54 protein-coding genes and 1 pseudogene (1 of these 55 cut by a window edge) are annotated in these 56,844 nt (G+C 60.8%); 41 read left to right on the top strand and 14 right to left on the bottom strand.

Annotated elements, in window-relative coordinates; translation table 11 throughout:
- Positions 1–133: the 3' end of an NGG1p interacting factor NIF3 gene (locus tag QWI20_RS04890; RefSeq protein WP_369304452.1), read on the top strand. It extends 179 nt beyond the left edge of the window; 133 of the gene's 312 nt are visible here — the last part of the coding sequence; its start codon lies beyond the left edge, outside the window; the stop codon is at positions 131–133.
- A 54-nt stretch (positions 134–187) separates the two neighbouring features.
- On the opposite strand, the gene QWI20_RS04885 is transcribed toward QWI20_RS04890, so the two are convergent.
- Positions 188–751, bottom strand: a complete 564-nt coding sequence (locus QWI20_RS04885) for a murein L,D-transpeptidase family protein (protein WP_192170762.1) — start codon at positions 749–751, stop codon at positions 188–190.
- A 50-nt stretch (positions 752–801) separates the two neighbouring features.
- Positions 802–1,353 carry an NUDIX hydrolase gene (locus QWI20_RS04880; protein ID WP_369304451.1) on the bottom strand — a complete coding sequence of 184 codons (552 nt, stop codon included), beginning with the start codon at positions 1,351–1,353 and terminating at the stop codon, positions 802–804.
- Between the two features lie 153 nt (positions 1,354–1,506).
- On the opposite strand from QWI20_RS04880, the gene QWI20_RS04875 reads away from it, so the two are divergent.
- The 4 genes from QWI20_RS04875 to purT all read left to right on the top strand — a co-directional run bounded on the left by QWI20_RS04875 (position 1,507) and on the right by purT (position 4,236).
- Entirely contained in the window at positions 1,507–2,118 is a 612-nt protein-coding gene (locus tag QWI20_RS04875) for a CoA pyrophosphatase (RefSeq protein ID WP_369304450.1), read from the top strand.
- A 61-nt stretch (positions 2,119–2,179) separates the two neighbouring features.
- Complete coding sequence (locus tag QWI20_RS04870) at positions 2,180–2,704, top strand: gamma carbonic anhydrase family protein (protein WP_369304449.1); 525 nt, start codon at positions 2,180–2,182, stop codon at positions 2,702–2,704.
- Positions 2,704–2,937 carry a DUF1289 domain-containing protein gene (locus tag QWI20_RS04865; RefSeq protein WP_369304447.1) on the top strand — a complete coding sequence of 78 codons (234 nt, stop codon included), beginning with the start codon at positions 2,704–2,706 and terminating at the stop codon, positions 2,935–2,937. The genes QWI20_RS04870 and QWI20_RS04865 overlap by 1 nt, the downstream gene beginning before the upstream one ends.
- Positions 2,938–3,054: 117 nt before the next feature.
- On the top strand, positions 3,055–4,236 hold the full coding sequence (gene purT, locus QWI20_RS04860; protein ID WP_369304446.1) for a formate-dependent phosphoribosylglycinamide formyltransferase: 1,182 nt from the start codon (positions 3,055–3,057) through the stop codon (positions 4,234–4,236).
- A gap of 86 nt (positions 4,237–4,322) precedes the next feature.
- Here the strand turns inward: purT and QWI20_RS04855 are convergent, their stop codons facing one another.
- The 3 genes from QWI20_RS04855 to QWI20_RS04845 form a co-directional block, all read right to left on the bottom strand.
- Complete coding sequence (locus tag QWI20_RS04855; protein WP_369304445.1) at positions 4,323–5,645, bottom strand: MFS transporter; 1,323 nt, start codon at positions 5,643–5,645, stop codon at positions 4,323–4,325.
- Positions 5,646–5,948: 303 nt separating this feature from the next.
- Positions 5,949–7,187 (bottom strand): transporter associated domain-containing protein, encoded by a 1,239-nt coding sequence (locus tag QWI20_RS04850; RefSeq protein WP_369304443.1) that lies wholly within the window; start codon positions 7,185–7,187, stop codon positions 5,949–5,951.
- A gap of 12 nt (positions 7,188–7,199) precedes the next feature.
- Complete coding sequence (locus tag QWI20_RS04845; RefSeq protein WP_192170768.1) at positions 7,200–8,012, bottom strand: inner membrane protein YpjD; 813 nt, start codon at positions 8,010–8,012, stop codon at positions 7,200–7,202.
- 291 nt (positions 8,013–8,303) lie between these two features.
- Here QWI20_RS04845 and ffh point away from each other — a divergent pair, with 291 nt between their 5' ends.
- From ffh to QWI20_RS04780, 13 genes and pseudogenes are all read left to right on the top strand, one after another.
- Positions 8,304–9,680, top strand: a complete 1,377-nt coding sequence (ffh, locus tag QWI20_RS04840; RefSeq protein WP_369304441.1) for a signal recognition particle protein — start codon at positions 8,304–8,306, stop codon at positions 9,678–9,680.
- 246 nt (positions 9,681–9,926) lie between these two features.
- Entirely contained in the window at positions 9,927–10,178 is a 252-nt protein-coding gene (gene rpsP / locus QWI20_RS04835) for a 30S ribosomal protein S16 (RefSeq protein ID WP_037012442.1), read from the top strand.
- A gap of 5 nt (positions 10,179–10,183) precedes the next feature.
- Complete coding sequence (gene rimM / locus QWI20_RS04830) at positions 10,184–10,720, top strand: ribosome maturation factor RimM (RefSeq protein WP_369304440.1); 537 nt, start codon at positions 10,184–10,186, stop codon at positions 10,718–10,720.
- 3 nt (positions 10,721–10,723) lie between these two features.
- A complete protein-coding gene (gene trmD, locus QWI20_RS04825; protein ID WP_369304439.1) occupies positions 10,724–11,476 on the top strand; it encodes a tRNA (guanosine(37)-N1)-methyltransferase TrmD in 753 nt (250 codons plus the stop codon).
- Between the two features lie 43 nt (positions 11,477–11,519).
- Positions 11,520–11,870, top strand: coding sequence for a 50S ribosomal protein L19 (rplS, locus tag QWI20_RS04820; protein ID WP_037012438.1), 351 nt, complete (start codon positions 11,520–11,522; stop codon positions 11,868–11,870).
- A 128-nt stretch (positions 11,871–11,998) separates the two neighbouring features.
- Positions 11,999–12,895 carry a site-specific tyrosine recombinase XerD gene (xerD, locus tag QWI20_RS04815; protein WP_369304438.1) on the top strand — a complete coding sequence of 299 codons (897 nt, stop codon included), beginning with the start codon at positions 11,999–12,001 and terminating at the stop codon, positions 12,893–12,895.
- A gap of 152 nt (positions 12,896–13,047) precedes the next feature.
- Positions 13,048–13,854, top strand: a complete 807-nt coding sequence (locus QWI20_RS04810; protein ID WP_369304437.1) for a hypothetical protein — start codon at positions 13,048–13,050, stop codon at positions 13,852–13,854.
- 679 nt (positions 13,855–14,533) lie between these two features.
- On the top strand, positions 14,534–14,938 hold the full coding sequence (locus QWI20_RS04805) for a hypothetical protein (RefSeq protein WP_369304436.1): 405 nt from the start codon (positions 14,534–14,536) through the stop codon (positions 14,936–14,938).
- Positions 14,939–15,204: 266 nt separating this feature from the next.
- Positions 15,205–15,945 carry a bifunctional protein-disulfide isomerase/oxidoreductase DsbC gene (dsbC, locus tag QWI20_RS04800; RefSeq protein ID WP_192170775.1) on the top strand — a complete coding sequence of 247 codons (741 nt, stop codon included), beginning with the start codon at positions 15,205–15,207 and terminating at the stop codon, positions 15,943–15,945.
- 132 nt (positions 15,946–16,077) lie between these two features.
- On the top strand, positions 16,078–17,382 hold the full coding sequence (locus tag QWI20_RS04795; RefSeq protein ID WP_108120894.1) for a homoserine dehydrogenase: 1,305 nt from the start codon (positions 16,078–16,080) through the stop codon (positions 17,380–17,382).
- A 150-nt stretch (positions 17,383–17,532) separates the two neighbouring features.
- Positions 17,533–18,942, top strand: coding sequence for a threonine synthase (gene thrC, locus QWI20_RS04790; RefSeq protein ID WP_369304434.1), 1,410 nt, complete (start codon positions 17,533–17,535; stop codon positions 18,940–18,942).
- Between the two features lie 176 nt (positions 18,943–19,118).
- Positions 19,119–21,191: pseudogene (locus tag QWI20_RS04785) on the top strand (transporter substrate-binding domain-containing protein); the annotation flags it as partial.
- A gap of 213 nt (positions 21,192–21,404) precedes the next feature.
- A complete protein-coding gene (locus QWI20_RS04780; protein WP_369304432.1) occupies positions 21,405–21,701 on the top strand; it encodes a DUF3509 domain-containing protein in 297 nt (98 codons plus the stop codon).
- Positions 21,702–21,895: 194 nt separating this feature from the next.
- Here the strand turns inward: QWI20_RS04780 and QWI20_RS04775 are convergent, their stop codons facing one another.
- Complete coding sequence (locus tag QWI20_RS04775; RefSeq protein ID WP_369304430.1) at positions 21,896–22,792, bottom strand: TIGR02285 family protein; 897 nt, start codon at positions 22,790–22,792, stop codon at positions 21,896–21,898.
- Between the two features lie 199 nt (positions 22,793–22,991).
- Between QWI20_RS04775 and QWI20_RS04770 the strand changes: the two genes are divergently transcribed.
- The 3 genes from QWI20_RS04770 (at position 22,992) to QWI20_RS04760 (ending at position 26,600) form a co-directional block, all read left to right on the top strand.
- Positions 22,992–23,534 carry a YaeQ family protein gene (locus QWI20_RS04770; RefSeq protein WP_192170779.1) on the top strand — a complete coding sequence of 181 codons (543 nt, stop codon included), beginning with the start codon at positions 22,992–22,994 and terminating at the stop codon, positions 23,532–23,534.
- A gap of 90 nt (positions 23,535–23,624) precedes the next feature.
- Positions 23,625–25,334 (top strand): single-stranded-DNA-specific exonuclease RecJ, encoded by a 1,710-nt coding sequence (gene recJ, locus QWI20_RS04765; RefSeq protein WP_369304428.1) that lies wholly within the window; start codon positions 23,625–23,627, stop codon positions 25,332–25,334.
- A 159-nt stretch (positions 25,335–25,493) separates the two neighbouring features.
- Positions 25,494–26,600, top strand: a complete 1,107-nt coding sequence (locus tag QWI20_RS04760) for an NADH:flavin oxidoreductase/NADH oxidase (RefSeq protein WP_369304427.1) — start codon at positions 25,494–25,496, stop codon at positions 26,598–26,600.
- A gap of 262 nt (positions 26,601–26,862) precedes the next feature.
- Here the strand turns inward: QWI20_RS04760 and QWI20_RS04755 are convergent, their stop codons facing one another.
- The 4 genes from QWI20_RS04755 to ydcS are packed head-to-tail and all read right to left on the bottom strand — an operon-like array spanning position 26,863 to position 30,830.
- Positions 26,863–27,672, bottom strand: a complete 810-nt coding sequence (locus tag QWI20_RS04755; protein ID WP_369304426.1) for an ABC transporter permease — start codon at positions 27,670–27,672, stop codon at positions 26,863–26,865.
- On the bottom strand, positions 27,662–28,582 hold the full coding sequence (locus tag QWI20_RS04750; protein ID WP_369304595.1) for an ABC transporter permease: 921 nt from the start codon (positions 28,580–28,582) through the stop codon (positions 27,662–27,664). The genes QWI20_RS04755 and QWI20_RS04750 overlap by 11 nt, the downstream gene beginning before the upstream one ends.
- A gap of 31 nt (positions 28,583–28,613) precedes the next feature.
- Complete coding sequence (locus QWI20_RS04745) at positions 28,614–29,675, bottom strand: ABC transporter ATP-binding protein (protein WP_369304425.1); 1,062 nt, start codon at positions 29,673–29,675, stop codon at positions 28,614–28,616.
- A 3-nt stretch (positions 29,676–29,678) separates the two neighbouring features.
- Positions 29,679–30,830: a putative ABC transporter substrate-binding protein YdcS gene (ydcS, locus tag QWI20_RS04740; protein WP_369304424.1), complete on the bottom strand. Its 1,152-nt coding sequence runs from the start codon at positions 30,828–30,830 to the stop codon at positions 29,679–29,681.
- Between the two features lie 256 nt (positions 30,831–31,086).
- Here ydcS and QWI20_RS04735 point away from each other — a divergent pair, with 256 nt between their 5' ends.
- The 14 genes from QWI20_RS04735 to QWI20_RS04670 all read left to right on the top strand — a co-directional run bounded on the left by QWI20_RS04735 (position 31,087) and on the right by QWI20_RS04670 (position 47,440).
- Positions 31,087–31,845, top strand: a complete 759-nt coding sequence (locus QWI20_RS04735) for a tellurite resistance TerB family protein (RefSeq protein WP_369304422.1) — start codon at positions 31,087–31,089, stop codon at positions 31,843–31,845.
- A 345-nt stretch (positions 31,846–32,190) separates the two neighbouring features.
- Positions 32,191–33,813, top strand: a complete 1,623-nt coding sequence (locus tag QWI20_RS04730; protein ID WP_369304420.1) for a methyl-accepting chemotaxis protein — start codon at positions 32,191–32,193, stop codon at positions 33,811–33,813.
- Positions 33,814–33,822: 9 nt separating this feature from the next.
- Entirely contained in the window at positions 33,823–34,359 is a 537-nt protein-coding gene (locus QWI20_RS04725; RefSeq protein WP_369304419.1) for a chemotaxis protein CheW, read from the top strand.
- Complete coding sequence (locus QWI20_RS04720; RefSeq protein WP_369304418.1) at positions 34,356–35,690, top strand: CheR family methyltransferase; 1,335 nt, start codon at positions 34,356–34,358, stop codon at positions 35,688–35,690. Before QWI20_RS04725 ends, QWI20_RS04720 begins: the two co-directional genes overlap by 4 nt.
- Positions 35,687–36,370, top strand: coding sequence for a chemotaxis protein CheW (locus QWI20_RS04715; RefSeq protein ID WP_369304416.1), 684 nt, complete (start codon positions 35,687–35,689; stop codon positions 36,368–36,370). Before QWI20_RS04720 ends, QWI20_RS04715 begins: the two co-directional genes overlap by 4 nt.
- Entirely contained in the window at positions 36,367–38,703 is a 2,337-nt protein-coding gene (locus tag QWI20_RS04710) for a hybrid sensor histidine kinase/response regulator (protein WP_369304414.1), read from the top strand. Before QWI20_RS04715 ends, QWI20_RS04710 begins: the two co-directional genes overlap by 4 nt.
- Positions 38,700–39,710, top strand: coding sequence for a chemotaxis response regulator protein-glutamate methylesterase (locus QWI20_RS04705; RefSeq protein WP_192170792.1), 1,011 nt, complete (start codon positions 38,700–38,702; stop codon positions 39,708–39,710). Before QWI20_RS04710 ends, QWI20_RS04705 begins: the two co-directional genes overlap by 4 nt.
- Before the next feature lie 45 nt (positions 39,711–39,755).
- Positions 39,756–40,760: a diguanylate cyclase gene (locus tag QWI20_RS04700; RefSeq protein ID WP_369304413.1), complete on the top strand. Its 1,005-nt coding sequence runs from the start codon at positions 39,756–39,758 to the stop codon at positions 40,758–40,760.
- 159 nt (positions 40,761–40,919) lie between these two features.
- Positions 40,920–42,015 (top strand): peptide chain release factor 2 gene (gene prfB, locus QWI20_RS04695; RefSeq protein WP_108120905.1). Its coding sequence is split into 2 segments (ribosomal slippage): positions 40,920–40,991 and positions 40,993–42,015, totalling 1,095 coding nucleotides; the frame shifts between segments, so codons are not numbered across the junction.
- A gap of 114 nt (positions 42,016–42,129) precedes the next feature.
- On the top strand, positions 42,130–43,632 hold the full coding sequence (lysS, locus tag QWI20_RS04690; RefSeq protein WP_369304412.1) for a lysine--tRNA ligase: 1,503 nt from the start codon (positions 42,130–42,132) through the stop codon (positions 43,630–43,632).
- A gap of 211 nt (positions 43,633–43,843) precedes the next feature.
- On the top strand, positions 43,844–44,575 hold the full coding sequence (locus tag QWI20_RS04685; RefSeq protein ID WP_133772657.1) for a TetR/AcrR family transcriptional regulator: 732 nt from the start codon (positions 43,844–43,846) through the stop codon (positions 44,573–44,575).
- An 18-nt stretch (positions 44,576–44,593) separates the two neighbouring features.
- Positions 44,594–45,151: a hypothetical protein gene (locus tag QWI20_RS04680; protein WP_369304411.1), complete on the top strand. Its 558-nt coding sequence runs from the start codon at positions 44,594–44,596 to the stop codon at positions 45,149–45,151.
- A 27-nt stretch (positions 45,152–45,178) separates the two neighbouring features.
- Positions 45,179–46,456 carry a flavohemoglobin expression-modulating QEGLA motif protein gene (locus QWI20_RS04675; RefSeq protein WP_074892251.1) on the top strand — a complete coding sequence of 426 codons (1,278 nt, stop codon included), beginning with the start codon at positions 45,179–45,181 and terminating at the stop codon, positions 46,454–46,456.
- A gap of 75 nt (positions 46,457–46,531) precedes the next feature.
- Positions 46,532–47,440 (top strand): alpha/beta hydrolase, encoded by a 909-nt coding sequence (locus tag QWI20_RS04670; RefSeq protein WP_369304410.1) that lies wholly within the window; start codon positions 46,532–46,534, stop codon positions 47,438–47,440.
- Positions 47,441–47,555: 115 nt separating this feature from the next.
- On the opposite strand, the gene QWI20_RS04665 is transcribed toward QWI20_RS04670, so the two are convergent.
- From QWI20_RS04665 to QWI20_RS04655, 3 genes are all read right to left on the bottom strand, one after another.
- Positions 47,556–48,338: an OmpA family protein gene (locus tag QWI20_RS04665; protein WP_369304409.1), complete on the bottom strand. Its 783-nt coding sequence runs from the start codon at positions 48,336–48,338 to the stop codon at positions 47,556–47,558.
- Positions 48,339–48,386: 48 nt separating this feature from the next.
- Positions 48,387–48,812, bottom strand: a complete 426-nt coding sequence (locus QWI20_RS04660; RefSeq protein WP_074893253.1) for a DUF4398 domain-containing protein — start codon at positions 48,810–48,812, stop codon at positions 48,387–48,389.
- A 285-nt stretch (positions 48,813–49,097) separates the two neighbouring features.
- A complete protein-coding gene (locus QWI20_RS04655; RefSeq protein WP_192170799.1) occupies positions 49,098–49,433 on the bottom strand; it encodes a pilin assembly protein in 336 nt (111 codons plus the stop codon).
- A 243-nt stretch (positions 49,434–49,676) separates the two neighbouring features.
- Here QWI20_RS04655 and ppc point away from each other — a divergent pair, with 243 nt between their 5' ends.
- The 6 genes from ppc (at position 49,677) to QWI20_RS04625 (ending at position 56,135) form a co-directional block, all read left to right on the top strand.
- The gene (gene ppc, locus QWI20_RS04650) at positions 49,677–52,313 is read left to right on the top strand and encodes a phosphoenolpyruvate carboxylase (RefSeq protein WP_369304408.1); all 2,637 of its coding nucleotides are present in this window, start codon (positions 49,677–49,679) and stop codon (positions 52,311–52,313) included.
- 283 nt (positions 52,314–52,596) lie between these two features.
- Positions 52,597–53,244: an adenylate kinase gene (adk, locus tag QWI20_RS04645; protein ID WP_369304407.1), complete on the top strand. Its 648-nt coding sequence runs from the start codon at positions 52,597–52,599 to the stop codon at positions 53,242–53,244.
- 90 nt (positions 53,245–53,334) lie between these two features.
- Positions 53,335–54,009: a tRNA (adenosine(37)-N6)-threonylcarbamoyltransferase complex dimerization subunit type 1 TsaB gene (tsaB, locus tag QWI20_RS04640; protein ID WP_369304406.1), complete on the top strand. Its 675-nt coding sequence runs from the start codon at positions 53,335–53,337 to the stop codon at positions 54,007–54,009.
- A 218-nt stretch (positions 54,010–54,227) separates the two neighbouring features.
- Positions 54,228–54,518 carry a hypothetical protein gene (locus QWI20_RS04635; RefSeq protein ID WP_369304593.1) on the top strand — a complete coding sequence of 97 codons (291 nt, stop codon included), beginning with the start codon at positions 54,228–54,230 and terminating at the stop codon, positions 54,516–54,518.
- Positions 54,515–55,387 carry a DUF72 domain-containing protein gene (locus QWI20_RS04630; RefSeq protein ID WP_369304405.1) on the top strand — a complete coding sequence of 291 codons (873 nt, stop codon included), beginning with the start codon at positions 54,515–54,517 and terminating at the stop codon, positions 55,385–55,387. The genes QWI20_RS04635 and QWI20_RS04630 overlap by 4 nt, the downstream gene beginning before the upstream one ends.
- Positions 55,388–55,436: 49 nt before the next feature.
- Positions 55,437–56,135: an extensin family protein gene (locus QWI20_RS04625; RefSeq protein ID WP_369304404.1), complete on the top strand. Its 699-nt coding sequence runs from the start codon at positions 55,437–55,439 to the stop codon at positions 56,133–56,135.
- Positions 56,136–56,159: 24 nt separating this feature from the next.
- On the opposite strand, the gene QWI20_RS04620 is transcribed toward QWI20_RS04625, so the two are convergent.
- A complete protein-coding gene (locus tag QWI20_RS04620) occupies positions 56,160–56,789 on the bottom strand; it encodes an energy transducer TonB (RefSeq protein WP_369304403.1) in 630 nt (209 codons plus the stop codon).
- Between the last annotated feature and the right edge of the window lie 55 nt (positions 56,790–56,844).

Genomic DNA, 56,844 nt, shown 5'->3' with positions numbered 1-56,844 from the left:
CGAGCAGGTTCAGGAATGGAAGGTCGAGCTTGTCGTGTCAGACGAGCTGATCAGGCAGGCGGTTGCTGCGTTAAAGGCCAGTCATCCCTACGAAGTACCGGCTTATGACGTGTGGAAGCTGGAAGATATCTAGCTTCCCCGCAGCCTTGCTTGAGATCGAGGCGTTCTGCATTCCCTTCGAAGAATCTTACGGCCGAATCTCGATCATCGTGCCGTCTTTCACCAGATCCCACACCTCACGAATATCGCTGTTGCGCATGGCGATGCAGCCGTTCGTCCAGTCCAGCGTGTGGAAATACCACTCCGGGTAATCGTCGTTGATCGGCGTGCCGTGGATCATGATCATGCTGCCGGGCTTCACGCCTTCGCGTCGGGCGCGTGCGGCATCGGAGATGTTGGGGTAGGAAATGTGCATCGACAGGTTGTAGGCGTCGCTGGTCTTGCGCCAGTCGAGCCAGTAGAAACCTTCCGGTGTGCGCTGGTCTCCCTCTTGCAGTTTCGGTCCGATGGGCGCCTTGCCCAGTGAGATTCGATAGGTCTTCAGCGCCTCGCCACGGCTGATCAGCTGCAACTGATGTGCAGATTTGAGCACCAGCACCTTATCGATGGTCCGGTCCGCGATGTTCTGGGTGTCGACAACCTTACCGCCGACGAACTTCTGTTCGCTGCCTTTGGGCACAATGGTCTGGGTGAACGCAGCCTGGGACATCGGCACAACCGACAGGCATAAAACGGCAAGCAACCAACGCATGAAAAGGATATCCCTGAAGCCTGCGCGGCCATCGCGCGCCGTCGTCTTGATCAAGTGGTTTTGAGAGGAGGTGTAACGGACAGGCAATCGGTGCGCACCTGAAAATCTTGATGCCGCCGGTCGCGGAAAAAGCATTCTAGGGTACGTCTGACGGTCTGGAAAGCCAGCTCCGACCACGGGATGTCGGCTTCGTCGAACAACTTCACTTCCAGGCTTTCGATGCCGGCCGCGAACTCCGGTTTGACCAGGTTCGAGCGATAGAAGATGTGCACCTGATTGATGTGCGGTACATCGATCATTGAATACAGCTGCAGGTCCGCGACCTCCGCGCAGGCTTCCTCCAGCGTCTCGCGGCGGGCGGCCTGCTCGACACTTTCGCCGTTTTCCATGAACCCGGCGGGTAACGTCCAGTAACCCAGTCGTGGCTCGATGGCGCGACGGCACAGCAACACTTTCTCGCCCCACACCGGCACGACGCCGGCCACGATGTTGGGGTTCTGGTAGTGAATGGTGTCGCAATGTTCACACACGTAACGCGGGCGGCTGTCGCCCTCGGGGATACGCTGGATGACCTGTTCGCCGCAGTTGCTGCAGAATTTCATGATCGAATCGGGTTCCTGTTGGCAGCGGCTATCTTGAGCTGTAGCGCGGGTGGACGGCAAGAGGCGTCTTGCGCGGGCGGGTTGTCCTACAAGACTTGGGCGCATCGTCGCTTTGGTGCATGATGCCGGGCAGGCAACCGATCGAGAATTCCCATGCTGGATGAGCTACTTCACCGTATGAGCAGCCACACGCCGGTGATGCTGGAAACGGACGCGCGCTTCCCCGAGGCCGCCGTGCTTCTCCCCATCACCCGCAACGCAGAGCCCGAACTGGTACTGACCCTGCGCGCCAGCGGCCTGTCGACCCACGGCGGCGAAGTGGCCTTCCCAGGCGGACGGCGTGACCCGGAGGATCCGGACCTGATCTTCACGGCGCTGCGCGAAGCACAGGAGGAGATCGGTTTGCCACCGGGTCTGGTGGAAGTGATCGGCCCGCTGAGTCCGTTGATCTCCAAGCACGGCATCAAAGTGACGCCCTACATCGGCATTATTCCCGACTTTGTTGAATACACCCCCAATGATGGCGAGATCGCGGCGGTCTTCAGCGTGCCGCTGGATTTCTTCCGCCAGGATGCGCGCGAACACACCCACCGCATCGACTATCAAGGGCGCAGCTGGTACGTGCCGAGTTACCGCTTCGGCGAGTACAAGATCTGGGGTCTGACCGCGATCATGATCGTCGAGCTGATGAACTTGTTGTTCGACAGCGGCATCGACCTCAACGAACCGCCCAAACGATCAATCATCCACACGCTGAAATCCTGAGCCGCGGCCGCGCCGAGCCATGAGAACCGAGCCATGAGAACCGAGCCATGAGGAGCAGGCCATGAAATACCGCCTGGGCGATGCCCGCGTCGACGCGCACGCCAGCAGCTGGATCGCGCCGACAGCCACTGTCATCGGCAATGTGCGCTTGCAGGCCAACGCCAGCGTCTGGTTTGGCGCCGTGCTGCGCGGCGACAACGAGCTGATCGACATCGGTGAGAACAGTAACGTGCAGGACGGCACGGTCATGCACACGGACATGGGTTCGCCTTTGACCATCGGCCGCAACGTGACCATCGGCCACAACGCGATGCTTCACGGCTGCAGCGTCGGCGACAGCACGCTCATCGGCATCAATTCGGTCATCCTCAACGGCGCGAAGATCGGCAAACACTGCATCATCGGCGCGAATTCACTGATCGGCGAAGGCAAAGTCATTCCTGACGGTTCGCTGGTCATGGGTTCGCCCGGTAAAGTCGTCCGCGAGCTGACTGACGCACAGAAGCAGATGCTCGACGCCAGCGCCGCCCACTACGTCCACAACGCCCAGCGCTACGCGCGTGACCTGACCCCACAGGAAGATTGATGTCCAGCGCCGACGCTCCACTCCACGAAAAGCCGGTCCGCTCGCCCTGTGTGAGCATTTGCGCTCTGGACGACGCCGACATCTGCACGGGTTGCCAGCGCACCGTGGCCGAGATCACCGGCTGGAGCCGAATGGACAACCAGGCGCGCCGTGCCGTGTTGGTCGCCTGCGATGAGAGGGCGAGGGCGAGCGGGATGATGTTTCAGGTGAGTGGCAACAGCCCTCGACGTTGAATCAACCCTGCGCCGCTGCATCCCATTCCCCGGCCTTCATGGTAAATTGCGCGCCTTTCTACCTGCGGTTGCTTGCACACGGCGAGCAACCCTCGACCTGCTCCACGAGGACCTGAGATGACTCAAATCGGAACTCCACTGTCGCCGACCGCGACCCGCGTTTTGCTCTGCGGTTGCGGCGAGCTTGGCAAGGAAGTAGTGATCGAGCTTCAACGCCTGGGCGTTGAAGTGATCGCCGTCGACCGTTACGCCAACGCTCCGGCGATGCAGGTCGCGCACCGCAGCCACGTGATCAATATGCTCGACGGCGCCGCCTTGCGTGCGGTCATCGAGTCCGAGAAGCCCCATTACATCGTCCCGGAAATCGAAGCCATCGCCACCGCGACTTTGGTGGAGCTGGAATCCGAAGGCTTCACCGTCATTCCAACGGCCCGCGCTGCGCAGCTGACCATGAACCGCGAAGGCATTCGTCGTCTGGCCGCTGAAGAGCTGGACCTGCCGACCTCGCCGTATCACTTTGCCGACACCTTCGAAGACTACAAAAAAGCCGTCGAAGACCTGGGTTTCCCGTGCGTGGTCAAGCCGGTGATGAGCTCGTCGGGCAAAGGCCAGAGCCTGCTGAAAACCGACGCGGACATCCAGAAGGCCTGGGACTACGCGCAAGAAGGCGGTCGTGCCGGCAAAGGCCGGGTGATCATCGAAGGTTTCATTGACTTCGAATACGAAATCACTCTCCTGACCGTGCGTCACGTCGGCGGCACAACCTTCTGTGCACCGGTCGGGCATCGTCAGGAGAAAGGCGACTATCAGGAATCGTGGCAGCCCCAGGCCATGAGCCCGGTGGCACTGGCCGAGTCCGAGCGTGTTGCCAAGGCGGTGACTGAGGCGCTGGGCGGCCGTGGTCTGTTTGGTGTCGAGTTGTTCATCAAGGGTGATCAGGTCTGGTTCAGCGAAGTCTCGCCGCGCCCCCACGACACCGGGCTGGTCACGCTGATTTCCCAGGACCTGTCCCAGTTCGCGCTGCACGCCCGGGCCATTCTCGGTCTGCCGATCCCGCTGATTCGTCAGTTCGGCCCATCGGCGTCGGCAGTAATTCTGGTGGAAGGTCAATCGACCCAGACGGCGTTCGCCAACCTGGAACAAGCCCTGAGCGAACCGGACACCGCGCTGCGCCTGTTCGGCAAGCCCGAGGTCAATGGTCAGCGCCGCATGGGCGTGGCTCTGGCCCGTGACGAGTCGATCGAAGCGGCCCGTCGCAAGGCCACTCGCGCTTCGATGGCGGTGAAGGTCCAGTTGTAAGCTTTACGCTGAATACAAAACGGCGCCCTCAGGGGCGCCGTTTTTGTTTGGCTGTTGCGTCGCTAAAAAAATGAGATCCGGTGTGATCAGGCAATCGTATCCAGGTCCGCGTGCCGGGTTTCTTTCAGGCACAGCACAGCGATCACGCTGATCAGTGCCGCCGCCGAGACATACCCACCGACCCAGCTCAAGCCGCCCATCTCCACCAGCTTCTGTGCAAAGAACGGCGCGACCGAGGCACCGACAATGCCGCCGATGTTGTAGGCCGCCGACGCGCCGGTATAACGCACCCGCGTAGGAAACAGCTCCGGCAACATCGCGCCCATCGGCGCGAACGTAACGCCCATCAGAAACAGCTCGATCGACAGAAACAGCGTCACCGCCCACGTGGTGCCGTGAGTCAGCAAGGGCTCCATCAGAAAGCCTGACAGGATGGCCAGCACGCCGCCGATGATCAGCACCGGCTTGCGACCAAATCGATCACTCGCCAACGCGGAAAGCGGCGTCGCCAGGGCCATGAACAGCACTGCAAAACACAGCATCGCGAGGAACGATTCGCGGCTGTAACCCAGGGTTTTTACGCCATAGCTCAGCGAGAAGACGGTGGAAATGTAGAACAGCGCGTAGCACACCACCATCGACGCTGCGCCCAGCAGCATCGGCTTCCAGTACTGACCGAACAGTTCGGCAATCGGCAATTTCACACGCTGATGGCGGGCGATGGCCTTGGCGAAAACAGGCGTTTCCTCAAGCTTCAAGCGCACATACAGCCCGATGATGACCAGCACGGCGCTGAGCAGAAACGGCACGCGCCAGCCCCAGGAGCGGAATTGCTCGTCGTCCAGCGTCATCGCCAGCGTCAGAAACAGCCCGTTTGCCGCAAGGAAACCGATCGAGGGACCCAGCTGCGGAAACATGCCAAACCACGCACGTTTGCCTTTCGGTGCATTCTCGGTCGCCAACAGCGCCGCGCCGCCCCATTCACCGCCCAGTCCGAGGCCTTGGCCGAAGCGCAGCACGCAGAGCAGAATCGGCGCCCATGACCCGATGGCGTCGTAACCCGGCACCACGCCGATCAGCGTGGTGCAGACGCCCATGAGCAGCAGCGATGCGACCAGTGTCGATTTGCGGCCGACACGATCACCGAAGTGGCCGAACAGCGCCGAGCCCAAGGGACGTGCGAGAAAGGCGATCCCGAACGTCAGAAACGCCGACAGCATCTGTGCGGTGCTTGAGGTTTGCGGGAAGAATACCGGGCCGATCACCAGCGCGGCGGCGGTGGCGTATACGTAGAAATCGTAGAACTCGATCGCGGTGCCGATGAAGCTGGCGGTGGCGACGCGGGCCGCGGAGTTGGCGGGGCGGGTGTCGCTCTCGTCGCGGGTTGGACAGGCAGAAGTGGTGGTCATGCGGATATCCCTGGCAGTCGTATCGCCTGTCAGCGGGAGACGAAAATTCGTGCGCGCGCTGCGGCAATCGTAATTGTTGTTTTGGGTCCAGCGCTGAACAGACTAGCCCGGATGCGGGCAAAGGCGCGTGGCGTGCTCGGGATGGGAGCGAAGGCCAGGGTGTCGCGTGAGCGGTCAGGCTGTGTGACTGGCCGGATCGCGCATTGTGCGGGTAGCACGCGCATCGGCGGGGCTGGGTAAGCGGGTCGATTATAGGAAGGGGACCGGCGCGGAAACAAGTGTTTCAGGGCGCCGCCTGCCTGTTTAGATGACGTCTTTGGTGCGGGTGTTGAGCCACATCAGCACCCGGCTGACACGGTTGTCCTCGGTCTCGAGGATCTCCAGGCGGTAGGGCCCGATCTTCAGGCAGACCGCGCTGTTGGGAATCGTCTCCAGCGCTTCGGTGATCAGCCCGTTGAGGGTTTTGGGGCCATCGGAGGGCAGATGCCAGGCGAGGCTTTTATTCAGGTCGCGAATCGACGCCGCCCCATCAATCATCAGACGCCCGTCAGGCTGCGGCTGAATGTGCGGGTTGTCGAGGGCCTGCTCGCTTTCGAATTCCCCGACGATCTCTTCGAGAATGTCTTCGAGGCTGACGATGCCCAACACCTCGCCGTATTCATCGACGACCACGCCCATGCGCCGCTGCTGCTTATGGAAGTTGAGCAGTTGCATCTGCAGTGGCGTGCTTTCCGGTACAAAGTACGGCTCGTAGCAGGCAGCTTGCAGTGCCTCTTTGGTCAGTTCGTTGCGCGGCAGCAGGTGGCTGATCATCCGCGTATTGAGCACGCCCTCCACTTGATTGATGTCGTTGTGGTAGACCGGCAGACGGGTGTGCCGGGAGATGATCAGCTTGTCGATGATCTCTTCGATGGTGTCGTCGAGGTTGATGCCGTCGACTTCGCTGCGCGGCACCAGGATGTCGTTCACGGTCATGCGGTCCAGCGCGTAGATTCCGGAGATCACGTGGGCGCGGCCATACTGGCTTTCGTTGTCCTGATAGACCGTCGGGTGCGTGTCGTCATCGTCATCGACGCTGTCTGGCCGACGCTTCGACAGAAAAGGGCGCAACAGCGTTTTGGCGATGTTCTTGTAGATCCAGGTCAGCGGCTGCAACAGGCGAACCGGGATGCGCAGCACGTTGTTGCCCAGCAGCAGAATGGATTCGGGACGACGCGCCGCCAGCTTTCGCGGAATGAATTCTGTCACCACCACCAGCACGCTGGCGACGCCCAGCCAGGCAATCAGCGGACCGTGGAAATACCAGTGGCCGATCGCAAGTAACGTGGCGAGGACGGTAATCAGTGCCTTGAGCAGCGTGTTGCCGAGGATGAGGCTGTTCAGGTTGAACGCCAGAACCGGCTTCGGTGGTTCGTTGGAGCGGGGGTTGACCGGCATTGCCCTGAGATTGTGGTGCGCAGCCTCGACCGCACTGAACAGCCCGGACCACAGGGTGAGCAGGGCAAGCAGCGTGAGCATTGTGCCGACCGGCAGATTATCCATGATCAACGCCCGTCAGATGTGCAGGATGTATTCACGAACGAGCTTGCTGCCGAAGTAGGCCAGCATGAGGAGCAGGAACCCGCCCAGGGTCCAGCGGATCGCCTTGTGGCCGCGCCAGCCCAGATGATGGCGTCCCCACAGCAGCACACTGAAGACGATCCACGCCAGGATCGACAGCAGGGTTTTGTGCACCAGATGCTGGGCAAACAGGTTTTCGACGAACAGCCAGCCGGAAATCAGCGACATCGACAGCAGGACCCAGCCGGCCCAGAGGAAGCCGAAGAGCAGACTTTCCATGGTTTGCAGCGGCGGGAAACTTTTGATCAGGCCGAGGGGGTGCTTGTTTTTCAGCTGATGATCCTGCAACAACAGGAGCAGCGACTGGAACACTGCAATGGTAAACATCCCGTAAGCGAGGATCGACAGCAGGATATGGCTGATGATGCCGTGTTCTTCAATGATCGGTTGCAGCGTACCGGAGGGCGCAAACTGCGCCATCAGGGTCGTCAGCAGCCCCAGCGGGAACAGGAGGATCAGCAGGATTTCCACCGGGAGACGAATGCACGCGAGCATGGTCACGATGATCACGGAGACAGCGATCAGGCTGGCGGCACTGAAAAAGTCCAGACCCAGGCCGATAGGGCGCACCAGTTGGCCGAACAGGGCACTGGCCTGGCAGGCAACGGCAAGGGTGCCGATCAGGCACAGCAGCCATTTGTCGGCCTTTTGGCCCTGACGCAGGCGCATACCCTGGTAGACGGTCGCAGCGGCGTAAAAGACGGCGGCGGCGAGGCTGAAGAGCAAACTCGGTGACAAGGGGGACATAGATCCTGTTGGGCGTGCCCGAAAGCGGGTGAGTTTGGCATATAACGCGCATTCCACGAAAGACTACAGAAGCAGACGCCGTGGTGTCCGTGCGCCGGAGTCTTCGCTATAATCCGCGACCTGCTCAAGCCACAGGCTCGCCGATCGCTGTTTCAGCCGCCTTTATAGCGTCGCTATTATCAATAGCCATCCTGTAAAGCGCAGGCGTCGCGATGTCGGCAGCCGACTGAAAAGGCCGCTACGGGCCGGGCCGCATCAATCGGGGTTCAGCACGAACCCAAAGGATCACGCATGTTTGAAAATCTGACAGATCGTCTCTCGCAGACGCTGCGCCAGGTCACTGGCAAGGCCAAGCTGACCGAGGACAACATCAAGGACACACTGCGTGAAGTGCGTATGGCGCTGCTTGAAGCCGACGTCGCCTTGCCGGTTGTCAAAGACTTCGTCAATCGCATCAAGGAACGCGCCGTCGGCACCGAGGTGTCGCGCAGCCTGACGCCGGGCCAGGCGTTCGTGAAGATCGTCCAGGCCGAGCTGGAAGAGATGATGGGGGCGGCCAACGAAGAGCTGACCCTCAACGTCACGCCGCCGGCGGTCATTCTGATGGCCGGTCTGCAAGGTGCGGGCAAGACCACCACTGCCGGCAAGCTCGCCCGATTCCTGAAAGAACGCAAAAAGAAAACCGTGATGCTGGTGTCGGCGGACGTCTATCGTCCGGCCGCGATCAAGCAGCTGGAAACCCTGGCCAATGACATCGGCGTGACGTTCTTCCCGTCCGACATCAGCCAGAAGCCGGTCGACATCGCCGAAGCGGCTATTAAAGAAGCCAAGCTCAAGTTCATCGATGTCGTGATTCTCGACACCGCCGGCCGTCTGCACATCGACGCCGAAATGATGGGCGAGATCCAGGCGCTGCACGCGGCGGTCAGGCCGGCCGAGACGTTGTTCGTCGTCGACGCCATGACCGGCCAGGACGCCGCCAACACCGCCAAGGCGTTTGGTGATGCGCTGCCGCTGACCGGTGTGATTCTGACCAAGGTCGACGGTGACGCCCGTGGCGGTGCTGCGCTGTCGGTGCGCGCCATCACCGGCAAGCCGATCAAGTTCATCGGTATGGGCGAGAAGAGCGAGGCGCTGGAGCCGTTCCACCCGGACCGTATCGCATCGCGCATCCTGGGCATGGGCGACGTGCTCAGTCTGATCGAGCAGGCCGAACAGACTCTCGACAAGGACAAGGCCGACAAACTGGTCAAAAAGCTGAAAAAGGGCAAGGGCTTCGATCTCGAAGACTTCCGCGATCAGTTGCAACAGATGAAGAGCATGGGCGGCCTGGGCGGGCTCATGGACAAACTGCCAAGCATCGGCGGCGTAAATCTGTCGCAGATGGGTAACGCGCAAAGCGCCGCCGAGAAGCAGTTCAAGCAAATGGAAGCCATCATCAATTCGATGACTCCGGCCGAGCGTCGCGACCCTGAGCTGATCAGCGGTTCACGCAAGCGCCGTATCGCCATGGGTTCCGGCACCCAGGTGCAGGACATCGGTCGTCTGATCAAGCAGCACAAACAGATGCAAAAGATGATGAAAAAGTTTTCGACCAAGGGCGGCATGGCCAAAATGATGCGCGGCATGGGCGGAATGTTGCCCGGCGGCGGTATGCCCAAAATGTAAATTGCATCGCGCGGGCGTTATTCCCGCGCGTTCTTCATTGGGGCAACCGTCCCGGTGGCCTGCTCAGGCAGGCACTCACTGCCGTCATCCCTGACGGCTCCATGGCAGATCTAGGTGGCCCGACGGCGTACGCCGGAAAAAGTCATTTGCAAAAATCCGGATATTCCTTAGAATATGCGGCCTTTCGGGCACCCATGCCCGCTGTGCATCTTAGATTTGCAGCACCGACTACAGGAAAATTGTTCAATGCTAACAATCCGTCTTGCCCTTGGCGGCTCTAAAAAGCGCCCGTTCTACCACCTGACTGTCACCGACAGCCGCAACCCACGTGACGGTTCCCACAAGGAACAAATCGGTTTCTTCAACCCGGTTGCCCGTGGTCAGGAAATCCGTCTGTCCGTGAACCAGGAACGTCTGGCCTACTGGCTGAGCGTTGGTGCACAACCTTCTGAGCGTGTTGCTTCGCTGTTGAAGGAATCGGCTAAGGCTGCGGCCTGAGCAATATGAACGCGACGCCAGCTTCCGCCGACGATCTGATCGTCATCGGCAAGATTTACTCGGTACACGGCGTTCGCGGCGAAGTGAAGGTGTATTCCTTTACTGATCCAACCGAAAACCTGTTGCAGTACAAAACCTGGACGCTCAAGCGCGAAGGCAATGTGAAACAGGTCGAGCTGGTCAGTGGACGCGGGAACGACAAGTTCCTGGTCGCCAAGCTCAAGGGTCTTGATGATCGTGAAGAAGCTCGTCTTCTGGCCGGTTATGAGATCTGTGTGCCACGCAACCTGTTCCCTGAATTGACCGACGGCGAGTACTACTGGTACCAGCTTGAAGGTCTGAAGGTCATTGACGGTCTTGGGCAAACGCTCGGGAAGGTCGATCATCTTCTGGAAACCGGCGCCAATGATGTGATGGTGGTCAAACCCTGCGCAGGCAGTCTGGACGATCGCGAACGCCTTTTGCCCTATACAGAGCAATGCGTGTTGGCAGTTGATCTGGTTGCAGGCGAGATGAAGGTGGAATGGGACGCGGATTTCTAAGCAATGGCCAGCCTGCGCATAGAAGTCATCACGCTGTTTCCCGAGATGTTTTCCGCCATCAGCGAATACGGCATTACCAGCCGTGCGGTGAAACAGGCGCTGTTGCAGCTCACCTGTTGGAATCCGCGGGATTACACCACTGATCGACATCACACTGTGGACGATCGCCCGTTTGGCGGTGGCCCTGGCATGGTGATGAAGATCAAGCCCCTCGAAGATGCTCTGGCTGAGGCCAGGCAGGCGGCGGGGGATGCGGCGAAGGTAATTTACCTGTCGCCACAAGGCCGCAAGCTGGATCAGTCTGCGGTACGCGAACTGGCGCAGGAAGAAGCACTTATCCTGATTGCCGGTCGTTATGAAGGCGTCGACGAGCGTTTTATTGAAGCTCATGTCGATGAAGAGTGGTCGATTGGCGACTATGTGTTATCTGGCGGTGAGCTGCCGGCCATGGTCCTGATAGATGCGGTTACGCGACTGCTGCCTGGAGCTTTAGGGCATGTAGATTCCGCGGAGGAAGATTCCTTCACGGATGGTCTGCTGGATTGCCCGCACTACACCCGACCGGAGGTGTATGCGGATCAGCGTGTTCCCGACGTATTGCTTAGTGGCAATCACGCACACATCCGGCGTTGGCGTTTACAGCAGTCCCTTGGGCGGACCTATGAACGACGCGCCGATCTTCTGGAAAGCCGCTCGCTTTCTGGAGAAGAGAAGAAGCTGCTGGCGGAATACCTCCGCGAGCGGGACGATAGTTAACGTATCGATGGTAAATCAGACCGGTTTACCTTAGGAGCACAGCATGACTAACAAAATCATCCTTGCACTCGAAGCAGAGCAGATGACCAAAGAGATCCCTCCCTTTGCCCCGGGCGACACCATTGTCGTTCAGGTGAAAGTGAAGGAAGGCGACCGCGCTCGTCTGCAGGCGTTCGAAGGCGTTGTTATCGCCAAGCGTAACCGTGGTGTGAACAGTGCTTTCACTGTTCGTAAAATCTCCAATGGTGTTGGCGTTGAACGTACTTTCCAGACCTACAGCCCGCAAATCGACAGCATGGCTGTGAAACGTCGCGGCGACGTTCGCAAGGCCAAGCTGTACTACCTGCGCGACCTGTCCGGTAAAGCAGCTCGCATCAAGGAAAAACTGGTTTAATCCCAGTCTTCCCATGCGAATGAAGAAGCAGCCTACGGGCTGCTTTTTTGCGTTCTGGCATTTGGTTTTGTCCCGCCTGTGCGGGTATGAAAAACTGCCCCCGCTTTTCAACAATCAAGTCAGAACCCATGCCCGCTATTGACCACCCCATGATCGACCGCTTTCTCGACGCCCTGTGGCTGGAGAAAGGGCTGTCAGACAACACCCGCGATGCCTATCGCAGCGACCTCGCGCTGTTCAACGGCTGGTTGCAGGAAAGGGGCGTGGACCTGATGAGTGTCAGTCGCGAAGCGATTCTCGACCACCTGGGGTGGCGGGTCGATAACGGCTACAAGCCTCGCTCCACGGCGCGTCTGCTTTCCGGCGTGCGCGGCTTCTATCGTTACTTGCTCAGAGAAAAGCTGATCGCGGTCGACCCGACGCTGCAGGTCGACATGCCGCAGCTGGGTAAGCCACTTCCCAAATCCTTGTCCGAAGCCGACGTCGAAGCGTTACTCGCCGCACCCGACCTGAGCGACGCCATTGGTCAGCGCGACCGGGCCATGCTTGAAGTGCTCTATGCTTGCGGACTGCGGGTGACCGAACTGATCAGCCTGACGCTGGAGCAGGTCAACTTGCGCCAGGGCGTGTTGCGCATCATGGGCAAGGGCAGCAAGGAGCGTCTGGTGCCGATGGGGGAGGAAGCCATCGTCTGGGTCGAACGCTACATGCGCGATGCTCGCCACGAATTGCTCAACGGTCGGCCCAGCGACGTGCTGTTTCCCAGCCAGCGCGGTGAACAGATGACCCGCCAGACCTTCTGGCATCGCATCAAGCACCAGGCCAAAGTCGCCGGCATCGGCAAATCCCTGTCGCCCCACACCCTGCGCCACGCCTTCGCCACCCACCTGCTCAACCACGGCGCCGACCTGCGCGTCGTGCAGATGCTCCTCGGCCACAGTGACCTTTCGACCACGCAGATCTACACCCACGTCGCCCGCGCGCGGTTGCAGGAAATGCATACGAAGCACCATCCGAGGGGATAAGAGTACGTCATGCCTCTTGCCAGGAGTGGGTCAGTTAATAGCGAATGGTTAGAAGGTTGATTTCGAATTGATCTTTACGTGGGAAATAGAGTGGTTCAAAAGCGGCTACAGTTGAACTCAACACTTTAAAATCACATGGAAAGAGAAATAAGATGGCCACTGACGTGATGGGCGGTTCATTTCTGGCAACGCTTGAGTCAGAAGATGGTGTTAAGTTGGGATTCTCCAGGGTTGTGAAACGAGGGGACGGACAATTGAGGGCCGAGCCACAACATTATCTATATGCCAGCACGCTGATGGATAAGTCCCTTGTAGTTGAGTTTCGCTATGTCCGTCCGGAGGTGTATGCATTATCTTGCTGGGGACTCCTTGACTCTGCATCCAGCCTAGGAAACGAGATCCAGGAGACCTTACCCCAAGGAGACGAGATCCTGGAGCCCTTACCGCCAGGAGACGAGAAGAAGCCCTCACGCGAAGAAGAATGGCACCCGGCGCCCGTAGGAGAGGTGCCCTTACCGGCAGGTCTGTCAGATGGCCCACCTTTGGTTGTTCACATCACACCCGGGCCTGTACCAGAGAAATTCGAGGTTTCTATCCCTGAAGCATCACCTGAAGAAGTTGCTGATATGGGCCCCGATTTAGATTCCGGCCCGGAACAGATGAAACCGTGGTTTAAGAAAAGTTCGGAAGCATTGTGGATTGGCGTGGATGCCAACGGCTGTGTTGTGAAGACAAAAAATAAGCAAAATGCTCTTAACGTCCGCATAGAAAATGCGAGCCCAGAGTTCGTGCATCTAGGGTCTTCGACAACTGAACGGTATCTAACAATTACTACACCCGGATACGTGGATGATAAACATTGGTGTGCCCGGGTGAGTGAAGGCGATGGCTCAAAAGCCCGTCTGAAATTGAGAGTGATCGGTGTCTACGCCCCGGACGGTGAGATCCAGTTTACCTAGGGCGGAGATGAGATCGGCGATGGCTTCGAGTGCCACAAATGTCGTTGTGACGCTCTTGCCCCTACAACATGAGCCTTGATAGTCCGCACCCGCGTAGCCCTTGCGCGGTTGCGGGAAATGCACGCCAAGCACCACCCGAGGGGGTAGTGCGTAGGACCTGCTACTCGCCGAGTGGTTATAGCTAACAGTTTGCACAATTACTTCCAACGAGTCTTAGGATTTCCGCTGCATGTACATGGATGCTGCTAAATTAAATATGTGAAGTCATTTTATTCGCCTTTAGGGAGAAAGATCATGCTTGATATAGATTATAGAAAGTCATTTTTAGCCATTGTGAGGCCTGATGGGGTCGATAAATTTTCATTTACGTTCCGTAATGAATTACTTTGTCTGGATCCTTCTTAAAATAAATCGATGGTGCTTGAGTTTATTAATGTGGGTGAGGGGGATTTTTCAGGTGTTAAGCCTTACAAGCTTCGGTTTTGGGGGTATTACGTTGATAAAGAAACGACCGTTACGCCTCCCGCAGAAAGTATCTCGGTCACGTCGCCCTCAGTAGCCGAGCCTGACCCTGAGGATAAGACGTCAAGTAGTAGCCATCTGCTATATACTAACGAAAATGGCGACGATTGGTTTTGGTTCGAAGATCAGAATACTAAAGGTGAGTAGGGAGATTGATATGAGTGGCGATAATGTAAAAACAGATATTCAGACCGCACCGCGATCTCGACTGCAGGAAGATTCTGGTCGGAAATGGTTGAATGTTGGAGTTAATGTCGGGAATATAGTGCAGGCTTCCGATCCAGCCATTTTCTACCTTACGTCTGCTGCTGGGCCTGATAAATCTGTTTCGAGCGGTACCGATGAGAGTGCTGGTTCGTACGTTGGGATGCTTGAGATCTATAAAGATGGTTTTCTCGGAAAAGTTTGTATTGGGGGCACATTTAGTATTAAGGGTAGGGTCTCGGGTACTTACAAATATGTCTCAGCTATGCCTGAACCTAATCCAAGTTTGGGTTTGCATATTCAAGTAATCGCAAGTTACAACGAAGACGGGACGATTAATTTTTTTCATGAATCGTGATGAGTTTGCAAAAAAGGATAGCGGCGGCGACGCTCAGTGCCGTCGCCCCTATCTGTCCCTCCAATCACCGACGCCTTCGGTGCTTCATCACGCAGGCTATCCACCTCATCGTTGAAACGCCCTTTGGTCGTGAAGGCGAGTCGGCCTCGCGAGCCTTATGTGATAGGCTTTGCCGGTTTCGCAGATCAAGGCCCTGAAAACCTCCCGGTGCTTTTCCGCCACCCGTTTTCAGCCCGGCCCGTCTGCTCACCGCTCGAGGAGTTTTCATGCGCGTCACTCGTTTTCTCGGTGCTGCCGTTGTAGCGCTGGCCAGCTCTTTCAGCCTGTTTGCCCACGCCGACGAGGCGTCCGACAAAGCCATTCGCAAGACCCTGGAATCGCTCAATCTGGAGATTCCCGTCGAGAGCATTTCCAGCAGTCCGTTGAACGGCCTCTACGAAGTCAATCTGAAGGGCGGTCGCGTGCTGTATGCCAGCGCCGACGGTCAGTTCGTCATGCAGGGCAACCTGTACCAGATGCAGGCCGGCAAGCCGGTCAACCTGACCGAGAAGGTCGAGCGTCAGGCGATTTCCAAGACCATCAATGGCATTCCTGCCGCTGAAATGGTCGTCTACCCAGCCGTTGGCGAGACCAAATCCCACATCACGGTGTTCACCGACACCACTTGCCCGTACTGCCACAAACTGCACGCCGAAGTGCCGGAGCTGAACAAGCGCGGCATCGAAGTGCGTTATGTGGCGTTCCCGCGTCAGGGTCTGGGCTCGCCGGGTGACGAACAACTTCAGGCCGTCTGGTGCTCCAAAGACCGCCGCGGTGCAATGGACCGCATGGTCGATGGCAAGAATATTCAGGCGCCGAAGTGCGACAACCCGGTCACCAAGCAGTTTGAAATCGGCCAGTCCATCGGCGTGAACGGCACACCGGCCATCGTGTTGGCCGACGGTCAGCTGATTCCGGGCTACCAGCCAGCGCCACAAGTGGCCAAACTCGCACTGAGTGCCAAGTAATTTCGTTTATCGCAGCCTCCTGCGGTAAACATTGAAGCGGCCTGTCCGTAGCGCTTCATCAATAGCGAGCCGTGTTGAACGCGGCTGATTCCACGGCCGGCCTCGCGTCGGCCGTTTTATGGGGAGTTCATAGTGAAACCGGTCAAAGTAGGCATCTGTGGGCTGGGTACTGTCGGTGGCGGTACCTTCAATGTGCTAAAGCGTAACGCCGAGGAAATTGCCCGCCGTGCCGGGCGTGGAATCGAAGTGGCGCAGATTGCCATGCGTACACCAAACCCCAATTGCCAGATTACCGGTACCCCGACCACGACCGACGTGTTCGACGTGGCGAGCAACCCTGAAATCGACATCGTCATCGAGCTGATCGGTGGCTACACCATCGCCCGCGAGCTGGTGCTCAAGGCCATCGAAAACGGCAAGCACGTAGTCACCGCCAACAAGGCGCTGATCGCCGTGCACGGCAACGAGATTTTCGCCAAGGCCCGGGAGAAGGGCGTCATCGTGGCTTTCGAAGCGGCGGTGGCGGGCGGTATCCCGGTGATCAAGGCCATTCGTGAAGGCCTGTCCGCCAACCGCATCAACTGGGTCGCCGGCATCATCAACGGCACCGGCAACTTCATCCTCACCGAGATGCGTGAAAAGGGCCGTACCTTCCCGGACGTCCTCGCTGAAGCGCAAGCGCTGGGCTATGCAGAAGCCGATCCCACCTTCGACGTCGAAGGCATCGACGCGGCGCACAAGCTGACCATTCTGGCGTCCATCGCCTTTGGCATCCCGCTGCAATTCGACAAGGCCTACACCGAAGGCATCACCAAGCTGACCACCGCCGACGTCAATTACGCCGAAGCGCTGGGCTACCGGATCAAGCACCTGGGCGTGGCTCGCAGCACGCCGAGCGGTATCGAGCTGCGCGTTCACCCGACCCTGATCCCGGCGGACCGTCTGATCGCCAACGTCAATGGCGTGATGAACGCCGTGATGGTCAACGGCGACGCCGCCGGCTCGACATTGTTCTACGGCGCAGGTGCCGGCATGGAGCCGACCGCTTCATCCGTCGTGGCGGATCTGGTCGACGTGGTTCGTGCCCTCACCACCGACCCTGAAAACCGCGTTCCGCATCTGGCCTTTCAGCCCGATTCGCTGTCCGCCCACCCGATCCTGCCGATCGACGCGTGCGAAAGCGCGTACTACCTGCGCATCCAGGCCAAGGATCATCCCGGCGTGCTGGCGCAAGTGGCGAGCATCCTGTCCGAGCGCGGCATCAACATCGAATCGATCATGCAGAAAGAAGTCGAAGAACATGACGGCCTGGTGCCGATGATTCTGCTGACCCACCGCGTGGTCGAGAAACGCATGAACGATGCGATCGAAGCGCTGGAAGCGCTGGAAGACGTTGCCGGACCGGTTGTGCGCATCCGCGTCGAGCATCTGAACTGAGACGAGCCGCAAGCGTTAAGCGGCAAGCTGCAAGTAACAGCAAACTTATATCGCGGTGAGCTTCGGCCCCCGGGCTGCAGGTCAAAGACAAACCGTTTTGACTTGCAGCTGGCCTCTTTGAGCTCGCCGCCCAAACCGAAGGTTTGAAAAATGCGCTATATCAGTACCCGCGGCCAGGCACCGGCCCTGAATTTCGAAGACGTGCTGCTGACCGGTCTGGCAAGCGATGGCGGTCTGTATGTGCCGGAGAACCTGCCGCGCTTTACGCAGGAAGAGATTGCGTCCTGGGCCGGCCTGTCATACCACGAGCTGGCTTTTCGCGTGATGCGTCCGTTCGTGACGGGCAGCATCCCCGACGCGGATTTCAAGAAGATTCTCGAAGAAACCTACGGCGTGTTTTCCCACGCTGCGGTTGCGCCGCTGCGTCAGCTGAACGGCAACGAGTGGGTATTGGAGCTGTTTCACGGACCGACCCTGGCGTTCAAGGATTTCGCCCTGCAACTGCTGGGTCGTCTGCTGGACTATGTGCTCGAGAAGCGCGGCGAACGCGTGGTCATCATCGGCGCCACCTCGGGTGACACCGGCTCGGCCGCCATCGAAGGCTGCCGTCGTTGCGATAACGTCGACATCTTCATCCTGCACCCGAACAACCGCGTGTCCGATGTTCAGCGCCGCCAGATGACCACCATCTTCGGCGAGAACATCCATAACATCGCGATCGAAGGCAACTTCGACGACTGCCAGGAAATGGTCAAGAACAGCTTCGCCGACCAGAGCTTCCTCAAGGGCACGCGTCTGGTGGCGGTGAACTCGATCAACTGGGCGCGGATCATGGCCCAGATCGTGTACTACTTCCACGCGGCGCTGCAGTTGGGTGGCCCGGCGCGTTCGGTGGCGTTCTCTGTGCCCACCGGCAACTTCGGCGACATCTTCGCCGGTTACCTCGCTCGCAACATGGGCTTGCCGATCAGCCAGCTGGTGGTTGCCACCAACCGCAACGACATCCTGCACCGCTTCATGAGCGGCAATCAGTACGTCAAGGAAACCCTGCACGCCACGTTGTCGCCGTCGATGGACATCATGGTGTCGTCCAACTTCGAGCGTCTGCTGTTCGACATGCACGGTCGCAACGGCGGCGCAATTGCCGAACTCATGGCCAACTTCAGGCAGGGCGGCGGTTTCAGTGTCGAGGAAGAGCGCTGGACCGAGACCCGCAAGCTGTTTGATTCGCTGGCGGTCAGTGACGAAGACACCTGCAAGACCATCGCTGAAGTGTTCGCCAGCACCGGCGAGCTGCTCGATCCGCACACCGCGATCGGCGTGAAAGCCGCGCGGGACTGCCGCCGCAGCCTGGACACGCCAATGGTGATCCTGGGAACGGCGCATCCGGTCAAGTTCCCGGACGCCGTGCTGAAAGCCGGTGTAGGAAAAGCGCTTGAGCTGCCTGCACATTTGTCTGATTTGTTCGAGCGAGACGAGCGCTGCACTGTTCTGCCAAATGACCTCAAAGCCATGCAGGCCTTTGTCAGCCAGCACGGTAATCGTGGCAAACCTCTCTGACCGTATCGCCGTGTAACAACTAAGGCCCGCCTCGCAGCGGGTCTTGTTTTTTCTGCGTGCCACACTTCCGAAGAATTTTCTTCTTTCGGTATAAGCCCGTGGTTGTTAAACATTTTTACTCAGCGGCATTTAGCAGCCGCATCCTGAATCTCCAACCGGCGCTGTGGGCGTTGCTGATGCTTGTGTGCATCTGCAGTCGTCCAAGTCATGCAGCTGAAAGCCTGCGGTTCAGCCTGAGCGCCCCCCTCGTGACGCAACAGCCGCTTGTCCTTGACGAGGCGGACCGCCAGTGGCTGGACGCACGGAAAGTGCTGAGAGTCGGCATTTCCGTTGCTGATCATGAGCCCATCGACATCACCACCGACCATAACCGCTATCAAGGCATCAGCGCGGATTACCTGAGTCTGATCAGTGCGCAGCTTTCCATGCCCGTACAGATACGCGGGTTCGCAAAGCGCGCGCAGGCGGTCAAGGCATTGCTGGCCGGAGAAATCGACTTGCTGACCAGCGCCAACGGTTTCGAGCGAGAAACGTCCGGACTGGCATTCAGCCGGGACTACATTCCTGACCGAACAGTGGTGTTCGGCAGGGGCAACAACGCTGACCTGCACCCTTCGCTGAGAGGAAAGCGCGTGTTGCTGCTGGACGGTTATGCGGACGAAGCGCAGGTTCAGCGGCTCTACCCGGACAGTGAGATCGTCGTCGCGCCCACGCTGTACAGCGCGATGGAGGCACTGGCGAACGACTCCGCCGACGCCTTCATTGCCAATGAGGTGACGGTGCAGTCTTACAGCCTGCTGCGGCCTTACCTCGGTTTACAGACCAAGTTCGACAGCCTGCTGCCATCCACAGGCTTTTCATTTGCCTTCCGAGAGCAAGACTCGACGCTGCGGACGCTCTTCGACCGAGCGCTGGAAGGCGTGGACGACTCTGTCATCCGTGAAATCCAGGGGCGCTGGACCCTCGGGTTGGGCGCCGATCTTGCCCGACGGCAGGTGAACATCAACGCGGTCGAACGGCGGTGGATTCGCAGACATCCGCAGGTCATCGTCGCGTCCACCCAGCACCCTCCCTACGTCTACAAGGATGCTCAAGGTCGCTGGGTGGGTTTGAACGTGGAGGTACTCGCGCGTATTTCGCGTATGACCGGTCTGCAGTTCGTGTATCAGGAGTCGGCCTCGACCGGAGATCTGCTGGAGACGTTGACGGACGGCAGTGCACACATGAACACCACGCTGGCCGAAAACCCGGAACGCCAAAGGCTGTTGAATTTCACCTACGCATTTGGCGGCAACAACTGGGTCTTTCTCGTGCACGCTGACAGTAACCCGTCCTTCCAGCTGTCGGACATGACCGGCAAGGTGCTGGCGCTTCCCGCACGACACGCGTTGCTCGGGTTCATTCAGCAACGCTATCCGCATATCCAGCTCAAGCTTGTGGCGACGTATGAGGATGCCCGTCGACTGGTGGAGAAGGGCGACGCCGACGCGACCATCCAGAACGAGGCAGGTGCGTGGCTGTATCCATTGGGCAAGCTGAAGGTCGGACGCAGCGTTGAGGGCATGTGGTCGCCGGACAAATTTTCGGTCGTCAGAAGCCATCCCGAATTGCTCGGCATACTCAACAAGGCTCTGGAGGAATTCCCGGTGGCTGAAATGCGTGCGATCCGCCTGAAATGGCTCGGCGCGGCGAATCCTCACCCCTCGGTCTGGAACCGCATTCCCGCCTGGATATACTGGCTCACTGGCGCTTCCTTACTGCTGGGGCTGGTGTCACTGGCCTGGAGCAGCCGCCTGAAATTCCAGATTCACCAGCGGCAGCGCGCCGAAGCGCAACTGGGTGATCAGCTTGCCTTCAAGCGGATACTGCTCGACGGCATCCCCAATCCGATTTACGTGCGTGATCTTCAGGGCCGTCTTGTCGCCTGCAACCGCAGTTATGAGGAAATTTTCGGCATCAGTTACGAGCAATTGCAGGGTCGTCGCCTGATCGATGTTGACCTTATTCCCGGCGACCTCGCCCAGCAAATGCACGCTGACTACATGAACATGCTGGAGACGCGGGAGCGTGTGTTTACCGAGCGGGTACTGCGGCTGGGCGGACGCCAGATCGACGTCTCGGAATGGACGGCCCCCTACCACCGCGCGGACGGTCAGCTGCAGGGCTTGCTCGGCGGATGGATGGACATCAGCGAACGCAAGCGGCTGGAAGGTGAGTTGCACGATGCCCGTCAAGCCGCCGAGCAGGCGGCAGGCCAGTTGAAGGTGCTGCTCGACGACCTGGAGCAGGCGAAGACGTCAGGGGGGTGAATTCTGCCTGTCACATTCGGCAGGCATGCTCCGGAATCAGGCTGCGGCAGGCAGTGCGCATGTGTCAACTCGCCACAGTGCGCAGAACTTTCCACTGCTGCCAATGGTCATTGGTTAGCACCTTTGCATTCAAATTGTTGAGTGGTGATCCGGATGGAAAATATCAGCTTGCTACTGAGCGAAGCGCTGTCCCCTTATCAGGTGAGCATTGGCCCTGCCGGTATTCTGGGCGAGCGTCTGGTGACGCTGAAAAATCCAGCGGGTGCGAGAGTGATCGAGCGTGTTTTTTCTGCGTCGCAACTGGGCGACAAGCGTCAGCTGACTGACGTGGTAGATGGTCTTCACCGTGATTTGATGGTGGCAGAAGGGCGCATCGAGCCTTGTGTCATCGCAGCCATGCGCAACGTGTCCCAGTCCGCTGCTTACGCTGCAGCTCGACCTTTCGTCTGAGCTGCGGGGAACCTTCTCGATTCAGTAGGCTCCTATCAATTATGGCAGGCGCAGGCATTGTGCTCCGATGTTCATGCTGCCTGCCGTACGGGTCCAAGATGGACCACGGTTGACCCCGAGTAGTCTCCCCGCTGCTCGGGGTTTCTTTTGTCTGAAATTCGGCTTTTCGCTCCAGGCCGTGGGTTTATGCCAGGTCAGTTCGCCGGCTCCTCAAAGAATGTCTGGGCATCGCGCAGATACTCCTCCTTTTTGACCATCCACTCCGCGTAAAACCCGATCAGTCGCGTCACTCGCAGCACACGCATTTCCCGGTTGATGATCTCCATTGCCGCGCGTCCCTTCTCGGTCTTCGAACAGGCAATGTGAGCAAACTGGTATTTGGGCACGCCCTTGACCGGGAGAAATTCCAGCGCATCCAGGGTAATGCCTTGTTGCTGAGCGTGAAATCGGGCTTCCGGCCAGTAACTGATAATCGCCTGAAAACGGTCCAGCCGTTCCATTTCCAGCATGCTGCCCACCGCTGTATTGCCATAGTGCAGGATCAGACGTTTGGGGCGAGTGGTCTCGCGCAACACCTTATCGATGACCGGCCCGTAGCTGCGTTCGCCGACGATGCCGACATCAACGCTGTCGCTGGCCAGCAGGGCGGCAAGGTCGAGGCGGCCGTCGGCGTCGATGAAAGGTGCGAGCAGCGCGTGGCGGCTGCGCTCGATCGTCACGCCATTACTGGGCGTGGCATACGAGGGGATGGAAAACAGCATGGTTTTGGCCCGCTCGGGCGTCCACAGCAGGGTCGGGTCGCAGGCGAACACGGCTGGATCATTGAGCATCTGCGTTCCGCGCGCGCGGTTGACGTGCATGATCTGATGATCGTATTCCGGCATCCGGGCCGTCAGCTCGGGCATCAGTTTGTCGATGGCCCCCTGGCCCGCCAGTGGGCCGGAAAATATGGTCAGGGGCGGGAAATCGCGCAGCAGCCAGATCAGCGTTTCACGTGCCGACGCGGTACCGGGCAGGCTAGTGAGCAGCGCAGCGAGCAGCACGGCGCGCATTCGGGAACCGGTGACATGCATGGAAGCGTTGACCCTCATCGACAGCGTCTCGCAGCAAGGAATCGGTGATGTGCCTCATTTATTTAACACATGTCATGGGGGCATGAGTAACGCCTCGCGAACGTTGTGCCCCAGCTCCGATTTGAAGGGCGAGCCGCATCGCTCATCGAGTTCGGTCGTTCAACGGGGCTGCATCGGGTAGACTTGCCGCCTTTCCCGTCTCTCTAGAAGCCCGTTCATGGCCCAGCCGTCCACGACCTACAAGTTCGAACTCAATCTCACCGACCTAGATCGCGGGGTTTACGAAACCGTCAAGCAGACCATCGCCCGTCACCCTTCGGAGACCGAAGAGCGCATGACCGTGCGCCTGCTGGCCTACGCCTTCTGGTACAACGAGCATCTGTCGTTTGGCCGTGGTCTGTCGGACGTCGACGAACCTGCGTTGTGGGAAAAGAGTCTGGACGATCGCGTGCTGCACTGGATTGAAGTCGGCCAGCCCGACGCCGACCGCCTGACCTGGTGCTCGCGTCGCACCGAACGCACCAGTCTGCTGGCCTACGGCAGTCTGCGGGTGTGGGAAGGGAAGGTCATACCGGCGATCAAGACGCTGAAGAACGTCAATATCGCTTCGGTCCCTCAGGAGGCACTGGAAATCCTGGCCAAGGACATGCCCCGGGTGATCAAGTGGGACGTGATGATCAGCGAAGGCACGATCTTCGTCACCGATGATCGCGGCCAGCACGAAGTGCAACTGCAGTGGCTGGCTGGCGAGCGGGGCTGATTCAGTCCTGCATTGCGACGCTACAACAGCGGCATCGCGGTGACATCGCTACACCCAACCGGCCCCAACGAGAACACCAGCGGAACCTGAATGCGCATCGAACCACGCGAGTTACCTGACACCCTGCCTTTTCTTGGCGATCTGCCGCCTTTGCTCACCCGGTTGTACGCAGCGCGCGGTGTGGCCTCGGAGGAAGAGCTCGACAAGGGCCTCGCCCGGCTGATTCCCTACCAACAGCTCAAGGGCATCGAGACCGCGGTCGATTTGCTGGTGACTGCGTTGCAGCAGCGTCAGCGTATCCTCATCGTCGGCGACTTCGATGCCGATGGCGCGACGGCCAGCACGGTGGGTGTGTTAGGCCTGCGTCTGCTCGGTGCGGTGCATGTGGACTATCTGGTACCGAACCGTTTCGAATTTGGCTACGGCCTCACCCCGGAAATCGTCCAGGTCGCCCTTGAGCGCCAGCCTGATTTGCTGATGACCGTGGACAACGGCATTTCCAGCGTCGATGGCGTCGCAGCAGCGAAGGCGGCGGGCTTGCAGGTATTGGTCACCGATCACCACTTGCCCGGCCACGAATTGCCGGCCGCCGATGCCATCGTCAACCCGAACCAGCCCGGCTGCACCTTCCCGAGCAAGTCGCTGGCCGGCGTTGGCGTGATTTTTTATGTGTTGATGGCCTTGCGCGCACGACTGCGGGACATCGGCTGGTTCGAGGGCCGCGCTCAACCCAATCTGGGCGAGCTGCTGGATCTGGTGGCGTTGGGCAGCGTCGCCGACGTCGTGCCGCTGGATGCCAACAACCGGATTCTGGTGCACCAGGGGTTGATGCGTATTAGGGCCGGGCGTGCCCGTCCGGGGTTGCGCGCCATTCTCGAGGTCGCCCGTCGCGAGGCCTCACGCATCACCTCCACCGACCTGGGGTTCATCATCGGCCCGCGACTGAACGCGGCGGGGCGTCTGGATGACATGAGCCTGGGCATCGAATGCCTGCTATGCGATGACGAGACCGAGGCGCGGGAAATGGCCGTGCGTCTGGACGAGCTCAACCAGGACCGCAAATCCATCGAGCAGGGCATGCAGCGCGAGGCGCTCGCCCAGCTCAAGGACCTGCCGCTGGAGTCGATGCCGTTCGGGCTGTGCCTCTTCGAACCAGAGTGGCATCAGGGCGTGATCGGCATTCTGGCCTCGCGTATGAAAGAGCGTTATCACCGCCCGACCATTGCCTTCGCCAGCGCAGGCGAGGGTGTGCTGAAGGGTTCGGCGCGTTCGGTGCCGGGCTTTCACATCCGCGACGCGCTCGATGCCGTGGCGGCTAAACACCCGGAGCTGATCAGCAAGTTCGGCGGTCATGCGATGGCGGCCGGGCTGTCGCTGCCGGAAGGCAACTTCCCGGCGTTCGCCGAGGCCTTCGACGCTGAAGTTCGCCGTCAGCTCAAGGAAGAAGACCTGACCGGCCGGCTGCTATCCGACGGCACACTGGCCGTCGAAGAGTTTCACCTGGAACTGGCCCGTGCGCTGCGCAACGCCGGTCCGTGGGGGCAGCACTTTCCCGAGCCGCTGTTCCATGGCGTGTTCCAGCTGGTGGAGCAGCGAGTGGTCGGCGAGCGCCATCTGAAGATGGTACTCAAGACCGAATGCGGCAGCGTCAAGCTTGAAGGCATCGCCTTCAGCGTCGATCGCGACGTCTGGCCCAACCCGACCGTGCGCTGGGTCGAGCTGGCATACAAGCTGGACCTGAACGAATTCCGTGGCAACGAAACCGTGCAACTGATGGTGGTTCACCTCTCGCCACGCTGAATCATCAAGATCGGCCAAAGCCAACCCTACAGGTGAACGCGTTGTTTCAGGATGTCTGGCTTACGCCGGGAAACGAGTGAACCCTCACTTCGCTCAGGTTGTCGACTAGGCTCAAGGTTCGCAACGTATGGAACCTGCCACACGACCTGAGAGGTGCCCATGAGCCTGCTGCTTGAACCCTACACCCTTCGCCAACTGACCCTGCGTAATCGCATTGTGGTTTCGCCGATGTGTCAGTACAGCTGTGCCGACGGCCTGGCCAATGACTGGCATCTGGTCCATCTGGGCAGTCGCGCGGTCGGCGGCGCCGGGCTGATTTTCACCGAAGCGGCGGCGGTTACCCAGGACGGGCGCATCACCCCGGAAGACCTCGGCCTCTGGAACGACGAGCAAATCGAGCCGCTTCAGCGCATTACTCGATTCATCAACGCCCAGGGCGCGGTGGCCGGCATTCAGCTGTCCCATGCAGGACGCAAGGCCAGTACCTGGCGGCCGTGGGTGAGCCAGAGCGGCGCCATCCCTGCCGACCAGGGCGGCTGGGCGACCTGGGGGCCCTCGAAGATCGCTTTCGACCCGACCTACACCGTGCCCACGCCGCTGGATGAAGCCCAGATCAAGGACATCATCAAGGCCTTCGTCGATGCTGCCAAACGTGCTTTGACCGCAGGTTTCAAAGTGGTCGAAATCCACGCTGCCCACGGTTATCTGCTGCATCAGTTCCTGTCGCCACTAAGCAACCAGCGTCAGGATCAATACGGTGGCTCGTTCGAAAACCGCATCCGTCTGACGCTTGAAGTCACCAAAGCCGTGCGCGAAGTCTGGCCCGCAGACCTGCCGTTGTTCGTGCGCGTCTCGGCCACCGACTGGGTGGAAGGCGGCTGGAACGCGGATGAAACCGTCGAGCTGGGCAAACGCTTGAAAGAGCTGAGCGTCGACCTGGTTGATGTGTCTTCCGGCGGCACTGCGGCCAAAGCCGAGATTCCGGTGGGCCCGGGCTATCAAACCGAATTCGCCGCTCGGGTGCGCAGCGAGTCAGGCATTGCCACCGGCACCGTGGGCATGATCACCGAACCCACCCAGGCCGACACCATTCTGCGGACGGGCCAGGCTGACCTGATTTTCCTCGCCCGTGAACTCCTCCGCGATCCGTACTGGCCGCTGCGTGCCGATGAACATCTGGGCGGACGCCAAGCCACATGGCCTGCGCAATACCAGCGGGCAACGCACCGTGACCAGCCGATTCATGAGTCGGATTTGCGGGATTGATCACGCCGCTGAATAGCTGATGTGGGCGCGCTTGTTGGCAAGATGGCTGGTGGCACAGGCCCTCGACAAGCGTGCTGCTGCACTGCTCAAATGTCTGCCGCTTTGTGATGCTGGCTCTGCTGGCGGAGGTCCATGTGGGAGTGAGCTTGCTCACGAAGACGGTATTCCAGCCGCCGGAGATTTAGCGGATGTACTGACCTCTTCGCGAGCAAGCTCGCTCCCACAATCGTCCTGCGTCGGACTCCAGAAAGGAGACACCCCCTCACTTCCCCCCACTCCCCGCCACGCTTTCCCCGCTCCGCGTCAGGTAGTAGGCGCCGAGGATCGGCAGCATGGTCACCATCATCACGAGCATCGCCACGACATTGGTCACTGGCACATCCCGTGGGCGGCTGAGTTGGTTGAGCAGCCAGATGGGCAATGTGCGCTCATGCCCGGCGGTGAAGGTGGTGACGATGATTTCGTCGAACGACAGGGCAAACGCCAGCATGCCGCCGGCCAGCAGCGCCGAGCCCAGGTTGGGCATGATGATGTAGCGAAAGGTCTGCCAGCCGTCGGCGCCGAGGTCCATCGAGGCTTCGATCAAGCTGTGGGAGGTGCCGCGCAAACGGGCGATGACGTTGTTGTAGACGATCACCACGCAGAAGGTCGCGTGGCCGACGATGATGGTGAACATGCCCGGCTCGATCCCCAGGGTCTTGAACGCCGACAACAAGGCCAGCCCGGTGATGATGCCGGGCAGGGCGATGGGCAGGATCAGCATCAGCGAAATGCCGTCCTTGCCGAAGAAGTCACGTCTGTAAAGCGCCGCCGAGGCCAGCGTGCCGAGCACCAGTGCGATCAGGGTGGCAACGCAGGCGATCTGCAGCGACAACTTGATCGACTCCAGCACGTCAGGCCGCGCGAATGCCACGCCAATCCACTTCAGGGTGAAGCCTTTCGGCGGGAAGCTGAAGGCGGCGTCTTCGGTGTTGAAGGCGTAGACGAAGATGATCAGGATCGGAAAATGCAGAAACACCAGCCCGCCCCAAGCGGCGATCTTCAGGGCCCACGATGCTTTATCAGAGTGCATCGAAAGCCCCCAGACGCTTGACGATGGCCAGATAAACCGCGATCAGCACGATCGGCACCAGCGTGAATGCCGCCGCCATGGGCATATTGCCGATGGCGCCTTGCTGGGCGTAGACCATGCTGCCGATGAAGTAGCCCGGCGGGCCGATCAATTGCGGCACGATGAAATCCCCCAGCGTCAGCGAAAACGTGAAGATCGAGCCCGCCGCAATGCCCGGTACCGACAGCGGCAGAATCACCTGCATGAACGTCTGCCGGGGCGTGGCGCCCAGGTCGGCGGAGGCGTGCAGCAGTGACGGCGGCAAGCGTTCGAGGGAAGCCTGAATCGGCAGGATCATGAACGGCAGCCAGATGTAGACGAACACCATGAATCGCCCCAGATGCGAGGTCGATAACGTGCTGCCGCCAATCCCGGGCACGCTCAGCATCCATTGCAGTGCCGGCGCCAAACCCAGATGCTGAACGAACCATTGCGCCACGCCGCCCTTGGCCAGCAGCAGCGTCCACGCATAGGCCTTGACGATGTAACTGGCCCACATCGGCATCATCACCGCGATGTAAAAGAACGCTTTGGTTTTGCCGGTGGTGTAGCGCGCCATGTAATACGCGATGGGGAAGGCGATGATGGCGCTGGCGATGGACACTGCGACCGCCATGGTCAGGGTGCGGCGGATGACGTCGAAGTTGGCCGGGTTGAACAGCGCGCCGAAGTTCGCCAGGGTCAGGTCCGGCGTCACGGTCATGCTGAAGTCGTCGAAGGTATAGAAGCCTTGCCACAACAGGCCCAGCAGCGAACCGAGGTAAATCGCGCCGAACCACAGCAGCGGGGGAATCAGCAGCAGTGACAGGTAAAGATTCGGACGTCGATACAGCAGGCTGGAAAAGCGTCGGAGTGGCGATTGCCGTTGCATCGACGCCGAGCCAGTGAACGTCTGACCCATCTCAAGGCGCCTCGCCCGTCGCGATTTCTGACGACTCACGTGGCGCGTCATGTAGCGCAACCATCGCTTCCCGCGCCCAGCATGCCGTCAGGCGTTGCCCCGGCTGATAGCGCGCGCCGGTGTCCAGCCATTGGCTGTTGGCCTGGCTGACAGTGAGTGTCTGGCCGGTGTCCAGTTTGACCTCGTAGCGGGTGGCACTGCCCTGATATTGAATATCGTGCAGCACGCCGCTGAGCTGAATGTCGTGCGTCGCAGTGCCGCCCTCGGCAAAACGAATGTGCTCGGGCCGAATCGAAAAAGCGCCCGGGCTGCCGCTCAATGCCTGGGCCAGTTCGCCACGCACGACGTTGGAGGTGCCCACGAATTCCGCCACGAAGGTCGTGGCCGGTTTCATGTACAGATTGCGCGGCGTATCCACCTGCTCGATTCGGCCTTTGTTGAACACCGCGACCCGGTCCGACATCGACAGCGCTTCGGTCTGATCGTGGGTGACGAAGATGAAGGTGATGCCCAGCTGGCGCTGCAATTTTTTCAGTTCGCTCTGCATCTTTTCGCGCAGCTTCAGGTCGAGGGCGCCGAGGGGTTCGTCAAGCAGCAGCACGCGCGGCCGATTGACCAGCGCACGCGCCAGGGCAACTCGCTGACGCTGGCCGCCGGACAGTTGCACGGGTTTGCGCGCGCCATAGCCGTCGAGCGCCACCATGTTCAGGGCCTCGTCGGCCCGCTTGATCCGCTTGGCCTTGCCGACGCCTTTGACTTTCAGGCCATAGGCAACGTTGTCCCGCACGTTCATGTGCGGAAACAGCGCGTAGTCCTGAAACACCGTATTGACGTCACGCTGGTACGGCGGCAGGCCGGCGGCTTCCTGGCCATGAATGCGAATCGAGCCGGCGCTGGGTTGCTCGAAGCCTGCGATCAGGCGCAGGCAGGTGGTCTTGCCGGAGCCCGAGGGGCCGAGCATGGAAAAGAACTCGCCGTCCTCGATGTCGATGGACACCCGGTCCACGGCTTTCACCTCGCCGAACAGCCGCGAGACTTGGGTGAACTGGACGGCGTGGTTCATGGCCTAACGCCCACCCATGATCGCAATGTAATCCTGCGTCCAGCGGCTGTAAGGCACGTACTTGCCGCCCTCGGCCTGGGGTGTTTTCCAGAAGGCGATCTTGTCGAACAGGTCAAACCCGTTGGTCTCGCAGCCCTCGGCGCCCAGCAGTTCGTTGCCCTTGCACGCGTCGGGCACCACCGGCAGGGAGCCGAACCAGGCGGCAACGTCGCCCTGAACCTTCGGTTGCAGCGACCAGTTCATCCACTTGTAGGCGCAGTTGGGGTGTTTGGCCTCGGCGTGCAACATCGTCGTGTCGGCCCAGCCGGTGGCGCCTTCCTGCGGGATGGTCGAGGCGACGGGCTGTTTATCGGCGACCAGCCCGTTGACCATGTAACCCCACGAACTCGACGCCGCCACGCCTTCGTTTTTCACGTCGCTCATCTGCACCGTCGCGTCGTGCCAGTAACGGTGAACCAGCGGCTGCTGGGCGCGGAGCAGGTCGAGCACGGCCTTGTACTGGGTTTCGGTGAGCTGATAGGGGTCGACGATGTTCAGCTCCGGCTTGGCGGTTTTGAGGTACAGCGCGGCGTCGGCGATGTATATCGGCCCGTCATACGCCTGGACCCGGCCCTTGTTCGGTTTGCCGTCGGGCAAATCCTGCGGCTCGAACACCACGCTCCAGCTCACCGGCGGCGTCTTGAACACGTTGGTGTTGTACATCAGCACGTTCGGGCCCCATTGGTACGGCGTGCCGTACGTTTTGTTCTCGACCGTGTACCAGGGGCCGTCTTTCAGGCGCGGGTCGAGGGTCTTCCAGTTCGGGATCAACGCGGTGTCGATGGGCTGCACACGCTTGCCGGCGATCAGGCGCAACGACGCATCGCCCGACGCGGTGACCAGGTCATAGCCGCCCTTGGTCATCAGGCTGACCATCTCGTCGGAGGTCGCCGCGGTCTTGACGTTGACCTTGCAGCCGGTTTCCTGCTCGAAGCCGGTTACCCAGTCGTAGGCCTTGTCGCTTTCGCCGCGCTCGATGTAGCCCGGCCACGCCACGATATCCAGTTGCCCCTCGCCATCGCCCACCGCCGTGAGTGCTTCAGCGGCCTGTACCGCGCCGCTGGTGAATAGTGCGGAAATCACGGCGCTCAGAATCGCGGTCTTGTGCACGGACATGGTGGGTTTGCCTCTTGGTGGTTGTTGGGGCAGAGATCGGTGGTGCAGAGCGTAGTGCCCACTTCGATCCTCGACAAACCTGGCGCAGCAAATACCGCGCCCATTCGTGCAGGGCGGATGCGGTTGAGTGAAAACCCATCCGGCCTCTGGACGCTCAGTCGCCGCAACATTCAGAAGCAAACCCGCCCGGCGCGCGTCGGTGCCTTCGCCTTAACCTGCGGGTCGAATCGTCTGTCCCCCTTCTGAAGGTGAAGTCATGAACACGCGCGGTTTACTCGATCAACTGTTGAAATCCGGCCAGGACCTGCTGCAAAACAAGGCCGGCGCTCACGACAAGAGCGGCAAAAGCGGGCAAAACGGGCAGGGCGGTCTTGGCGATCTGCTTGGCAAAGTCGGTGGTAGCGGCCTGGGCGGCAAGCTGGGCGGAAGCCTTGGCGGGCTGCTCTCCGGGGCCGGTGGCGGCGCGTTGGCAGCGGGCGCGATGGGCTTGCTGATGGGCAACAAGGGCGCACGCAAAATGGGCGGCAAAGCGCTGACCTACGGCGGGCTCGCAGCGTTGGGCGTGTTGGCGTACAAGGCCTATGGCAACTGGCAGGAGAGTCAGGGTATGGCGCAACCGGTTGAGCCGCAAACCGTGGACCGTGTGCCACCGGCCCAGGTCGAACAGCACAGCGAGGCCATCCTGCGGGCGCTGGTGGCTGCGGCCAAGGCCGACGGCCACGTTGACGACCGTGAACGCGAACTCATCGAAGGCGAGTTCACCCGCATTACCGGCGACAACGAACTGCAGCAATGGCTGCACGCCGAACTGAACAAGCCGCTGGACCCGGCCGATGTCGCCCGCGCGGCGCAGACCCCGGAAATCGCCGCCGAAATGTACCTGGCCAGCGTGATGATGGTCGACGAAGAACACTTCATGGAGCGCGCTTACCTGGACGAACTCGCCAGGCAGCTGAAGCTCGATCCCGCCCTCAAGACCGAGCTTGAGCACCAGGTGCGTCAGGCGCAGCCTTAAACTGTCAGCCTGTCCAGCGACCCGTCCCGGATACACCATCCGACCCCCGCAAACCTGCCGGGTCAGGCCCAGCAATCAGTGGGGCCTGACCCGCATCTCTCCCCCGTGCGCTGAAAGTCCGCTGCAGACATCCGCCAACAACGTACTCGTACCATCAAGCAACGTCACATCAAGCCGATAGCGTGTAAGACACTTCCGATATGGCTGTGTGATATGGCGTTTTCCTTGTCGGAAACAGCCCATTTATTGGGAAGTCACTAGGCTATACTCCCGCTCGCTTTGGACCGTCCGTCGGTCCGCTTCTTGAACCCGGTCATGCCGGCGTTGAACCCTTGAGGGCTGACTGTGAAGAACTGGACGTTGCGTCAACGGATTTTGGCGAGCTTCGCTGTCATCATCGCCATCATGCTGTTGATGGTGGTTGCGGCGTTCAATCGCCTGTTGGTGATCGAGAACAGCGGCGATGCCGTACGGCTGGACGCGCTGCCCGGCGTTTTTTACAGCAGCACCGTGCGCGGTGCCTGGGTTGAAAGCTACGTAGCCACCCAGCGCTTACTCAGCGAGGGTGCGGGACGCGACCTCACCAGCGCTGAAGAAGACCAGTACAAAGACTTCGAAGACCGCCTGCAGGCGCAGATCGTCAATTACCAGAAAAGCATCTTCGACGAATCGGATCGCAATGACTTCGCCCAGTTTCTGCAACTGCGCGAACGCTACCAGTTACTGCTCAACGGCGTGCTCGCGGCCTATCAGGGCGACAACTATGCGCTGTCCCAGCGGATGTTCGCCGAGCAACTCACGCCCGCCTGGTTTGAGGGTCGCAAACAGCTCAACGCACTCGGCGCCAAGAACAAGGTGGTCGCCGACCAGGCGTCTGACGCCATTCAAGCCGCCGTCTCCAGCGCTAAAATCACCCTCGGCATTTCGTTGATCATCGCCTTGCTGGCGGCGGCTGCGTGCGGCCTGCTGTTGATGCGCGCAATTCTGGCGCCGATGAACCGCATCGTGCAGATTCTCGAGACCATGCGCACCGGCGACCTGAGCACGCGTCTGGCGCTGGACCGCAACGATGAGTTCGGATCGGTGCAGACCGGTTTCAACGATATGGTCGCCGAGCTTGCCGCATTGGTGTCCCAGGCCCAGCGCTCGTCGATTCAGGTGACCACGTCGGTGACCGAGATTGCAGCCACCTCCAAGCAGCAACAGGCGACCGCCACAGAGACCGCTGCGACCACCACGGAAATCGGCGCCACGTCGCGGGAAATTGCCGCAACGTCCCGGGATCTGGTGCGCACCATGACCGAAGTAACCTCAGCGGCGGATCAGGCTTCGGTCCTGGCGGGCTCCGGTCAGCAAGGCCTGGCGCGCATGGAAGAAACCATGCACTCGGTCATGGGCGCGGCCGATCTGGTCAACTCCAAGCTGGCGATCCTCAATGAGAAGGCCGGCAACATCAATCAGGTCGTGGTGACCATCGTCAAGGTCGCCGACCAGACCAACCTGCTGTCGCTCAACGCCGCCATCGAAGCGGAAAAAGCCGGCGAATACGGCCGTGGTTTCGCCGTGGTCGCCACCGAAGTTCGGCGTCTGGCCGACCAGACCGCCGTGGCCACCTATGACATCGAGCAGATGGTTCGCGAGATACAGTCGGCGGTGTCGGCGGGCGTCATGGGCATGGACAAGTTCTCCGAAGAAGTGCGTCGCGGCATGTACGAAGTGACCCAGGTCGGCGAGCAGCTCTCGCAGATCATTCATCAAGTGCAGGCCCTGGCGCCGCGTGTCTTGATGGTCAACGAAGGCATGCAGGCCCAGGCCACTGGCGCCGAACAGATCAACCAGGCGCTGGTGCAGTTGGGTGATGCGAGCAGCCAGACCGTCGAATCCCTGCGTCAGGCCAGCTTCGCCATCGACGAGCTCAGCCAGGTGGCGGTGGGGCTGCGTAGCGGCGTTTCGCGTTTCAAGGTCTGAGTCAGGCCCATGATCGAGCATTCAGCCAAGCGCAGCACTGCGGTGTTGCCGAAGAACAAGCTGTTTCTGCTGTTCCGCATCGGTGCGGAACGCTATGCGCTGCAAGCGACAGAAGTCGCCGAAGTGCTGCCACGGCTGATGCTCAAGCCCATCGCCCAGGCGCCGCACTGGGTCGCGGGTGTGTTTGCCCACCGCGGTGCGATCGTGCCGGTCATCGATCTCAGCGCGCTGACCTTCGGCCATCCCGCCCCGTTGCGTACCAGCACACGGCTGGTGTTGGTGCATTACCGCCTCGGCGGCGATCGCCCGCCGCGTGAGCTGGGCTTGATCCTCGAACAGGCGACCGACACGCTGCGCTGCTCGCCCCATGCATTCAAAGCCTACGGCCTGGACAACTCACAGGCGCCGTATCTGGGCCCGGTGCGCGAGGACGAACACGGCCTGCTGCAATGGATACGTGTGGATGACTTGCTCAGTGACGCTGTGCGCGAACTGTTGTTTCCCGAGCAGCCCATGAACCTGGATGCCTTCGAGGCGGCGCCATGAGCAGCGACGCGCGTTTCTTCGCCTTTCTCAAGGACCGCATCGGCCTGGACGTCGCGTCAGTGGGCGAGGCGATCATCGAGCGCGCCGTGCGTCAGCGCTGCACGCTGTCCAAGGCGCGGGACCACGATGACTACTGGCAGACGCTGCTGGTTTCGGCGGACGAGCAACAGGCGCTGATCGAAGCGGTGATCGTCCCCGAAACCTGGTTTTTCCGTTACCCGGAATCCTTCGCCACCCTCGGCAAGCTGGCCAACGCCCGGTTGGCGCAGCTCAATGGCGTGCGTCCGCTGCGGATTCTCAGCCTGCCGTGCTCCACCGGCGAAGAGCCTTATTCCATCGCCATGGCGCTGTTCGACGCCGGTCTGCGCGGACCGCAGTTCAGCGTCGAAGCGGTGGACATCAGCCCGCTTTCGATCCAGCGCGCGCGTCAGGGCGTGTATGGCAAAAACTCCTTTCGCGGCGACCAGCTGGGTTTCCGGGAACGTTTTTTCAGCGCGGTCGAGGAGGGCTATCGACTGGAGGAGCGGGTGCGTGATCAGGTCTGCTTTCAGTCCGGCAACCTGCTCGATCCCGCTATGCCGGTGGCGCAGTCGGCCTACGATTTCGTGTTCTGCCGCAACCTGCTGATCTACTTCGACATCGACACTCAGCGTCAGGGCTTTGATGCACTGAAGCGCATGACCCGCGACGACGGCGTGCTGTTCATCGGCCCCGCCGAGGGCAGCCTCCTCGGGCGCATGGGCATGGTGTCGATCGGCATTCCCCAGTCGTTCGCCTTTCGTCGGCGTGACGAGGCTGTTCCCGAACCCCACAGCGTCCTGAGTGCCCCAGCCATGCAGCCGTCGCGAAGCGATTCGTTGTCTGCTCAGCCAACATCGACCCTGTCGCGCGGCACTCCTAAACCGCAGCCCTTTGCGCCGAGGTTGTTGAGTGATCCTGCGCTGACCGAAGAACGCAGGGCTGCGCTAAGACCCGACATCAAGGCGGCGACGGATGCTGGCAGTGGCGACGCTGCCGAGTTGCTGCGCAGCATCGCGGCCCTTGCCAACGAAGGCCGCAGTGCCGAGGCCAAGGTGGCCTGCGAGCAGTACCTCAAGCGCTTCGAACCCGTGGCGCCAGTGTTCTACTGGCTGGGCCTGCTCAGCGAAGTCGCGGGGGAGGCGAGCGCAGCACAAGGGTTTTATCGCAAGGCGTTGTATCTGCAACCGCAGCATCCGGAAACCCTGGCGCAACTGGCCGCGCTGCTCGCCGCCCAGGGCGACAGCGCAGGGGCCCGGCGGCTGCAGGAGCGCGCGGCACGGGGTGTCACTAAAGAAGGACGCAGCGGATGAGTCGCGTACATACAGAGCTGGTCAGCGACAACGCCGAGGCGATCGATGACTGCTGGAACCGCATCGGCATCCATGGCGACCGGTCCTGCCCGCTGCTTGCCGATCATATTCATTGCCGCAACTGCTCGGTGTACTCGGCAGCGGCAACACGCTTGCTCGACCGTTACTCGCTGGCCCAGGATCAGCGCGTGTCGATGCACACCGATGCGCTGGCCGTCGACGTCGAAACCCGCTCGACCGTGGTGTTTCGTCTCGGCGAAGAGTGGCTCGGCCTGCCGACCCGATGTCTGGTGGAAGTGTCGCCGGTGCAAGCCATTCATTCACTTCCACATCAGCGTTCCCGGGCCTTGCTGGGCGTTGCCAATGTGCGCGGCGCCCTGGTGGCCTGCCTGTCATTCGTCGAACTGCTCGGGCTGGACCCTTCAGTCGCGCCGGGCGGGGATGCCCGCACAATGCCGCGCATGCTGATCGTTTCGGCAGGCGGCGGTCCGGTGGTGGTGCCGGTGGACGAGGTTGACGGCATTCATGCCATCGAAGCGCGCCTGCTGGATACCGCCTCGGTGTCGGCGCAGAACAACAACGCGCGCTTCACCCGAGGCGTCGTGCAATGGAAAAATCGCAGCCTGCGCCTGCTCGATGAAGACCAGCTCTTGTCGGCCGTGAACCGGAGCCTGACATGACGCCCGATCAAATGCGCGACGCGTCGCTGTTCGAACTCTTCACCCTGGAGGCGGAAGCCCAGACTCAGGTGTTGAGCGCGGGCCTGCTGGCCCTTGAGCGCAATCCGACCCAGGCTGATCAACTGGAAGCGTGCATGCGCGCGGCCCATTCGCTGAAAGGCGCGGCGCGGATTGTCGGGGTCAACGCGGGCGTCAGCGTTTCCCACGTCATGGAAGACTGCCTGGTCAGCGCCCAGGAAGGCCGATTGCACCTGCTGCCCGAGCACATCGACGCCTTGCTGATGGGCACCGATTTGCTGATGCGCATCGCCACGCCCGGCGCCAGCGTGCCTCAGGCGGATGTGGACGGCTATGTGGCGCTGATGAACAACATGGTCAGCGCCGATCCGGCCATGAAAGCCATGCTGGTGCCCACCGCGTTGCCTTCCCTTGAAGACATCTTGCTTGCCAACGCGCAGTCGCTGGTCACCTCGCTTCAGTCTGCGCAGGACTCGGCCGCCGAGGAACTGGCCGCCGCCGTCGTCGAGCCCGTTGCCGACCCGGCGCTTAAAGCAGATGGCCCCGGTGAACGACGTGTGGTCGAGACCGGCGAACGGGTCCTGCGCGTCACCGCCGAACGCTTGAACAACCTGCTGGACCTGTCGAGCAAGTCGCTGGTCGAGACCCAACGGCTGAAGCCGTATCTGGCCGCGATGCAGCGGGTCAAACGCACGCAGACCGGCGCCACCCGAGCGCTGGACAGTCTTGAAGCCTTGCTCGGCGCCAACACCGATCCCGACGCGCAAAAGGCGCTGGACGAAGCGCGGCGTCTGCTCGGCGAAGCGCAGCATTTGCTGATTCAACAGACCGCCGATCTCGATGAGTTCGGCTGGCAGGCGTCGCAACGCGCGCAACTGCTCTACGACACCGCGCTGGCCTGCCGCATGCGCCCGTTTGCCGATGTGCTGGCGGGTCAGGCGCGCATGGTCCGGGATCTGGGGCGCTCGCTGGGCAAGCAGGTGCGCCTGGAAATCGACGGCGAAAAGACTCAGGTCGATCGCGATGTGCTGGAAAAACTCGAAGCACCGTTGACCCATTTGCTGCGCAACGCGGTCGACCACGGCATCGAGCTGCCGGCACAGCGCCTCGCCTGCGGCAAGCCGGCCGAGGGCTTGATTCAACTGAAGGCCTCGCACCAGGCCGGTCTGCTGGTGGTCGAGCTGATCGATGACGGCGCCGGTGTCGACCTCGAGCGCCTGCGCTTGAACATCATCGAGCGCAAACTCTCGCCTGCCGAAACCGCCGCGCAGTTGAGCGAAGAAGAACTGCTGAGCTTCCTGTTCCTGCCCGGTTTCAGCATGCGCGACACGGTCACTGAAGTGTCTGGCCGAGGCGTCGGCCTGGACGCGGTTCAACACATGATTCGGCAACTGCGTGGCGGCGTCGAAATGGACCAGCGCGCCGGGCAGGGCAGCCGTTTCCATCTGGAAGTGCCGCTGACCTTGTCGGTGGTGCGCAGTCTGGTGGTGGACGTCGGCGGCGAAGCGTATGCCTTTCCGCTGGCGCACATCGAGCGCATGCGTGACGTGCGCGCCGACGAGATCGTGCAGCTTGAAGGGCGTCAGCATTTCTGGCACGAGGAGCGGCATGTCGGGCTGGTTGCGGCCACTCAGTTGCTTAACCGTCCGGCCAGCCAGCACAGTGAAGACGTGCTCAAAGTGGTGGTCATTCGCGAGCGCGATGCCGTGTATGGCGTCGCCGTGGAACGCTTCATCGGCGAACGCACGCTGGTGGTTCTGCCGCTGGATCCGCGCCTGGGCAAGGTTCAGGACATTTCTGCGGGCGCCTTGCTCGACGATGGCTCGGCGGTACTGATCATCGACGTCGAAGACATGCTGCGTTCGGTGGAGAAATTGCTCAATACCGGACGCCTGGCGCGCATCGACCGGCGCAGCCAGCAGGCGGACACCCGAGCTCGCAAGCGCGTGCTGGTGGTCGATGATTCGCTGACGGTGCGCGAGCTGGAGCGCAAGTTACTGGCCAGCCGGGGTTACGACGTCGCGGTGGCCGTGGATGGCATGGACGGCTGGAACGCCTTGCGCGGTGAGGATTTCGATTTGCTCATCACCGACATCGACATGCCGCGCATGGACGGCATCGAACTGGTGACGCTGGTGCGCCGCGACAGCCGCCTGCAATCGCTGCCGGTGATGGTGGTGTCGTACAAGGACCGTGAAGAAGATCGCCGTCGCGGCCTGGACGCCGGCGCCGATTACTATCTGGCCAAGGCCAGTTTCCATGACGACGCGCTGCTCGATGCGGTCGTTGAGTTGATAGGAGATGCGCAGGGATGAAGATTGCCATCGTCAACGACATGCCCATGGCAGTGGAGGCGTTGCGCCGCGCGCTGGCCTTTGAGCCGGCGCACCAGATTGCCTGGGTGGCCAGCAATGGCGCCGAGGCGGTGGAGCGTTGCGCGCAGCTGACGCCCGACCTGATCCTGATGGACCTGATCATGCCGGTGATGGACGGCGTGGAGGCCACTCGACGTATTATGGCGGCGACGCCGTGCGCCATCGTCATCGTCACCGTGGACCGCGAGCAGAATGTGCATCGGGTGTTCGAAGCGATGGGCCATGGCGCGCTGGACGTGGTCGACACGCCCGCGCTGGGGGCCGGCAACCCCAAGGATGCCGCCGCGCCTTTGTTGCGCAAGATACTTAATATAGGCTGGCTCATTGGTGAGCGGGACACGCGGGTCCGCCCTGTGCCGCCACCGGTGCGCGAGTCGGCACAGCGTCAGCGGTTGATCGCGATCGGCTCATCGGCCGGCGGCCCCGCTGCACTGGAAATACTGCTCAAGGCGCTGCCGACGGATTTCCCGGCCGCCATCGTATTGGTGCAGCATGTGGATCAGGTGTTCGCCGAAGGGATGGCGCAATGGCTGAGCAGCTCTTCGGGGCTGGAGGTCAGGCTGGCGCGCCATGGCGAGCCGCCGCAAGTGGGCACGGTGCTGCTGGCAGGCACCAACCACCATATTCGTCTGCTCAGGAACGGCACACTGGCGTACACCGCAGAGCCGGTTAACGAAATTTACAGGCCCTCCATCGACGTGTTTTTCGAAAGTGTGGCCAGCTATTGGAATGGTGACGCAGTGGGTGTTTTGTTGACCGGCATGGGCCGTGATGGTGCGCAGGGACTCAAGCTGATGCGTCAGCGGGGCTTTCTCACCATCGCCCAGAATCAGGAAAGCTGTGCGGTGTATGGCATGCCCAAAGCGGCCGCGGCCATCGACGCCGCCACGGAAATTCGCTCTCTGGAATCGATTGCACCTCGCTTGAAAGAGGTATTCACCCAATGAATTTCCAGGTGATTTCACAGCCCGCCTGTGACCAGGAGACCCCGCATGCATGATTTGCAACTGGACGATCTGAACGCCACGGATGAAAACGCCGCCATGGTGTTGCTCGTCGACGATCAGGCCATGATCGGCGAGGCCGTCCGACGCGGGCTGGCGCAGGAAGAAAACATCGACTTCCACTTCTGCGCGGACCCCCATCAGGCGATTGCGCAGGCGATTTTGATCAAGCCGACGGTCATTCTTCAGGACTTGGTCATGCCCGGCCTCGACGGCCTGACGCTGGTGCGTGAGTACCGCAGCAATCCGAAGACCCGGGACATCCCGATCATCGTGCTTTCGACCAAGGAAGACCCGCTGATCAAGAGCGCCGCCTTTGCCGCCGGGGCCAACGATTACCTGGTCAAACTGCCGGACAACATCGAACTGGTCGCGCGCATTCGTTACCACTCCCGCTCGTACATGACGCTGCTGCAGCGCGATGAAGCCTATCGTGCGTTGCGCGTCAGCCAGCAACAGCTGCTCGACACCAACCTGGTGCTGCAACGCCTGATGAACTCCGACGGCTTGACCGGCCTGTCCAACCGCCGCCACTTCGACGAGTACCTGGAGCTGGAATGGCGCCGTTCTACCCGTGAGCAAACGCAGATCTCGCTGTTGATGATCGATGTGGATTACTTCAAGGCCTACAACGACGCTTTCGGGCATCTCGAAGGTGACGAAGCCCTGCGTCAGGTCGCCAAAGCCATCCGCGCCAACTCCAGCCGTCCTTCCGACCTGCCCGCACGTTACGGCGGCGAAGAGTTCGCGCTGGTGCTGCCCAATACCTCCCCGGGTGGCGCACGTTTGCTGGCGGAAAAACTGCGCCAGACCATCGCCAGCATGAACATCCCCCACGTCGCGCCCAGCCAGGGCTCCAGCCTGACGGTCAGCATCGGTCTCGCCACTGTCGTCCCGCAAGTGGGCAGCCACAGCCGCCAGCTGATTCAGACGGCGGATCAAGGGCTGTACGCGGCGAAGCATAACGGGCGCAATCAGGTGGCGATGGGGTAGGGCGAGGATCCACATTTCTGCGCGCTCTGGCCGTAACCAGGTGATGTCCCCGCAAAGAACGACGATCACGGCCCAGCCCTGCCCAACGGGCTGCCATCGGGGAGTTCGCTGCGCTATACTCGCCGGCTTTGTGAAAATCGCCTGCGAGTGCTGCCCACCATGGAAATCAACCCGATCCTAAACAGCATCAAGGACCTGTCCGAGCGCTCCGAAACCATTCGGGGGTATCTTTGACTACGATCACAAACATGATCGTCTGACCGAAGTTAACCGCGAGCTCGAAGATCCAAACGTCTGGAACAACCCGTCGTACGCCCAGGAACTGGGCCGCGAGCGTTCGCTGCTGGCGCAGATCGTCGACACCCTCGACGAAATGAGCACCGGCCTGGTGGATGCCAAGGACCTGTTGCTGATGTCCGCCGAAGAAGAAGACCAGGCCGCCGTCGACGACGTTGCCGCTGAAGTCGAGCGTCTTCGCGAGGCCCTGGAAAAACTGGAATTCCGTCGCATGTTCAGCGGCGAGATGGACCAGAACAATGCCTACCTGGACATCCAGGCCGGTTCCGGCGGCACCGAAGCCCAGGACTGGGCGAACATCCTGTTGCGCATGTACCTGCGCTGGGCCGACAAGCGCGGCTTCGACGCGACCATCATGGAACTGTCGGCCGGTGAAGTCGCCGGCATCAAAGGCGCCACGGTGCACATCAAGGGCGAATACGCATTCGGCTGGCTGCGCACCGAAATCGGCGTGCACCGTCTGGTCCGCAAGAGCCCGTTCGACTCCGGCAACCGCCGCCACACCTCGTTCTCGGCCGTGTTCGTGTCGCCGGAAATCGATGACAACATCGAAATCGACATCAACCCGTCGGACCTGCGCATCGACACCTACCGCTCCTCGGGCGCCGGTGGTCAGCACGTCAACACCACCGACTCGGCGGTCCGGATCACCCACGTTCCGACCAACACCGTGGTCAGCTGCCAGAACGAACGTTCCCAGCACGCCAACAAAGACACCGCGATGAAGATGCTGCGGGCGCGCTTGTACGAGCAGGAAGTGCAGAAGCGCAACGCGGCCTCGCAAGCGCTGGAAGACACCAAGTCGGACATCGGCTGGGGTCACCAGATCCGTTCATACGTGCTCGATGCCTCGCGCATCAAGGACCTGCGGACCAGCGTCGAACGCAGCGATTGCGACAAGGTGCTCGATGGCGACATCGACGAATACCTGATCGCGAGCCTCAAACAGGGCCTGTAATCGCCACACCACTGTTGCGGGTCGGGCGCGTCATCATGACGTCGCCGCCCGCGATCCTTCGTCGCGCTTCCCGGCCAGACGAAGGGCCACGAACCTGTGATGGATAATCAAGACATGAGCGACCAACAACTCGACCCGCAAGCCCAGCAACAGGAAGAAAACAGCCTGATCGCCCTGCGCAAGGAAAAACTTGCGGCCGAGCGCGCCAAGGGCAACGCCTTCCCGAACGACTTCCGTCGCGAAAACTACTGCAACGACCTGCAGAAACAGTACGCGGACAAGACCAGGGAAGAGCTGGCTGAAGCGGCGATTCCGGTCAAGGTTGCCGGGCGCATCATGCTCAACCGTGGCTCGTTCATGGTGATTCAGGACATGACCGGTCGCATCCAGGTCTATGTCAACCGCAAGACGCTGTCGGAAGAAACCCTGGCCTCGGTAAAAACCTGGGACATGGGCGACATCATCGCAGCCGAAGGCACCCTGGCCCGTTCCGGCAAGGGCGACCTGTATGTCGAAATGACCAACGTCCGCCTGCTGACCAAGTCCCTGCGTCCGCTGCCCGACAAGCACCATGGCCTGGTCGATACCGAGCAGCGTTATCGCCAGCGTTACGTCGACCTGATCGTCAATGAAGACGTCCGCGAAACCTTCCGCGTTCGCTCGAAAGTCATCGCCCACATCCGCAGCTTCCTGATGCAGCGCGACTTCCTCGAAGTCGAAACGCCGATGCTGCAGACCATCCCGGGCGGCGCAGCGGCCAAGCCGTTCGAGACGCATCACAACGCGCTGGACCTGGAAATGTTCCTGCGTATCGCGCCGGAGCTTTACCTCAAGCGTCTGGTTGTGGGTGGCTTCGAGAAGGTCTTCGAGATCAACCGCAACTTCCGTAACGAAGGCGTTTCGACCCGGCACAATCCCGAGTTCACCATGCTCGAGTTCTACCAGGCCTACGCTGATTACGAAGACAATATGGACCTGACCGAGGAGCTGTTCCGTGAACTGGCCCAGCTGGTTCTCGGCAGCACCGACGTGCCGTATGGCGACAAGGTATTCCACTTCGGCGAGCCGTTTGCGCGTCTGTCGGTGTTCGACTCGATCCTCAAGTACAACCCCGAGCTGACCGCCGATGACCTGAACGACATCGACAAGGCCCGCGCCATCGCCAAGAAAGCCGGCGCCAAGGTGCTGGGCTTCGAAGGTCTGGGCAAGCTGCAGGTGATGATTTTCGAAGAGCTGGTCGAGCACAAGCTGGAGCAGCCGCACTTCATCACCCAGTACCCGTTCGAAGTGTCGCCGCTGGCCCGTCGCAACGATGACAACCCGAACGTCACTGACCGCTTCGAGCTGTTCATTGGCGGTCGCGAAATCGCCAACGCCTATTCCGAGTTGAACGACGCGGAAGACCAGGCCGAGCGTTTCATGGCCCAAGTGGCAGACAAGGATGCGGGCGACGATGAAGCCATGCACTACGACGCAGACTTCGTCCGGGCGCTGGAATACGGCATGCCGCCGACAGCGGGCGAGGGCATCGGCATCGACCGTCTGGTCATGCTGCTGACCAACTCGCCGTCCATACGTGACGTGATCCTGTTCCCGCACATGCGGCCGCAAGCCTAAGCGTCAAAACAAGCCGCCTGCGCAGGGCGGCTTTTTTTTGTCTGTTCGTAGTGCGCGGCTGCATTTGGAAATGCTATCGCGAGCAAGCTCACTCCTACAGGGGCACTCCGCCGATTGTAGGAGTGAGCTTGCTCGCGATGACGTCGGCGCAGACACCGCCGTAAGCTGACGTTGACATGATGTAAATGACTCGAAAAAAGGAAACCCCGTCGTGAACCGCACGATCGCTCAAAAGGGAGCCGCTGGCCTGGCCACGGCAGTCGCACAGAGTGTTCAGTACCAAGGCCGCAAGGCGAGTCGACAGGGAAGTGAACAGCGTCGGCAACAGATTCTCGATGCGGCCATGCGCATCCTCATCCGTGACGGCGTCCGGGCCGTGCGGCATCGCGCGGTCGCCGCCGAAGCGCAAGTGCCGCTCTCTGCCACCACCTACTACTTCAAGGACATCGATGACCTGCTCACCGATGCCTTCGCGCAATACGTTGAACGCAGCGCGGCGTACATGGCCAAGCTGTGGACCAACACCGAGGCGCTGCTGCGCGAGATGGTCGCGCGCAATGACGGCAGCGCCGAGGCCCGTGCGCGACTGGCGGATGAAATCGCGCGGATGACCATGGAGTACGTACGTCATCAATTGCTGACCCGTCGCGACCAGCTCATTGCCGAGCACGCCTTCCACCTCGAAGCGCTGATCAACCCGCGTCTGGCGCCACTGGTGAGTGCCCACCAGCAGATTCTGTTGCAGGGCAGCGCCCAGTTTCTTGAAGTCATGGGCTCGGTGCAGCCGCAACTGGACGCCCAAGTGTTGACGGGGCTCATCTGCCGGATGGAATATCAGGGGCTGCTCAACGGGCCCCGGCCCGGCGCAGACGAAGAAATGCTCGCTATTCTTACTCGCCAGATGCATCTGGTACTGGGCACTGCCAAGCCGATGGCTGGCTGATACCTCAAGGAGAACCCGATGAGAGTCTGGAGCGTTTTGCTCGCCCTGTCGTTCGCGCTGTTGAGCGGATGCCTGGTGACGTTCAAGGACCCTATTCCGGTCAGCAACACCGCCCCGCCCAAATTGCTCGGCACCTGGAGCAGCAAAAATGCCTGGGGCGAGCCGCTCGAACTGGAAATCAGCCGCGCCGGCCCTGACCGTTACAAAGCGGTCAGCTACCGTAAAGGCGATCGCAAAAACCGTGACGAGTATGCCTTCACGGTGTCGCGCCACGGCAGTCGCTGGTACGTGTCCGCCGCGCTGCCTGACAAATACGGCGGCAATTACGTCATCGCCGGTTTCGACCTGATCGACAACGAGAACGGCGCCGACGAACTGGTGGTCTATGACCTGGACCTGGAGCGGTTTCAGCAGTTGGTCGAGCAGAAGAGTCTCGACGGCGAGCGGGTGGATACGGTGAAGGGCGACGGTATGCTGATCTCAAGTCCCATGGACAAGGTCTTTGCCTACCTCGACGACCCGGCGAATTCCGACGTCTTTCTCAAAGCAGCTCAATATCAGCGCATGACCAAATAGCGCAAACGGTTCAATAAGGGGTACCGGGTGGACGAATACCAACAGACTATTCGCACGTTGTCCGATCGTATCGTGGTGGCGCAGACGCCGATTCGAATCCTTGATGCCGTGAAATGGGATGACAACATCCGCAAGACCTTCCTCGACGGCAAAGGTAAACACCTGCCGGAAGTCGATCGCGCGTACTACGAGAATCGCCCGCTGGGGTTTGATTCCGGCGCGGTGAAGCTGGAGTTCCAGAACATCGAGCGTGACATCACCCGGCAGTTGGGCCAGTTCAACCCGGTCGGGCAGATCATGCGCCGCATGTGCAAAGAGTACCGGATGGTCATCCGCATGCTGGAAGCCCGCGGCACCCCGGACTTCGGCCTGATCTCCCAGGAACTGTACGGCGCGGCGTCCGATGCCTTCCACGCCGGCGACCCGACGCTGTCTGACCTCGGCATGATGCTCTCCGATTACCTGAACAACATTGCCGGTCGCGGCGATCTCAAGGATGAGCCGAAAATCCTGACGGCCAAAGACGCCGTGGCTATGCTGCAGACCCGGCTCAATCGCACGTTTGGCGAGGCTGAAGAGACGATCCGGGTGTTCGAATCCGACGGCATTGTGGCGGACGCTGCGGCCGGCGCTGATTACATCAAGATCCGCAGCGACGCGATGTTCAACGAGCGCGATGTTCGTGCGCTTGAAGTGCATGAAGGCCTGGTGCACGTCGGCACTACGCTCAATGGTCAGAATCAGCCTATCTGCACCTTCCTGTCCAAAGGCCCGCCCTCGTCGACCGTGACCCAGGAAGGCCTGGCGATTCTGATGGAGATCATCGGTTTTGCGTCCTACCCGAGCCGCCTGCGCAAGTTGACCAACCGCACCCGCGCCATTCACATGGCCGAGGAGGGCGCCGACTTTTTGCAGGTGTTCGACTTCTACCGCGAGCAAGGCTTCGGCATGTCGGAAAGCTACGGCAATGCCAGTCGTGTATTCCGGGGCTCGGTACCGAATGGGCTGCCATTCACCAAGGATCTGTCCTACCTCAAGGGCTTCATCATGGTCTACAACTACATCCAGTTGGCCGTGAGAAAGGGCAAGCTGGAGCAGGTGCCACTGCTGTTCTGCGGCAAGACCACGCTGGAGGACATGCGCACGTTGCGTCAGTTGGTGGACGAAGGCCTGGTGGTGCCGCCCAAGTACCTGCCCGATCAGTTCCGCGACATGAACGCGCTGTCGGCGTGGATGTGCTTCTCCAACTTCCTCAACCACCTGAGCCTGGACCGGATCGAAGCGGACTACTCGAACATTCTGTGAGTCTGTGGGCGCTGATAAATCGGCGCCTCTGTCAGGTCTCCCGTCGTGTGCAAATCCAGAATCGAAGGACATCGCTTGAAGCGTCTTCTTACCTTGCTCCTGGTCATCTCCCTCGGCGGCTGCAGCGAATTGCTGTTCTACCCGGAACGCGGTCTGCCGCTGACGCCGGATAAAGCACACTTGGCCTGGCGCGATGTCACCCTCACGGCGGCCGATGGCACCCGGCTCAACGCGTGGTTCCTGCCGGCCAAGCCCGGCGTACCCGTAAAGGGAACGGTGCTGCACCTGCATGGCAATGGCGGCAACATGGCCTGGCATCTGGCGGGGAGTTGGTGGTTGCCGGAGCAGGGTTACCAAGTGCTGCTGGTGGACTATCGCGGCTATGGCCGCTCGGAAGGTGAGCCCAGTCTGCCGGCGATTTATCAGGACATCGACGCGGCGTTCGACTGGCTTGACGCTGCGCCTGAGGTGCAGGGCAAGCCGCTGGTGGTACTCGGGCAAAGTATCGGCGGTGCGCTGGCCGTGCATTACTTGTCGGAGCATCCGCAGCAGCGCGCGCGGGTCAAGGCGCTGGTGCTCGATGGCGTACCGGCGAGCTACCGCGAGGTCGCGCGCTACACCCTCAGCACTTCGTGGCTGACGTGGCCCATCAAACGGCCGCTGTCGTGGGTGATTCCGGACGGCGACAGCGCCATCAACGGCATGCCGCAGCTCAAGGGCACGCCGATGCTGCTGTTCCAGAGCCTGGACGACACGCTAGTGCCGCTTCACAACGGCATCAGCCTGTATCAGGCCGCACCGCCGCCGCGTGTGCTGCAGCTGACACGCGGCCCTCACGTCCAGACCTTCGGCGACCCCACATGGCGCGAGGTGATGGTCCGCTATCTGGACGATCCACAGCACTTCAACGGGCTGCGCAGGCTGGGGGAAATTCCGAATTATCCTGATCCTCAAGCAGGCAAGGCGGCGCCATCCTCTCCATAGCCTGCGGAGCAGCACCGCCAGCGACACTTCGTATCACTCGCATTTTGAAACCGCCACAAAAAAGCCCCGCCTGTCTCTCAACAGGCGGGGCTCTTTATGTGCGGCTACAACCGCATTACTTCATCGAAGAGCGCGGTGCTACTGGCTGGTTGTCGTTGGAAATGGTGACTTCCACGCGACGGTTCATGGCACGGCCCGATGCGCTGGCGTTGTCAGCAACCGGGTATTCCTTGCCATAACCCTGGGCAACGATACGCTCCGGGCCTACGCCCATTTTGATCAGAGCCATGCGCACGGAGTTGGCGCGGCGCTCGGACAGGGAATCGTTGTAGGCAGCCGAGCCGGTGCTGTCGGTGTAGCCTTCGACGATGACCTTGCGATCAGGGTTTTCCTGAAGGAACTGGGCCAGCTTGTTGACGTTGACCAGACCCGAAGACTTCAGCTCAGCCTTGTTCAGGTCAAACAGTACGTCGCCGAACGTCACCAGCGTGCCGCGTTCGGTCTGCTTGGCGTTCAGGCTGTTCTGCAGGGCCTTGATCTGAGCGTCGCGAGCATCCAGACGAGCCTGGGCACGTTGGGCCGCAGCGCCTTTCAGATCGTTTTCAGCGGTCTTCAGGTTGATGGTCTGCTTCGCCAGCTCAACGCGCTGGTTGGTCAGATAAGCCAGTTGGTCGACCTTTTTCTGGTCATCGTTGTTGCGGTACGCGGCGTCTGCCTTGTCCAGCCACTCGCTGGCGTCTTTGGTTTCCAGCGCAGCCAGTTCGGTGGCTTTAGGGTTGCTTTGCAGCGCCGAATAGTTGGTGCGGGCTTGTTCCAGGTTGACGTTCGGCTGCGACGAGCACGCCGCCAGACCAACGCTCAAAGCCAGCAGGGCAGGAATAAGTACTTGTTTACGCATAATATTTTCGTCCTTTAACTCAATGGCCAATGCTTGAACTGCGAAGCGTTACTGTGTGACAGGCTGAACCTGACGCATGCCTTCTTCACGCAACTCATTGACGCCCTGACGAGCATCCTGCACCGCTTTCTGTGCCTTCGCGGCCTGAGCCTTACGCTCGGCTACACGTGCATCCCACTCGGCCTGCTCGGCGTATTTACGAGCTTCGTCGTATTTCTTTTCCTGCATCGCCAGTTCGGCTTGCTTGAACTTGTCCTGAGCGGACTTCATTTCAACGGCAGCGTATTCGGTAGCGCCTGCGGTGACAGCGGCATTAACGGCCGACTGGGTCACGGCGTACTGCTCGCTTGGAGGATTGCCTGCGCAACCAGCCAGAAGAACGCTGGTGCCTAGAGCCAGTGCAGCCATCTTCAGCCCGCGCAGGCGATTGAACGTTGGTTTGGCAGTGCTGGTGTTCATGGTGGTCAACTCCATTTCTTAACTCCTGAAAACTGGTTGTTCCACTTCAGCAACAGCCCACGCGGATGGATGGTGTTACGTCACTTCCGCAGTCATCTGACGGCTTTGCTGGAATGGCTAACTGCTCGGACCGCTCCGTTTTTTGATTAGTTCAGACATTTTTCTAAACATGCGGTCAGCTTTTGTTACGTGTTGTAAAATTGGCGCTCGAAAAATGACGTCGTTTTGCCTGCGTGAAAACCGGCCCGAGAGGCCTGCAGAAAATCTGACGTGGCAAAAACGACGTCGCCCATGCAACCGTCACAGGTCTTCCCGATCGGAAATTTCCTGCAGATGGCGACGCGATAGCTCGAGAAACCGGGGCGTGGGGCCGACGTCCTCGTAAAGCGGATTGCCTTCCTCGTCGGTGGCGACCACATGCTGACCGCGCACGTAAGGGAAGCTCGCCTCCAATTCTTCCAGTGCGGCACCGATCAGTTCGCCGAGCAATTCTTCAGGCGTGCGCTTGGGGTACATCTCGGCAATCGCCGCAAGCCGCGCGGCTGCCTCAACATCCAAATGAATAGCATAGGCAGTCTCGGTCAGACGGCCCTTGGCATTTTGTTCCCACTGTTCGGCGAGCTCTCGGATCTTCATACATACCTCATCGGTTCCCGCGCCAGGGCGGGCGTTGGACATGTGGCTGAGCCACGGTCAGGCGTGACTGAGACGGGCTTCCCCGGCGGTGAAAGTGCGTCGAGGGTTGCGTATGGACATCAATTTGTCGCTCTATACACACCAATAGAAACGAAACCCCGCAGGGCGTTCCGTTCGGGAGCAGCGAACGGACCCCTACAAGGACTTGCCGGTAAAAACAATAAAGCTGAAGGAGAGGGCTGGATGGCTGATATCGATGCACGATTGCGCGAGGACGTTCACCTGCTGGGTGAGCTGTTGGGCAACACCATTCGTGATCAGCACGGCGCTGATTTCCTCGAGAAGATCGAGCGCATCCGCAAAAGCGCGAAGGCTGACCGGCATGCGTCGACCCAAGGCACCGAGCAACTGAGCTCCAGTCTTGAAGGCTTGGGCGAAGACGAGTTATTGCCGGTCGCGCGCGCGTTCAACCAATTCCTCAATCTGGCCAACATCGCCGAGCAATATCAGCTGATCCATCGTCGTGATGACAGCAAGCCGCAGCCGTTTGAGTCCCGCGTGCTGCCCGAACTATTGGAGCGCCTGAAGCAGGCCGGGCATACACCCGAGGCGCTGGCACAACAATTGACCACGCTGGAAATCGAACTGGTGCTGACCGCGCACCCGACCGAAGTTGCCCGGCGCACGCTGATCCAGAAGTATGACGCCATCGCTGCGCAACTGGCCGCGCTCGATCATCGCGACTTGAATCGCCACGAGCGTGAGCAGATCACCGAGCGCTTGCAGCGACTGATTGCCGAAGCGTGGCACACCGAAGAAATCCGCCGCGTCCGCCCCACGCCTGTCGACGAGGCGAAGTGGGGGTTTGCGGTCATCGAAAATTCCCTGTGGCAAGCGATCCCCAACTACCTGCGCAAGGCCGATCAGGCGCTGCACGCCGCAACCGGCCTGCACCTGCCGCTGGACGCGGCGCCGATTCGTTTCGCTTCCTGGATGGGCGGCGACCGCGACGGCAACCCCAACGTCACCGCTGCCGTCACACGCGAGGTGCTGCTGCTGGCGCGCTGGATGGCGGCCGACTTGTACCTGCGCGACGTCGATCAACTGGCCGCCGAGCTGTCGATGCAGCAGGCCAGCCCCGCGTTGATGGAAGCTGCGGGCGACAGCGCCGAGCCTTACCGCAGCGTCCTGAAACAACTGCGTGAGCGGCTTCGGGCCACGCGCAACTGGGCCCACGCCTCACTGAGTGTCACGCAGGTCGCGCCGGAAGACGTGTTGCACGAAAACCGCGAACTGCTTGAGCCGCTGCAACTGTGTTTCGACTCGCTGCATGAATGCGGCATGGGCGTCATCGCCGATGGCCCGTTGCTCGACTGTTTGCGTCGCGCGGTGACGTTCGGCCTGTTCCTGGTGAAGCTCGACGTGCGCCAGGATTCCACACGGCACAGTTCGGCCATGAGCGAGATCACCGAATACCTCGGGCTCGGCCGCTATGACGAGTGGGATGAGCCGACGCGCATCGACTTCCTACTGCGAGAGCTGGACAACAAACGACCGCTGCTGCCCGCGTATTTCAGCCCTGAAGCGGACACGGCCGAAGTGCTGGCGACCTGCCGCGAAGTGGCGGCTGCTCCGGCGGCATCGCTGGGCTCCTACGTGATTTCCATGGCCGGCGCAGCCTCGGATGTGCTCACCGTGCAACTGTTATTGAAGGAAGCCGGGCTGCAGCGCTCCATGCGCGTGGTGCCGCTCTTCGAAACCCTTGCCGACCTGGACAATGCCGGCCCGGTGATCGAGCAGCTGTTGAGCATTCCTGCCTACCGCCGAGGCCTGGAAGGTCCTCAGGAAGTCATGATCGGCTACTCGGATTCCGCGAAAGATGCCGGTACCACCGCTGCGGCCTGGGCGCAGTACCGGGCCCAGGAAAAACTGGTTGAGATCTGCCGCGCGCAAGAGGTTGAGCTGCTGCTGTTCCACGGTCGCGGCGGTACAGTCGGTCGCGGTGGCGGCCCGGCACACGCGGCGATTCTGTCGCAGCCGCCGGGTTCTGTGGCAGGGCGCTTCCGCACCACCGAGCAGGGCGAGATGATCCGCTTCAAGTTCGGCCTCCCGGACATCGCCGAACAGAACCTCAACCTGTATCTCGCTGCCGTGCTGGAAGCCACCTTGCAACCGCCGCCGATGCCGCAACCGGCCTGGCGTCAGGTGATGGACGAACTGGCGGCGGATGGCGTAAAGGCCTATCGCGCCGTGGTGCGGGAAGACCCTGAGTTCGTCGAATACTTCCGCCAGGCCACGCCGGAGCAGGAGCTGGGTCGCTTGCCACTCGGCAGCCGTCCGGCCAAGCGCCGCGAGGGCGGGGTCGAGAGCCTGCGCGCGATTCCGTGGATTTTCGCCTGGACCCAGACGCGCCTCATGCTGCCCGCCTGGCTGGGCTGGGAAAACGCGTTGAGCCAGGCGCTGGAACGCGGTCAGGGTGATCTGCTCGCCGAGATGCGTGAGCAATGGCCGTTTTTCCGCACTCGCATTGACATGCTGGAAATGGTGCTGGCCAAGGCCGACAGCGACATCGCCCAGCTCTACGACGAACGTCTGGTGGAGCCGAAACTGCTGCATTTGGGGGCGCATTTGCGCGGCCTATTGTCGCAGGCGTGTGACGTGGTGCTTGGCTTGACGGGCCAGTCGCGGCTGTTGGCCCACAGCCCTGAAACCCTGAAGTTCATCAGCCTGCGCAACACCTACCTCGACCCTCTTCATTTATTGCAGGCGGAGTTGCTCGCACGCTCCCGTCAGCAGGAGGCGAGTCTGGACAGTCCGCTGGTGCAGGCGCTGCTGGTGTCTGTTGCAGGCATCGCCGCCGGATTGCGCAACACCGGCTGACGGGCAGACAACCCGGCCGAATGAACACGACGCCTTTCATTCGGCCGCACCCCCATCGTCGTGAGTGGTGCGGCGTCATCCAGTTGCACGAGGTCTCACCCTTGTGCAGATCGATGCCAAGCTACTGGTTTTTCGCGGGTTACTGCGACTTTCGGCGTCTTGTGCGGCATGAATCGGCTGTGTATCTTGATCAGCCTTTGGCCGTTGGGTCAGTAAAATTTTGCGATTGGCCCCATTTAGGCGAATCCGACGATATCTCTATAAAAATTTGAGGAGCACAACAATGCGCGTGATTCTGCTGGGAGCTCCCGGGGCCGGCAAAGGTACTCAGGCAAAGTTCATCACTGAGAAATTCAACATTCCGCAGATTTCCACCGGCGACATGCTGCGCGCTGCAGTCAAGGCCGGGACTGAACTGGGCCTGAAAGCCAAAAGCGTCATGGACAGCGGCGGCCTGGTCTCCGATGACCTGATCATCGGCCTGATCAAGGATCGCCTGTCCGAACCTGACTGCCAGAACGGTTGCCTGTTCGACGGCTTCCCGCGCACCATTCCTCAGGCAGAAGCCCTGAAGAAGGCCGGCCTGGCCATCGATCACGTCATCGAGATCAAGGTCGATGACGAAGAGATCGTCAAGCGCATCTCCGGTCGCCGCGTTCACGAAGGATCCGGTCGCGTTTACCACACCCTGTACAACCCGCCGAAGGTTGACGGTGTCGACGACGTTACCGGCGAGCCACTGGTTCAGCGCAAGGACGACGTCGAAGCCACTGTTCGCCATCGCCTGTCGGTCTACCACTCTCAGACCAAGCCGCTGGTAGATTTCTACACCAAGCTGCAGGCGCAGGACGGCACACCGAAGTGCAGCCACATCGAAGGCGTGGGCACGGTCGAGCAGATCACCGCCAAGGTGCTTGAAGCCCTGAGCTGATTCGCGTCTCACGGCATTGAACAACGGCCCGCTTGCGGGTCGTTGTTGTTTATAATGCGGCACTTTTTTCACACAACGATGGAAACCCCGATGACCACCTTGCTGGCCTTGGACACCGCCACTGAAGCCTGCTCAGTCGCTTTGCTGCATGACGGCAAAGTGCTGACTCACTACGAGGTGATCCCGCGCCTGCACGCGCAAAAACTCCTGCCGATGATCAAGGACCTGCTGGCCGAGGCGGGCATCGGCCTGTCGGCGCTGGACGCCATTGCCTTCGGCCGGGGCCCGGGCGCGTTTACGGGCGTGCGCATCGCCATCGGGGTGGTGCAGGGGCTGGCGTTCGGTCTGGATCGCCCGGTGCTGCCGGTGTCCAATCTGGCGGCGCTGGCGCAACGGGCCTATCGTGAGCAGGGCGCCACTCAGGTCGCGGCCGCCATCGACGCGCGGATGGACGAAGTCTATTGGGGTTGCTACCGCGAGGTGGCGGGGGAGATGAAGCTGGCGGGTGAAGAGGCCGTCATGCCCCCCGAAATGGCTGCCTTGCCGAGCGCTGCAACGGGCGACTGGTTCGGGGCCGGCACCGGCTGGGGTTATGCCGAGCGCATTGCCGCAAGTGTCGGTGCACAGGACGCCACGCTGTTGCCTCACGCACAGGACCTGCTGACTCTCGGCACTTTCGCCTGGCACCGTGGCGAAGCCATCGTCGCCGACGACGCCCAGCCGGTTTACCTTCGCGATAAAGTGGCCACGCCCAAAGCGCGTTGAGGGATGGCCACCCAATCCAGAAACGGTCATGACTTCACTGCGCTACGCCCGAGATGCGACGCAGGTCACACTGCAGATGACCGTTCGGCGACAAAACTGCATAAACTTCCGTCTGCTTTAAACAATTCGCAATAAGTGTGGTCTAGTTATCGTTCGCATGTTTGCTTAACGGCTTACTGTGAGATTAAATTGCCACCATCAAACGCCGAGTAAGCATGATGCGAATCACCGGTCCTTCACCACGTACCTACCCGATCAAGCGTAAGCCACGCAAGGATTCCGCGGCGCTGGAAGGCACGTTCGAGGAAGTGAACGATGAGATCGAAGTGGTTCCGCAGGCAGCCCGTCGCCAGACAGGTACCACGGCAAACGTACCCGCGCGTCAGCAGGACATCATTTTTCCCCGTGCCATGAGCACTCGCGTTGCCCACGCGCTGAGCAGCTACCTGACGACTTCAACCTTCGTCGACTGGGACCTTGAAGTCTCCGGGCTCGACCTTCACGTTTGAACCTCGCCCACCCGCCTTACTACATCGGTTGCCCGTCCTGGAGCGAAAAAGCCTGGCGTGAGTCGCTGTACCCGCCGGACGCTCCGGACCTGGATTTGCTTGGGTTGTACGCGCAGGTCTTCAACGCCGTCGAAGGCAACACCACGTTCTACGCCCGTCCCAAACCCGAGATTGTCCAGCGTTGGGCGGACGCCCTGCCGGAGCATTTTCGCTTCAGCGCCAAAATTCCCCGTGACATCAGCCATGCCGGCGACCTGCGCGAGCACCTGGGCGCGGTGGAGGATTTCCTGCAACTGCTGGCACCACTGGGGTCGAGGCTTCAACCGCTGTGGCTGCAACTGTCGGCGAGCTTCGGTCCCCATCGGCTGAATGAGCTGGCCGCGTTCATTGATGCACTGGAAGGCCGGCCTTTGGCGGTGGAAGTGCGCAACATGGCGTTTTTTACCAAGGGCGAAGACGAGCGACAGCTCAACCGTCTGTTGCTCGACCGAGGCGTGGAGCGCCTCTGTCTGGATTCCCGGCCGCTGTTCAGTTCCGTCTCCACTGACCCAGCCGTGCTTCATGCGCAATCGAAGAAGCCCAAAGTCCCGCCGCGTCCGGCGGCGCTGACGTCTTTTCCGCAGGTTCGCTTCATTGGCGGGCCGGACGAAGAGACCAACCAAGGCTTCATCGTGCAGTGGGCGGAAAAAGTGGCCGGCTGGATCGAGGAGGGGCGCACGCCTTCTGTGTTCCTGCACACGCCTGATAACATCGCCTCGCCCCAACTGGCTCGTCGCTTTCATCATCAATTGATGACCCTGCTCCCGGGGCTGCCCGATCTGCCGCAGCTGGATCGCGGCCGGCAAGTGGAGCAACTCGGGCTGCTGTGAGGTCGAGATAGGATGGACTCATCCCTCCGTCAGACGAGAACCTTCCTGCATGCGCGGCTCGACCTTCTTTCTTTTACTGGTGTTGATCAGCGCGGCGGTCGCGGTGTCGATCTGGCGTGGCTGGCTGCCTGTCGCTGACCGCTGGAACCCGTGGGCCCCGCTGAACGTGCGGGACGAACCCAACCTCATCACGCCCTTCAAGCTCTGGCGATTGCAGGAGGATCCGGCGTTGTGTGAGGCCGCGCTGCAAACCTCGACCCTGCGTTACACGCACCAGGCCGACAGCGCCGCCGACGCCAAATGCCCGCTGACCAACACGCTGCGCATCCAGGGCGGCGACGTCGCGCTGAGCAGCAGTTTTCTGTCCAGTTGTCGCCTTGCCGTGGCCTATGCGCTGTTTGATATCCACCAGTTGCAGCCGGCAGCCCAGTCGGTGTTCGGGCAGAAGGTCACCCAGGTTGATCACCTTGGCAGCTTCGCCTGCCGCAACATCTACAACCGCAGCGAAGGCCGCCTGAGCCAGCACGCCACAGCCAACGCGCTGGACATCGCCGGGTTTCGTTTGGCAGACGGACGCAGGATTTCGGTGCTCAAGGACTGGAAAGAAGAGGGCGACGCGGGGCGTTTTCTGCGATTGGTGAGAGATGGCGCCTGCCAGCAGTTCAATACGGTGCTGAGCCCGGAATACAACGCCGCGCACCGAAACCACTTTCACCTGGACATGGGACGCTGGCGGGTGTGTCGCTGAGGTGTGACAAACGCGGGATCAGTCTCAGGCAGCGAGACGAAGGTTCTGCAGCACAATCGGACGCGCCCAGCCGTTATCGAAGGCCAGATGACGCTGCTGCTCGGTCATCTCTTCAGCGCTGAACGGCGTCGCAGGCTTGTCGGCCAGGTCCCATTCGAACTCGGCAATCGGCAGGAACAGCGGACGAGGCTGAGGGCCCGGGCCGGGTTCAACGCTGTCATCGTAGGGATTGAGCACGGTCGGGCGAACCCAGTTGTCATCGAATTCGAGGTTGCGTTGCAGCTCGATCATTTCCATCGCGGTGAACGGCTTGGCGGGTTTGTCGGCGAGGTCCCATTCGAACTCGGCGATTGGCAGGAACAACGGCTCCGGCGGCGCGATTTCCTTGTCCTGAACCGGGCACTCACGTTGTTCAACGATCTGGCCCAGTGCGGTGGCGCCGGCAATCGGTTCGCCGGTCAGGTGGTCCGTCGTGGCGACGGCGCTGTATTCCGGGGTGTCGCCAGCGTTGTCATCGACCTGCTGAGCCATCGCACGGGCAAACGCATCCTGCCAGAGCTGCGTAGTGCCGCCCAGGGTTTGGGTATTGCGTACGCTGTAGTCGCCTGCGTACGTCAAATAGCCTATCGAGGAGGTTTGCTGAATGTCTGACATAAGCGCTCAGTACAGCCCGTGGGTCTGGCAAAATGCCGGATACTTTTGTTATCGG

This window comes from Pseudomonas sp. W2-17 (assembly GCF_041060445.1).
In the GTDB taxonomy this organism is placed as follows: domain Bacteria; phylum Pseudomonadota; class Gammaproteobacteria; order Pseudomonadales; family Pseudomonadaceae; genus Aquipseudomonas.
This window is presented reverse-complemented; position numbering and strand designations above follow the sequence as displayed.

Coding starts and splice junctions, on each gene's coding strand:
- QWI20_RS04885 (WP_192170762.1), bottom strand. CDS start 751: ATGCGTTGGTTGCTTGCCGTTTTATGCCTGTCGGTTGTGCCGATGTCC.
- QWI20_RS04880 (WP_369304451.1), bottom strand. CDS start 1,353: ATGAAATTCTGCAGCAACTGCGGCGAACAGGTCATCCAGCGTATCCCC.
- QWI20_RS04875 (WP_369304450.1), top strand. CDS start 1,507: ATGCTGGATGAGCTACTTCACCGTATGAGCAGCCACACGCCGGTGATG.
- QWI20_RS04870 (WP_369304449.1), top strand. CDS start 2,180: ATGAAATACCGCCTGGGCGATGCCCGCGTCGACGCGCACGCCAGCAGC.
- QWI20_RS04865 (WP_369304447.1), top strand. CDS start 2,704: ATGTCCAGCGCCGACGCTCCACTCCACGAAAAGCCGGTCCGCTCGCCC.
- purT (WP_369304446.1), top strand. CDS start 3,055: ATGACTCAAATCGGAACTCCACTGTCGCCGACCGCGACCCGCGTTTTG.
- QWI20_RS04855 (WP_369304445.1), bottom strand. CDS start 5,645: ATGACCACCACTTCTGCCTGTCCAACCCGCGACGAGAGCGACACCCGC.
- QWI20_RS04850 (WP_369304443.1), bottom strand. CDS start 7,187: ATGGATAATCTGCCGGTCGGCACAATGCTCACGCTGCTTGCCCTGCTC.
- QWI20_RS04845 (WP_192170768.1), bottom strand. CDS start 8,012: ATGTCCCCCTTGTCACCGAGTTTGCTCTTCAGCCTCGCCGCCGCCGTC.
- ffh (WP_369304441.1), top strand. CDS start 8,304: ATGTTTGAAAATCTGACAGATCGTCTCTCGCAGACGCTGCGCCAGGTC.
- rpsP (WP_037012442.1), top strand. CDS start 9,927: ATGCTAACAATCCGTCTTGCCCTTGGCGGCTCTAAAAAGCGCCCGTTC.
- rimM (WP_369304440.1), top strand. CDS start 10,184: ATGAACGCGACGCCAGCTTCCGCCGACGATCTGATCGTCATCGGCAAG.
- trmD (WP_369304439.1), top strand. CDS start 10,724: ATGGCCAGCCTGCGCATAGAAGTCATCACGCTGTTTCCCGAGATGTTT.
- rplS (WP_037012438.1), top strand. CDS start 11,520: ATGACTAACAAAATCATCCTTGCACTCGAAGCAGAGCAGATGACCAAA.
- xerD (WP_369304438.1), top strand. CDS start 11,999: ATGCCCGCTATTGACCACCCCATGATCGACCGCTTTCTCGACGCCCTG.
- QWI20_RS04810 (WP_369304437.1), top strand. CDS start 13,048: ATGGCCACTGACGTGATGGGCGGTTCATTTCTGGCAACGCTTGAGTCA.
- QWI20_RS04805 (WP_369304436.1), top strand. CDS start 14,534: ATGAGTGGCGATAATGTAAAAACAGATATTCAGACCGCACCGCGATCT.
- dsbC (WP_192170775.1), top strand. CDS start 15,205: ATGCGCGTCACTCGTTTTCTCGGTGCTGCCGTTGTAGCGCTGGCCAGC.
- thrC (WP_369304434.1), top strand. CDS start 17,533: ATGCGCTATATCAGTACCCGCGGCCAGGCACCGGCCCTGAATTTCGAA.
- QWI20_RS04780 (WP_369304432.1), top strand. CDS start 21,405: ATGGAAAATATCAGCTTGCTACTGAGCGAAGCGCTGTCCCCTTATCAG.
- QWI20_RS04775 (WP_369304430.1), bottom strand. CDS start 22,792: ATGAGGGTCAACGCTTCCATGCATGTCACCGGTTCCCGAATGCGCGCC.
- QWI20_RS04770 (WP_192170779.1), top strand. CDS start 22,992: ATGGCCCAGCCGTCCACGACCTACAAGTTCGAACTCAATCTCACCGAC.
- recJ (WP_369304428.1), top strand. CDS start 23,625: ATGCGCATCGAACCACGCGAGTTACCTGACACCCTGCCTTTTCTTGGC.
- QWI20_RS04760 (WP_369304427.1), top strand. CDS start 25,494: ATGAGCCTGCTGCTTGAACCCTACACCCTTCGCCAACTGACCCTGCGT.
- QWI20_RS04755 (WP_369304426.1), bottom strand. CDS start 27,672: ATGCACTCTGATAAAGCATCGTGGGCCCTGAAGATCGCCGCTTGGGGC.
- QWI20_RS04750 (WP_369304595.1), bottom strand. CDS start 28,582: ATGCAACGGCAATCGCCACTCCGACGCTTTTCCAGCCTGCTGTATCGA.
- QWI20_RS04745 (WP_369304425.1), bottom strand. CDS start 29,675: ATGAACCACGCCGTCCAGTTCACCCAAGTCTCGCGGCTGTTCGGCGAG.
- ydcS (WP_369304424.1), bottom strand. CDS start 30,830: ATGTCCGTGCACAAGACCGCGATTCTGAGCGCCGTGATTTCCGCACTA.
- QWI20_RS04735 (WP_369304422.1), top strand. CDS start 31,087: ATGAACACGCGCGGTTTACTCGATCAACTGTTGAAATCCGGCCAGGAC.
- QWI20_RS04725 (WP_369304419.1), top strand. CDS start 33,823: ATGATCGAGCATTCAGCCAAGCGCAGCACTGCGGTGTTGCCGAAGAAC.
- QWI20_RS04720 (WP_369304418.1), top strand. CDS start 34,356: ATGAGCAGCGACGCGCGTTTCTTCGCCTTTCTCAAGGACCGCATCGGC.
- QWI20_RS04715 (WP_369304416.1), top strand. CDS start 35,687: ATGAGTCGCGTACATACAGAGCTGGTCAGCGACAACGCCGAGGCGATC.
- QWI20_RS04710 (WP_369304414.1), top strand. CDS start 36,367: ATGACGCCCGATCAAATGCGCGACGCGTCGCTGTTCGAACTCTTCACC.
- QWI20_RS04705 (WP_192170792.1), top strand. CDS start 38,700: ATGAAGATTGCCATCGTCAACGACATGCCCATGGCAGTGGAGGCGTTG.
- QWI20_RS04700 (WP_369304413.1), top strand. CDS start 39,756: ATGCATGATTTGCAACTGGACGATCTGAACGCCACGGATGAAAACGCC.
- lysS (WP_369304412.1), top strand. CDS start 42,130: ATGAGCGACCAACAACTCGACCCGCAAGCCCAGCAACAGGAAGAAAAC.
- QWI20_RS04680 (WP_369304411.1), top strand. CDS start 44,594: ATGAGAGTCTGGAGCGTTTTGCTCGCCCTGTCGTTCGCGCTGTTGAGC.
- QWI20_RS04665 (WP_369304409.1), bottom strand. CDS start 48,338: ATGCGTAAACAAGTACTTATTCCTGCCCTGCTGGCTTTGAGCGTTGGT.
- QWI20_RS04660 (WP_074893253.1), bottom strand. CDS start 48,812: ATGGAGTTGACCACCATGAACACCAGCACTGCCAAACCAACGTTCAAT.
- QWI20_RS04655 (WP_192170799.1), bottom strand. CDS start 49,433: ATGAAGATCCGAGAGCTCGCCGAACAGTGGGAACAAAATGCCAAGGGC.
- ppc (WP_369304408.1), top strand. CDS start 49,677: ATGGCTGATATCGATGCACGATTGCGCGAGGACGTTCACCTGCTGGGT.
- adk (WP_369304407.1), top strand. CDS start 52,597: ATGCGCGTGATTCTGCTGGGAGCTCCCGGGGCCGGCAAAGGTACTCAG.
- tsaB (WP_369304406.1), top strand. CDS start 53,335: ATGACCACCTTGCTGGCCTTGGACACCGCCACTGAAGCCTGCTCAGTC.
- QWI20_RS04635 (WP_369304593.1), top strand. CDS start 54,228: ATGCGAATCACCGGTCCTTCACCACGTACCTACCCGATCAAGCGTAAG.
- QWI20_RS04625 (WP_369304404.1), top strand. CDS start 55,437: ATGCGCGGCTCGACCTTCTTTCTTTTACTGGTGTTGATCAGCGCGGCG.
- QWI20_RS04620 (WP_369304403.1), bottom strand. CDS start 56,789: ATGTCAGACATTCAGCAAACCTCCTCGATAGGCTATTTGACGTACGCA.